A 56,456-nucleotide genomic window follows, 5' to 3' on the forward strand; every position below is an offset into this window, starting at 1 on the left:
CTCGCCATCACGAAAGCACCGGCGGCGACACCGAGAACAAATGCGATGACCACGATTCGAATCATTGACGAAATCGTGCAGTAGACACCCACTACGGCACACTCCTGACCACAGCTCCAGCCGAATTTGATTTCCGAGTTCGCCGTTTTTCTGCTCGAACGGCGCCTCTTCAGAATGACTGGGCCACGGGAGGATCACAGCGCCCCGTGACACACAGGCCGTGTGCCACTTGGCTCAGATCTGGGTGAGTGAGCGCAGCACCTCCGGCCGGTGGACGACGATGCGCTTGCGTCCTGTGCTCAACACGCCGCGGGACCTCAGCACGGCCAGAGCCCTGGCGACAGCCCGCCGCGAGCCGCCGAGCTGACGTGCGATGTCCTCCTGGGACAACGGGGTGCGGACCTCTACACCTTCGGCCGTGCGGATGCCGCGCTCGTCGATGAGTTCGACCAGGTGGTGGGCGAGCCGTTTGCTGACGTCGAGCGCCGCTGATCCGACTCGTGCCCGCTCCGCCTCGCGCAGCCGCGTCGCCATGGTGCTCATGAGGGCAAGTGCCACCTGATGCCTGTCCTTCAACACGGCGAGGAACTGGCTGCGGGAGTACTGCACCACGTCGACGGGCTCGATCGCGCGTACAGAGGCCGTACGCGTCCACCCCTGCAGTGCAGCCAACTCCCCCAACACGTCGCCCGGGCCGCGCAAGGCGTAGATGATCTCGCGTCCGTCTTCGAGCACCGTCGACACACGCACCCATCCCGATTTGACGACCTGGACGTGGTCGGACGGGTCGTCCTGGTGCAACAGCACGTCGTTGACGGCGAACGACCGGCCTATGCCGCGAGTCAGCAAGAACTCGCGGTCACCATCCGGGAGAAAAGCGAGCAGACTTCCGTCGACATCACCGTGGCGCACGACCACCTCCGAGATCCGAGCACAGGGCTTCCGACGCACTTGCACCATTCATGCACATTGCACACAACGAAATCAATCAGAAAATCGTTGCCATGCAATTCAACAACCGGTCGCGACAGGGAAAGCTGGCGCGCAGAACGCCGTGAGCAGGCCTAACATGGGTCCCATGGGTACTACGACGACCCTGGAGCTGACTCCTGAGGAACTGGTGCTCCTCCGGCACGCGTTGCGCCACTACCTCTCGGACTTCGGCCACGAGGAGGCCGACATCCGGCGCCTGACCCGTGCGCTGATCGGCAAGCTGCCGGCGCACCAGCAGAGGAACGCGAGTCCCAGCCACACGTAGGTGTTGCCGGCGAGGTGCTGCCACCAGGTCCAGGCGAGCTCGCGGTCGCCGGCGCTCGGCAGCAGCCAGTGCGGGCCGACGGCGAACACCGCCACGGCGGCGGTGCGGGTGTGGCCGCGCAGCAGCACCAGTGCGGGTGCGATCCACACCCAGTGGTGCGACCAGGACACCGGCGAGACGAGCAGGCCCGTCACCGCGACCGCGACGAGGGCGGTGAGGTCGTCGCGCAGCCTCGGCAGGACCGCCACGGTGAAAGCGAGCACTGCCAGCGCTGTCACGAGCCACACCACCTCCGGGAGGCCGAGGCGGAACAGCAGGCCGCGCAACGACTGGTTCGCGGTGAAGCCGAGTCCGCCCACGCGGCCGGGGTCGAGCACCGCGTGCGACCAGAACCGCTCGGACTGCTCCGGTGCGAGCAGCCAGCCGAGCAGGCCGCACGACGAGAACGTCGCCACGGCGGTCAGCGCGGGCCGCCACCGCTTGCGGGACAGGAAGAACAGCAGGAAGACCAGAGGTGTCAGCTTGATCGCAGCGGCGAGGCCGACGAGCAGGCCGCGCGGCCACGGCGTGCGCGGCAGGAGGCAGTCGGCGGCGACCAGGCCGAGCAGGACCAGGTTGACCTGGCCGAGGTCCAGGCTGATGCGGACGGGTTCGAGCAGCAGGCACAGCGCGGCGAGGCCGAAGCCGGACGGCGCGGCGGTGTGGCAGGCCGCGGTGAACAGTGCGATGGCGGCGGCGGTGAACAGCAGTGCCGAGAGTGGCAGCGGCATCGGGGAGAGGCCGCTGAACAGCAGTGCCGCGAACGGCGGGTAGGTGAACGGGAGTTCCTTGGGACCGTGGAAATCGGCGGTGTAGAGGTCGGTGCCCGCGCGCCACGCCTCACCGCCCGCGAGGTACACGCGCAGGTCCAGGACACCGCTGCCGAAGCTCCGCACGGCCACCCAGGCGAGCAGACCGGCGACCACGGCACCCCAGAGGCGGCGCGCGAGCACGTCGTTCACAGGCCAGAACCCTTCGTCCACAACGAAATCCGATGTGGACGAGCCTGGCGCGCGCGGACGTGCCGGCGGATCGGCCCGGCAGCGGCGAGATCATGGCCGGAGGGGCAGCCGTGACGCCCGGACTGGCCGGACGGTCATGGTCAGGTGGCCACCACGTGCGCGCGGAAGGCCCACGCGACGATCTCCACGCGGTTGCGGGCGCCGACCTTGGTCTGCACCGAGGCGAGGTAGGCCTTGACCGACGACACGGAGACCTTCATCGCCGCGGCGATCTCGTTGTTGCTCAGGCCTTGGGCGACGTGCCGCACCACGTCCAGCTCGCGCGGGTTCAGCACGCCGGCGTCGGCGTTCGGCACGGGCGGCACCGAACGCCGCAGCACGCGCAGCACCACCTGGGGCGACACGAGAACGTCGCCTCGCGCGGCTGATCTGACGGCCTCGGCGAGCAGGCCGGGGCTCGCGTCCTTGGTGAGGAACCCGCACGCGCCGAGGTCCAGCGCCTTGTCGAGCACCTCGTCGCTGTCGAACGTCGTGACCACGACGACGCGGGTGTGCGGCGCGAGCCGGCGGGTGACCTCCAGGCCGTCGAGGCCCGGCATCCGCACGTCGACCAGGCACACCTGCGGCTCCAGCTCACGGGCGCGCTGCACGGCGCTGACCCCGTCCGGGACGTCGGCGACGACGCTGATGTCGGGCTGGGCCTCCAGGATCAGCCGGAACCCGGCCCGCACCATGTCCTGGTCCTCGGCGATGAGCACGGAGATCACGCGCGCACCTCCAGCGGCAGCTCGGCGGTGACGAGCCAGCCCTCCCCGGTCGGGCCCGCGAAGAACCGCCCGCCCAGCTCGTGCACGCGTTCCCGCATGCCCACGAGTCCGAACCCGCCCGAGTGCGCCGGTCGCGCGCGGCCGTTGTCCACAACGGACAGTTGCACCGCGCTCGCGCCGAGCCGCACGTCCACCTCCACTCTCGTGGCGTCGAAGGCGTGCTTGCGCACGTTGGTCAACGCCTCCTGCACCAGCCGCAGCACCGACCGCCCCAGCTCCGGCCGCACGTCCTGGGTCAGCTCGACGGTCGTGCGCACCGGCAGCCCCGACCTCTCCGCGAGCCGGTGCAGGTCAGCCGTGAGGTCGGTGGTGGCGGTCGCGGCGCCGTTGTCCCGCAACGTCCTGACCATCGCGCTCATCGCCCCCAACGCCTCCGTGCCGCCCTCCACGATGCCCGGGATCATCGCGCAGGCCTTGTCCTTGTCCTGCTCCGCCACCACCAGGGCGGCCTGCGCCTGCACCAGCATGCCCGTGACGTGGTGCGCCACCACGTCGTGCAGCTCGCGGGCCATGTCGAGGCGTTCGTCGCGGCGCGCCCGCTCCTCCGCTGCCGCCGCGAGCGCCTCGCGCGACCGCTCCCGCAAGCGCAGCAGCATCCCGCCCGCGACCATGATGGCGCTCAGGATCAGCATCAGCTGAACGGAGTCCGCGCGGCTGAGCATGGTGTGCGGGCGGTAGAACGCGGCGTGCTCGAAGACGACCAGGAGTGCCGCGATCGAAAGCACGGCCACGGTCGGACGGGTTCGCCACGCGTGCAGGAACACGACGACCAGCACGACGGCGCCTTCCACCATCGCGTAGACCGGGTGGTCGACGAAGGTGTCCGCGCCCACTCCCTGGCTGCTGCGCAGCAGCACCGCCCGGTCGAAGCCGATGATCCGCCCGGTGACCACGAAGCCGCTGACGCACAGGACCGCGGTGGCGATGAGCAGTGATCTGCGGCGAAGTCCCCCCACCCGTCCGATCGTAGGAGCACGGGTGCCGGACGGCCTCGGCTGGCTGACCGAGGCCGGGTGGCCATGTGGTCAGACGCCGATCTCTACGAGCTCTCAGTGGCCAACCGCATGACTCGTTCCTACAAACGGGTGACGCATGTAACCACATGCAGTGAGCACGCGACATAGACGATACACCGACGAAGATCCACAGCGAAGAACTCACCGCTCGGCAGACGCCACTGATAGGGCTCTTCTGCCCTTAGCCCAAATAGAGGTGAAGTAGGTTGAATCTCGCCGTACTCGAGCGGATGGTGCGCCAGGCGGACTTGAGCCTCGACGCACTCAAATACTTCATAAACTGCCGCGGCGAATGCGAATGGCTAGACTTCAAAGAATTTCTGACACTTGAAAACGACAGCGAGACCGCAGCCTTTACTAAAGACGTTCTCGCCATGAAGAACGCAGGAGGGGGTTACATAGTAGTTGGGGTCCAGGACAAAACTTGGGTTCCCGTCGGCTTGCCCGAACAGTTGCCTTATGACGGGAAGATGCTTCGCGACAAAATCCGTAAAGCAAGCGGTCTAGACCTCGCGGTAGACATCGTGCAGCACACCCTTCGATATCCAGGCGAATCGCGCTGGTTTGCAATCATCTACGTTCGCTCGACAAGAAAACGCACTAAACGCAGAGCACCTTCACTTGTAAAAAATGACTTTCGACCAAAAGAAAAATACGGACTTCGCCGAGGCGAGATATATTTTCGCCGTGGCGACTCTACCGTGCGCCTCGATGACTACCAGGAACTTGAAGATTTACTGGAGGAGCTCGAATACCGCTCAGATCACTCGACCGTCGTAAATGAGTCGACGCATAGCGTATTCGCCGTAAATGAAGGCTTCTACCGACTTCTTGAGCCTGACTATAGATTATTTGTAGGAAGGGAGACTCTGCGCCAAAAACTTGTCAAAGCAATCCTCGAGAACCCTCGAATTTGGATTATTAATGTTCATGGTCCCGGCGGAGTGGGCAAGTCAGCACTAGTGACCTGGGCCGTCTATGATTTCTACCAGAAGCGCACTTTCGAATCAATTTTGCAACTCACAGCAAAAGAAACGGTGCTATCGGCGACGGGAATTGCGCGGACCACTAGCCGCACCTTGTACTCCCTCGAGGATCTTCTAGATCAAATTCTCAATCTTTACGGAGAATCTTGCCCCGATGACCTGGAGAAAAAACGTGAACTTGCGACACAATGGCTCTCTTTGGAACCCACCCTTATTGTCTTGGACAATCTCGAGACGGTTGATGACGGACGAATACTAAGCTTTGTCCAGAATCTTCCAGAAACATGTCTAGCAAAGTTCGTAATCACAAGCCGAAGGAGAACCGGAGGCTGGGAGTTACCAGTAACCGTACCCGAACTGGATGAGGAAGAGACGCGCGAACTCGCAAAGACCAAGGCAAGTGAACTTGGCCTCGAGTTGAACATAGATGGCAAGACGCTGCGAGAGCTTACTTCTGCGACTGGGGGCTTGCCGTTAGCAATCCAATGGACATTAGGGCAGTACAAGCTGTGCGGAAGCCTTAAGCAAGCCCTCAACGCTGTACGAGGTTCAGACTCTCCTGTTCTTGAATTCACTTTTAGAAATATCTGGGACGTACTGTCCTCCGATGCGCGTCGACTACTGGCAGTTATGTCCATCTTCGAGTCACCTCCGACTGAGCAACTCCTGCTTTGCGCGATGGATATATCTGCGGATCGATTGGCAGATGCACTGGTGGAGCTACAAGAAGCAACACTGCTGACTAAACAGATCAATCCAACCGATGGCCAATCAGTTTATGTAGCACTCCCAATCACCCTCTCCTTTTCCATGAGCAGACTTCCTCAGTTTGGGCCTCTTGAGTTAGAATCGCGCACTCGTCTGCAAAAGTATATGGAGCGGATGGAAATGCAGTCTTGGGAGGTCGCCGGGTTCGATCGCACCTTCGATCGGTTCGGCGTCGCTTCCGAGACCGAAAAACGCGGTGTGATCTTGTGTCGACGCGGTGAATCTGAAACATTTGCTGGCAACTTCGACGTCGCCGCCGATCTTTTCAACCAAGCGCGCGACATGGCTCCGACGAGCGCTTATGTCTATGCAATGAGCGCCAGCTTCGAATTGGCGCGCCAACGGATCGGACAAGCGCTCAAGTTCGCGGATATCGCCTGCACGCGGGCGACTAAACTGACAGGCGCTCTTGCCTACACCGTAAAAGCGCGAGTGAGCAACGCTAATAAAGACAAAATCGGTCGCATCTCCGCACTGCGCAGAGCTCTTGACTACGCACCTGACGATGTAGTTTTAAGGCACCAGCTTGGCGTCGCGCTAAGCCATGCCGGAAAAAGCCATGAAGCAGTTGCCGAGTTCACCAAAATAATTGAAATTGAAAGCCAGAGAAGCACTCCGACGGAAACCTTGATCATGGCATTGAAGACCAGGGTAATAAATTACAGGCGGATGGGATGGACAGAGGAAGCCGACACGGATCTAAGAATGGCCAATAACCTTATTGCGCAGCATTCTCACCTCGCCAGCCAAGCCGACCACATCGCCGAACTTCAGAACCCCTCGATATTTTGACGCAACTACAACTAATCTCGACTATCACAAAGGAAATTTCTGCGGATGGCCGAATGGCCATCCGCAACCCTCAGCCTACAGAGCCGATGGCCTCGTCCAGGATGCTCACGCCGAGCGCCAGCTCCTCCTCCGTGGCCGTCAGCGGCGGCGCGATCCGGAACACCCCGCCCATCCCCGGCATCTGCACGATGTTCATGTGCAGGCCCAGTTCCAGGCACCTCCGGGTGATCGGCGCGGACAGCGACTCGTCCGCGATCTCCAGTCCGACGAGCAGCCCGCGCCCGCGCACGTCGGTGACCAGCGGGTGGCGGGAGGCGATGTCGGTCAGGCCGTTGCGCAGGACCGCGCCGAGCTTCGCGGCCCGCTCGTCCAGCCGTTCCTCGATCAGCACGTCCAGCACCGTGTTGCCGACGGCGGCCACGAGCGGGTCCGACACGTGCGTGGTGAAGAACAGGTAGTTGCGGGCGTGCGCCTCGGCCTCGATCTCGGCGGAGGTGACCACGGCGGCCAGCGGCAGGCCGGCGCCCAGGGTCTTCGACAGCGTCAGGATGTCGGGCACCACGCCGTCGCGCTCGAACGCGTACCAGGTGCCGGTGCGGCACAGGCCGGTCTGGGCCTCGTCGAAGATCAGCAGCATCCCGCGCTCGCGGCACTTCCGCTGCAGCGCGGCGAAGTAGCCCGGCGGTGGTTCCAGGATGCCTCCGGAGGAGAGGATCGGTTCGACGATGCAGGCGGCCAGCGAGCCGACGGACTGGGCGTCGACCAGGTCGAACGCCAGGTCCAGCTGCGCCTGCCAGTCCCCGGCCGACGGCGCCGGGATCGCGAAGTTGCCGGGTGCGGCGGGGCCGTAGCCCTTGCGGCCCGCGCTGTAGGTCGCGGCGGCCGCGGCGGCGGTCATGCCGTGCCACGACCTCGCGAACGCCACCACCTCGTGCTTTCCGGTCACGAGCTTGGCCATGCGCAGCGCGGCCTCGTTCGACTCGGCGCCCGTGGTGAGCAGCTGCACCTTGGACAGCGACGGGGGCAGCGTCTCCGCCAGGCGCCGCGCCAGGTCCACCACCGGGCGGCTGAGCATGCCGCTGAACAGGTGGTCGAGGTTCGCGATCTGGCGCCGCACCGTCTCGACGATGCGCGGGTGCGAGTGGCCGAGGATCCCGCTCATCTGCCCGGACGTGAAGTCCAGGACGCGGCGGCCGTCCTCGGTGAAGAGGAAGCTCCCCGACGCGCTGTCGATGATCTCGCGCGTGAACGTGCCGCCGTAGCGGACGAGGTGGCGGTCGACGTCGTCCCAGAAGTTGTCCATGCGGAAGACGCTAGGACGCGCCGAGCATCAGGTCTATGTCACGATTCCACGCTCGCTGTTCGGAAATACTGCACAGCATGACGCTCAACCCGTGGCGCCTGCGCCTGCTCAGCCAGCTCGACGCGCTGGGCACCGTGCGGGCCGTGGCACAGGCCGCGAACCTGAGTGCTTCGAGCGTGTCTCAGCAGCTCGCGGTGCTCGAGAACGAGACGCGCACTCAGCTGATCGAACGGACCGGGCGGCGCGTCCGGCTCACCTCGGCCGGGCTGATCCTGGCGCGGCGGGCGCGGTCCATCCTCGACCAGATGGAGGCCGTCGAGGCCGAACTGCGCGGCCTGAACGACGAACCGTCCGGCCTCATCCGGCTCGGCGCGTTCCAGAGCTCGATCCACACGCTCGCCGTGCCCGCGGTGCGGCGGCTCGGCCACCCGCACCTCGACGTCGAACTCGTCGAGATGGAACCGCACGCGAGCATGCCCGCGCTGCTGGCGGGTGAGGTCGACGTGATCATCACGACCACCGACTTCGTGGAGCAGCCGGTGCCGCGCGACATCGACGTGGTGCCGCTCGGCGAGGACCCGATCGTGCTGCTCTCGCCGCCCGGGCAGCCGCGCAACGACCTCGCGGCGTGCGCGGAGGAGCCGTGGGCGTTCGACGTCCCCGGCTCCTACATGGCGAACCTCGCGACCCGGTTGTGCCGGCAGGCGGGGTTCGAGCCGAGGGTCGTGGGCAGGTTCAGCAACTACATGCTGACGCTCGAGCACGTCGAGGCCGGGCTGGCGGTCGCCGTGCTGCCCGCGCTCGCCGTCGACCGGCGGTTCGACGTGGTCGCGAAGGAGCTGCCGGTGACGCGGAGGATCACCGCCGCCGTGCGCCGCGACTCGCGCGCCGCGATCACCGTGGTGCTCGACGCCCTGCACGCGGTGGTTCCAGCATCCGGAACTAGTTGAGATGTCATCTAAACTAGGGACAGACGACTGAGGAGGGTTCCGTGCCCCGCAAGACAGAGCCGCTGCGGAAGCTGGGTTTTCTCACCATCGGACTCTTCGACGAGCACGATCCGGGAGCCGGTCACCGGGCCACCCTGGACGTCATCGTGCTCGGCGAACAGCTGGGGTTCGACAGCGCGTGGGTGCGGCACCGGCACCTGCAGTTCGGCATCTCGTCGCCGGTCGCCGTCCTCGCCGCGGCGTCCCAGCGGACCAGCCGCATCCAGCTCGGCACCGCGGTCATCCCGCTCGGCTGGGAGAACCCGCTGCGCCTGGCCGAGGACCTCGCCACGGTCGACGTGCTGTCGGGCGGGCGGCTCAACCCCGGCGTCAGCGTCGGCCCGCCGATGCACTTCGACGACGTGAAGCAGGCGCTCTACCCGGAGACGGCCGACGTCGAGAACTTCGGCTACGACCGCGTGCGGCGGCTGCTGGACTTCGTCGGCGGCGAGAAGGTCGCGTCGTTCAGCGGCGTCGAGGGCATCGAGGTCTGGTCGGACCGCGTGCAGCCGCACGCCGCCGGTCTGCGCGACCGCATCTGGTACGGCGGCGGGAGCCTGCGGTCGGCGACGTGGGCGGGTGAGCACGGCCTGAACCTGCTCACCAGCAACGTGGTCCAGTCCGAGGGTTCCGAGGACTTCGCCGAGACCCAGCTGGCGCACATCCGGACGTTCCGCGAGCACGGCGGAGGGCGCGTGTCGCAGGGCCTCGTGGTGATCCCGACCGACTCGGCCACGCCCGAGCAGCGCGCGAAGTACCGGGCGTACGTCGAGGGACGGGCCGGGCGCATCGGCAAGACGTTCGGGCCGCGCCGGATGATGTTCGAGCGCGACCTCGTCGGCACGTCCGCGGAGATCGCCGAGCAGCTGTACGCGCACGCGGCGTTCCGGGAGGTCGACGAGGTGGCGTTCGCGCTGCCGTTCAGCTTCGAGCACGAGGACTACGTGCAGATCCTCACCGACATCGCGACGGGGCTCGGCCCGGAACTGGGCTGGTCGCCCGCCTAGCGCCCACCACCACGCGGCCTCGGCAGCTTCCCGGCGCCACATCGCCCCGCACCCGATTACATTCGCGGGAGTGACTGTGGAGCGGATTCTGGCCGCCGCCGGCCTCACCGGCGCTCGGACCAGCCCTTTGGGCGGCGGTACGTACAACTCGGTGTACCGGGTGTCGGCGCACGAGGGCGAGTTCGTGCTCAAGGTGGCACCCGGCGAGCAGCCCGGCCTGACCTACGAACGGCAGCTGATCCGCACCGAGGCCATGTTCTGCACGCTCGCCTCGCCGGTCGCGCCGGTGCCCCGGGTCGTGCACACCGACAACGCCACGTTCCTCCTCACGACGTTCCTGCCGGGCACGCCCGTTTTCGGCCGGTCCGACCTGGACCGGCCGCTGCTCCGCCGCCGGCTCGGCGAGACGACGCACGCACTGCACGAGGTGACCGGGCCCGGGTTCGGCTATCCGCAGCTCGGGCTGCACGACACGTGGACCGGGGCGTTCTCCGGCATGTTCGAGGCCGTGCTGGCCGACGCCGAACGGTACGGGGTGCGGCTGCCGACCGCCGACCTGGGCAAGCACGCCAAGGCGTTCGACGAGGTGCGGCGGCCCGCGCTCGTGCACTTCGACCTGTGGGACGGCAACGTCCTCGCCGGCACCGGGCTGACCGGACTCGTCGACGGGGAGCGGGCGTTCTGGGGCGATCCGGTCGCCGAGTTCGTGTCGCTCGCTCTGTTCGGGACGATCGAGGACGACGAGGACTTCCTGACGGCGTACGGCTTCGAGTTCACCGACTCGGCCCGCGTCCGGCTGGCCGCCTACCAGGCCTACCTGTACTCGATCATGCTCACCGAACGGGTGCCGCGCGGCGTCGCCGACGCCGGGTTCGAGACGATGATCACCGACGCGCTCAAGCGCGCACTCGGCGTTCTCGCCTGACCTCGGCACGTGATCTGAGAAGCTGGACCTGTGCGCGTGGCATTGCTCGGCCCCACGGCGGTCGAGACCGACGACGGCACACCGGTGGACATCGGTGGTGCCCGCGTCCGCATGCTCCTGGCCCGTCTCGCACTCGACCCCGGCCGGCCGGTGCCGACGACGACGCTGATCGACGACCTGTGGGGCGAGCAGCCGCCGGCCGACGCCGGCAACGCCCTCCAGTCGCTCGTGTCGCGGCTGCGCAAGGTCTGCCCGGTCGCGCTGGAACCCGGCGGGTACCGGCTGGGCGTCGCGACCGAGGACGTCGACGTCTTCCGGTTCGAACGGCTGCGCGCCGCCGGACGGCCGGGCGAGGCGCTGGCGCTGTGGCGGGGTGACGCGCTGGCCGACGTGCGGGAGGCTCCGTTCGCCGGGCCCACCGCCGCCCGTCTCGAACAAGCCCGGCTGTCCGCCGAGGAAGACCACGGTGAGCTGGACGTCGCCGCGCTGATGGCGTTGCACGAGAAGCACCCGCTGCGCGAACGACTGGCCGGTCTGCTGATGCGGGCGTTGTGCGCGCAGGGCAGGCAGTCCGAGGCGCTGCGCCTCTACGCCGAGGTGCGCGGCAGGCTCGCGGACGAGCTGGGCGTCGACCCCTCGCAGGAGCTGCAGGACGTCCACCTCGCGGCGTTGCGCGGCGAGCTCGGGCCACGGCCCGTCGTCGACCGGCTGCCGGTGCGGCTCACCAGCTTCGTCGGGCGTGACGACGAGCTCGCGGAGATCACCGGGCGGCTCGGCCGGTCCCGGCTCGTGACGCTGGTCGGGCCCGGCGGGGCGGGCAAGACGCGCCTCGCCACCGAGGTGGCGGCGCGGCATCCGTTGCACGGCAAGGGACGCGTGTGGTTCGCGGCGCTGGCGAGCGTGCGGGCGGCGGAGGACCTGGCCGGTGCGGTGCTCAGCGCGTTCGAGGTGACGTTCGCCGGCGACCCGCGGCGGCGGGCGGGCGAGGGCATGGACCGGATCGCCGAGGTCCTCGGTGCCGGGGAGTCGTTGCTGGTGCTGGACAACTGCGAGCACCTCGTCGGCGCGGCGGCCGAGTTCACCACCGAGCTGCTGCGCAGGGTGCCGAACCTCCGCGTGCTGGCGACCAGCCGTGAGCCGCTCGCCATCGACGGCGAGTCGCTGTGCCCGGTCGGCCCGCTCGCCGTGCCGAACGGTCAGGCGGACCTGTCCGGCTTCGGCGCGGTGCGGTTGTTCCTCGACCGCGCGAGCGCCGTGAGACCGGGGTTCCGGCTTGACGAGTCCACTGTGGACGACGTGCGGCTGATCTGCCGCAGGCTCGACGGCATGCCGCTCGCGCTGGAGCTCGCGGCGGCGCGGCTGCGGTCGATGACGGTCCGGCAGATCACGCAGCGCCTCGACGACCGGTTCCGGCTGCTCACCTCGGGCAGCCGCACCGCGCTGCCGCGTCAGCGCACACTGCGCGCGGTCGTCGAGTGGAGCTGGGACCTGCTGACCGAGGAGGAGCTGCGGCTCGCACGGCGGCTCGCGGTCTTCCCGGCCGGCGCCGACCTCGCCGCGATCGAGGCGGTCTGCCTGCCGGACGCGCTGTACGTGCTCGCGTCCCTGGTGGAGAAGTCCATAGTGGACGTCGTCGAGATCGCGGGCGAACCGCGGTACCGGATGCTGGAGACCATCAGGGTCTACGCCGACGAGCAGCTCGACGCGTCCGGTGAGAAGCGGGAGGTCGTCGGCCGGTTCCGGCGCCACTACCGCGAGCTGACCCAGCGGTGGGAACCGCTCACCCGCACCGCGCGCCAGCTCGAGGCGATCGACGTGTACGAGGCGGAGCAGGACAACGTCGTGGCGGCCCTGCGCGGGGCGATCGACGACCGCGAGGTCGAGCTGGCGGCGGACCTGCTCGGCGGCACGTTCTGGTACTGGCTCGTCAAGGGCGACAACGAACGCGCGGAGATGTCGGTGCGCGACGTGCTCGCGTTCGGCGACCTGCTGCCGCCCGACCGCTACGCCACGTTCCGGGCGATGCAGCTCATCATGGCCGCGGTGCCCGGTGTCACGGACGCCGCCGAGGCCGCGGCGGTCATCGAGGACTGCGTCGGCAGCGGCGCCGTGCAGAAGTACCCGTCGCTCGCGATCGCGTTGCCCATGCTCGGCTTCCTGAGCCAGAACTTCGAGCTCGCCCGGCGCGAGGTGGAGCGGGCCGCCCGGAGCGAGGACCCGTGGGCACGGGCGGGCGCGGAGTGGGCGCTGAGCTTCATGCTGGTCGACGAGGGCGACCTCGAAGGCGCCGAACGGGCCCGTGACCGCGCGTACGACCAGTTCACCGCCATCGGCGACCGGTGGGGGTCGGCGATGACGCTCGGTATGAAGGCCGCGTTCGTCTCGCACACCGGCGACAACCAGGCGGCGATCGACCTGTACGAGCGCGGGCTGGCGGTCGCGACGGAGCTGCGGTCCCAGGACGACGCCGTGCAGCAGCGGTGGCGGCTCGCGGTCGAGTACGCGCGGATGGGGGACCACGCCGCGGCAGAGCGTGAGATCACCGGCGCCGAGGAGTTCGTCAGGACGGTCGGCAACGAGCAGCTGTCCATCATGCTCGACTACGCCAAGGCCGAGATCCGGCTGCGCGCGGGCAGGGTCGAGGAGGCGCGTGCGCTGAGCACGGCGTTCAGGCAGCGCGTCGCGACGCCGACCGCGCTCGGGTCGTTCATCGCGGAGTGGGTGGCCATGCTCGACGCGCGCATCGCCCTCGCCGACGGCCGGTTCGACGAGGCCGCCGGGTTCGCCGCGGTGGCGGTCGGGACGACGTCGGAGCGCGCCGACATGCCGGACCTGGCGACGGTCACCGAACTGCTCGCGCTCGTCCGGCACTCCCAGGGCCGCGCCGGGGCGGCCGCGCGGTTGCTCGCCCTGGCCCAGGTCGTCCGCGGAAGCCTCGACATGGGCGACCCGGACGTGCGGCGGCTGGTCGCGGAGCTGGGCGAACCCGAACGGCTGGCGATCACCAAAGCCGAGGCGCTGCGGCGGATACGCGAAGAGGCGGGCTTCAGCACCGGCTGAAGCCCGCCCGTCCCCCTCGGCTCACACGCGCTTGCGGTAGGCCCACGTCGCCAGCGGGAAGAAGACCGCCACGGCGGCGACCATCCAGACCAGCGACCCGGTGAGCGGCCCGGCGATCGCGCCCCCGTTGAGCAGGCCGCGCAGCGCGTCGGAAAGGAGGCTCACGGGGCTGATGTCGGCCCACGCCTTGAGCCAGCCCGGCATCGTCTCGGTGCCGACGAACACGTTGCTGCCGAACGTCAACGGCATGATCAGCACGAACATCATGCCCTGCACGGCCTGCGGGGTCTTGAGCAGCATGCCCACGAAGACCGAGGCCCAGCAGAAGCACAGCCCGAACGCGATCGTCAGTCCCGCCGCGACCAGCAGCTCGACCGGCCCGGTCTGCACCCGGAAGCCCATGATCGTGGCCACCACGAGCAGCACGACGATGCACACGACGTACCGCACGACGTCCGCGAGCACCGCCCCGACCAACGGCGCCGAACGCGCGATCGGCATGGAGCGGAACCGGTCGAACACGCCCTTGGACACGTCGGTGTTGAGCTGCACGCCGGCGGTCATGCTGGCCTGCAGGATGTTCATCACCATGATCCCCGGCACGAGCATCTGCAGGTAGCTGTCGGTGCTGCCGGCGAGCGCGCCGCCGAACAGGTAGGTGAACATCACCAGGAAGACGATCGGCGCGAGCGTGACGTCCATCAACTGCTCGGGGTTCTTCCGGATCTTGAGGATTCCCCGCCAGGCCAGCGAGAAGCCGTGGCGCACGCCCCGGTCCAGCGCGATCGTGCTCATGCCGGGCTCCCTTCTGCCTGCTTGCCGGTCAGCGCCAGGAACACCTCGTCGAGCGAGGGCAGCCGCAACGCCAGTTCGTCCGCGGTGATCCCGGCGTCGTCGAGCTTGCGGACCAGGGTGGACAGCAGCACCGGGTCGTTCACCGGCGCCGTCAGCAGTCCGGTGTCGTCGTCGCGCGTCGGCCGCGCACCGGTCAGGTCACCGAGGATCCGCTGCACGACGTCGAGATCGCTCAGCGACGTGGGCCGCACCTGCAGCGTCTGCCCGCCCACGCGGCGCTTGAGCTCGTCCGGCCGTCCCTCGGCCACCACCCGGCCGTGGTCGAACACCGTGATGGAGTCGGCGAGCTGGTCGGCCTCCTCCAGGTACTGCGTGGTGAGCAGGACCGTCACGCCGTTCGCGACGAGCCTGCGCACCACCGCCCACACCTCGTTGCGGGCGTGCGGGTCGAGCCCGGTGGTCGGTTCGTCCAGGTAGAGCACGGACGGGTTGCCGACCAGGCTGGCGGCGAGGTCGAGCCGGCGGCGCATACCGCCGGAGTACGTCTTCGCGGCCCTCCCGGCGGCGTCGGTGAGCTCGAACTGCTCCAGCAGCTCGGCCGCCCGCGCCCTGGCCCCCGCCCGCGAGTGGTCGAGCAGCCGCGCGAGCAGCACGAGGTTCTCCGTGCCGGACAGGTCCTCGTCCACCGACGCGTACTGCCCCGTCAGCCCGATCAGCGACCGGACCGCTCGCGGGTCCTTCACGACGTCGTGCCCGTGAACCGTCGCGTGCCCCGCGTCCGGGCGCAGCAACGTCGCCAGCACCCGCACCGCCGTGGTCTTGCCCGCGCCGTTCGACCCGAGCACCCCCACGACCCTCCCCTGGGGCACCTCGAGGTCGACACCGTCCAGCGCCTTGGTCTCCCCGTAGTGCTTGACCAGGCCTTCTGCCCTGATCGCGAGCGCCATCGTTCCTCCCTGTGGTTCCGGGAGGAAGCCTGCGCCGCCGCGCTGGCAGACCGCGCACAGCGCGCTGTCAGCCCCTGGCAGCGGCCGCCATCCGGCGCACGGCCTCGGTGATGATCTCGGGTGACGTGCCGAGGTTGAACCGCACGTGCCCCTCTCCGCCGCTGCCGAAGTCGGCGCCCGGCACCAGCGCGACCCGCGCCCGTTCGAGGAAGAACGCCGCCGGGTCGTCGCTGATCGCGCGGCAGTCGAGCCAGGCGAGGAAGGTCGCCTCGGAGGGCGTGTAGCCGATCTCGGGAAGGTGCTCGGCGAGCAGTGCCCCGAGCAGCGCCCGGTTCTCGTCGAGACCGCCGAGGAGCGCGTCGAGCCAGTCGCCGCCCTCCCTGAACGCGGCCGCGTGCGCGATCGCGCCGAAGTGGCTCGGCCCGTCGCCGACCTCCTCTGGCAGGTCCGCGAGCTCGTCGGTGCCGGCGATCGCGACCGCCGCCCGCACCGCCGCGAGGTTCCAGCCCTTCGACGCGGACATGAGCGACATCCCGCGGGGATCGACGCTCACGTACGGCACGAACCTCGCGCTGCCCGACACGACCGGGGCGTGGATCTCGTCGGCGATCACGCGGACGCCGTGGCGTGCGGCGAGCTCGGCGAGGGCTGTCAGCTCCCCGGCGGTGTGGACGGTGCCGGTGGGGTTCTGCGGGTTGCACAGCAGGTACACCGGCCGGTCAGCCTTGACGTGCCGGAACGTCCGCTCCAGCAGGTCGAGGTCGAGACGGGCGTTCTTCAGCGGTGCCTCGACGACCGCACGGCCCGCGCTGCGGATGAACCGGTAGAACGGCGGGTACACCGGCGGGCTGACGATCACCGGGGCGCCGGGGCCGGACACCAGCTTGATCAGCTCGACGGCGCCGAGCATCACGTCGGGCACGAGAGCCGTGCGGTCCACGGGCAGGTCCCAGTCCCAGCGCTTCTTCGCGAACGCCGCGAGGGCCTCCTGGTAGGCGGTGCCGGCCGGATAGCCGGTGTCGCCGAGTTCGAGGGCGTCGACGAGGGCCTTCTTGATCGGCTCGGCCGGGTCGACGTCCATCTCGGCCACCCAGAGCGGCAGCACGTCGTCGGGGAACTCCCGCCACTTCACGCTCGTGCGCCGCCGCAGGCGGTCCAGCGACAGGGTGCTCAACGGGTTCCGCATGCACCCCAACGTAGGCCAAACCCGGGGGCGCGGCCGTTCATTTGCGCGCTGATCAGCTCAGCGCGTGCGTCGCCGTCGCCCCTCCGTCCACCACGAACTCGCCGCCCGTGCAGTACGCGCTCTCGTCGCCGGCGAGGAACAGCACGACGTTCGCGACGTCCTCCGGCTGCCCGATCCGCCGCAGCGCCAGCTTCTTCCCGATCGGCGACACGTCGATCGGCCGGCCGAGCGCCTCGCTCACCATCGGGGTGTCGATCGCGCCGGGGTGCACCGAGTTGACGCGGATGCCGTGCTGTCCCAGTTCCATCGCGGCGACCTTGGTCATGCCGCGGATCGCGAACTTCGACGCCGTGTACGCCACCAGGTACGGCATGCCGCCGAGGCCCTCGACGGACGACACGTTCACGATCGAACCGCCGCCCGCCCGCCTCATCGACGGCACCACCGCGCGCATGCCGAGGAACGTGCCGACCTGGTTGATGCCGATCACGCGCTGGTAGTCCGCGAGCGTCGTCTCCGCCAGGGCGGAGAAGTGCAGGACGCCCGCGTTGTTCACGAGGACCGTGATGTCACCGAACACCGAGGTGGTGAACGCGATCGCCTCGGCCCACGACTCCTCCGACGACACGTCGAGGTGGCAGTACTCGGCGCCCAGTTCGGCGGCCAGCTCCTTGCCCTGCTCGTCGAGGACGTCGGTGATGACCACCCGCGCGCCCTCGGCGGCGAACCGGCGTGCCGCGGCCGCGCCCTGACCGCGCGCCGAGCCGGTGATCAGGGCGACCTTCCCGTTCAGGCGCATCTACATCATCTCATCGGTCAGCGGCATCATCACGGTCTTGAGCTCGGTGTAGGCCTCGTAGGCGCTCTGGCCGCCCTCGCGGCCGAGGCCCGACTGCTTGTAGCCGCCGAACGGGATGTGCGGTTCGAGCTGGAAGCCGTTGATGCCGACCATACCGACGCGCAACGACTTCGAGACGCGGAACGCGCGGCGGACGTCGTTGGTGTAGACGCCCGCGCCCAGGCCGTACTCGGTGTCGTTGGCGATGCGGATGGCGTCTTCCTCGGTGTCGAACGGCACGACCGTCAGCACCGGGCCGAAGATCTCGTCGCGGGCGATGGCCATGTCGTTGGTGGCGTCGGCGAAGATGGTCGGGGCGACGAAGTTGCCGGACGCGAGATCTCCTTCGAGCCTCGTGCCGCCGGTGACGAGGCGGGCGCCGTCCTCCTGGCCGCGTTCGACGTAGCCGAGGACGCGGTCGAGCTGCTTGGCGTTGATCAGCGGGCTGGCGAGCACCGCCGGGTCGAACGGGTCGCCGAACGTCACCGCGCCGGCGAGCACCTGCGCCATCGAGAGGAACTCTTCCTGGGCGTCGCGCTGCACGAGTGCGCGGGTGTGCGCGACGCACGCCTGGCCGGACAGGCCCATGGTGACCATGCCCATGCAGGTCATCGCGGCGAGACCGACGTTGGGGGCGTCGGCGAACACGATGGCGGGCGACTTGCCGCCCAGTTCCAGGGAGACGCGCTTCATCGTGCCGGCGGAGGCCTCGACGATCCGGCGGCCGACGGCGCGGCTGCCGGTGAAGCTGATCTTGTCGACCAGCGGGTGGGTGATCAGCGCCTCGCCGGTCGGGGTGCCGGGGCCGGTGACGAGGTTGACGACGCCTTCGGGCAGGCCCGCTTCGAGCAGCAGCTCGACCATGCGGATCACGCAGAAGCTCGCGTACTCCGACGGTTTCACCACGACCGTGCAGCCCGCCGCCAGCGCGGGGGCGAGCTTCTGGGCGAACAGCACGAACGGCGCGTTCCACGGCAGGATGGCCGCGACGACGCCGACCGGTTCGCGGAACGTCATCGCGAGGTGGTCGCCGCCCTGGTACGGCGGCAGGGTCTGGCCGCCGACCTTGTCGATCCAGCCCGCGTGGTGGTCGAAGATGTCGGCCGCGATGCTGACCGAGGTCGCGTAGATCTGGCCGAACGACAGCGGCACGCCGTTGTCGAGCGCCTGCAGGCCTTTCAGCTCGTCGGCGTGCTCGCGCAGCAGATCGCCGTAGCGGCGCAGGACCTTGATGCGCTCGCCCGCCTTCGACCGCGGCCACGGGCCCTCGTCGAACGCCTTGCGCGCGGCGCGCACGGCGGCGTCGACGTCCTGCTCCGACGCGACGGCGAAGCTGCCGACCTCCTCCCCCGTCGCCGGGTGGCGGTGGGTCCAGGTCTTGCCCGCCTCGCGGAACTCGCCTCCGATGAGGAGCCGGCCGTCCTTCAGTCCCAGCGTCTCGCGGTGCGGTTGGACGGTGAGCGTCACAGCTCCTCCTACAGGGCCATCGTTTCCGTACAGGCGAAAGTCCTCTGCGGATCCCGGTCGGCGAAGTGGCCGTCGAGATCGGTGAACGAGCCGAACTCCTGCTCGACGGTCGGCGGCGCCATGAGCGCGACCTTGCCGCCGTGCACGACGAAGACCTGCCCGTTGATCTTCTCGGCGGACGGTCCCGCCAGGTGTGCCACGAACTTCGCGACGTGTCCGGGGGCCAGCGGGTCGTCGCCCTCCGGCGCCTCGCCGAACACGTGCGCGGTCATCCCCGTCCTGGCGCGCGGGCAGATCGCGTTGGCGCGCACGCCGTACCGGCTCGTCCCCCTGGCCGTCGCGACGGTCAGCGCGGTGATGCCCGCCTTGGCCGCCGCGTAGTTGGCCTGTCCCTCGGACCCGAGCAGGAACGCCTCCGACGAGGTGTTGACGATCCGGGCGTAGACCGGTTCGCCCGCCGCCTTGGACTGCTGCTTCCACAGCGCGACGGCGTTGCGCGACAGCAGGAAGTGACCGCGCAGGTGCACCCGCACGACCAGGTCCCACTCGTCGTCGGTCATGTTGAACAGCATCCGGTCGCGCAGCACGCCCGCGTTGTTCACGACGACGTGCAGCCCGCCGAACTGCTCCACCGCGGCGGCGACGAGGGCGTCGGCGGTGCTCCGCTCGCCCACGTCCCCTTCCACCACGACGCACTTCGCGCCCAGCCCCTCGATCTCGGCCGCGGCGGCGCCTGCCGATCCCGGCAGGTCGTTGAGCACGATCGAGGCACCGGCCCGCGCGAGCTCGAGCGCTTCCGCGCGGCCGAGCCCGGCGCCGGCGCCGGTGACGACGGCGACCTTCCCCGCGAGGTCCACAGGAGACTCCCTAGTCGAACAGGATGACCTGGCGGATCAGCGATCCGCCGCCGCGCAACGCCTGCAGGCCTTCGTTCACGTCCTCGAGCCTGATCCGCTTGGAGATCATGCCCTCGAGGTCGAGCCGGCCCTGCCGCCACAGCGCGATCATGCGCGGCACGTCCCGCCGGAAGTTCGCCGTCCCGTAGAACGACCCGTGGAGCGTCTTGTCGTGCAGGAAGAGTTCTTGGGCGCTGAACGACACCATCGCGTCCGCCCGGCCCGCGCCGACGACGACCGTGTGGCCACCGCGCCGCGTGAGGTCCCACGCCTGCCGGATCGTGGCGGGGATGCCGACGACGTCGAACACGTAGTCGAAGCCCATCCCCATGTTCAGCTGGTTGTTCAGGTCCGCGATGCCGTCGGGTGCCGTCGCGTGCGTCGCGCCGAACTTCCGCGCCACCTCGTGCTTCTCCTCGACGGGGTCGACCGCGACGATCCGCGCCGCGGCCGCGAGCCGGGCGCCCTGGACGACCGCCACGCCGACACCACCGCAGCCGATGACCGCGACGCTGGAGCCCGGTTCGACCTTCGCGGTGTTGAGCACGGCGCCGACGCCGGTCAGGATGCCGCACGACAGCAAGGCGGCGACGTCCCACGGCACGTCGTCGTCGATCTTCACCGCCGCGTCCGCCGGCACGACCATCTCCTCGGCGAACGCCCCGAGCCCCGCGTAGCCGAAGGCCGGGTTGCCCCCGACGACGAACCGCGGTGACGTGAAAGCGGAGATGGTGTGCACGAGGCACAGATGTGCTTGACCGGTGACGCATTGAGCGCATTTGCCGCAGGGCGGCACGAACGTGATCGCCACGTGGTCGCCGACCGCGAGCGAGGTCACGGCGCTTCCGACCTCCGCGACCTCACCGGCGCCCTCGTGCCCGACGACACCGGGCGCCAGCGCGGGCAGGGTTCCGTCCATTGCGGACAGGTCGCTGTGGCAGACCCCGCACGCCTTGATCCTGATGCGGATCTCCTGCGGTCCCACGGGTGTGGTCGTGACGTCGTCGCGGAGCTCGAGCTTGTCGTCGCCTACCTGGTTGAGCACGGCAGCCTTCACCGGTATCACTCCTCGCTGAGCGCACGGTCGACGTACTCGACGGACACTAGAATCTGTTCCTGTTCTTGACAAGGCCCATCAGCGTGAGAGGCGCAGTGCGCCCTTGGGGCAGGCGACGACGGCCCGCTGCGCCGGAGCCTCCTCCGCCGACGTCAGCTCACCGTCCCGGATCTGCAAAACCTCGTCGTCGTCGAGGTCGAACACCTCGGGCAGGATTGACACGCACTCCCCGTGCGCCTCGCACAGCGAGGGGTCTACGCCGACCTTCATCGCGGCCTCCTGACAGCAAGTAGAACTTGTTCTAGAGTAGCGGGCATGCGCATCGGTTTCACGCCCGAACAGGAGCAGTTGCGCCAGGAGTTGCGGGCGTACTTCGCCGCGCTCATGACGCCGGAACGCACGGCGGACCTCGCCGGGGGCGGCGACTACGGCGACGCCGCGGTCTACAAGGACACCGTCCGGCAGATGGGACTCGACGGCTGGCTGACGATCGGCTGGCCGGAGGAGTACGGCGGGCGCAACCGCCCGATGATCGAGCAGCTGATCTTCCTCGACGAGGCGTCCGCGGCCGGCGCGCCGGTGCCGTTCCTCACGCTGAACTCCATCGGGCCCACGATCATGTCGCTCGGAACGCCCGAGCAGAAGGCCTTCTACCTGCCGAAGATCGCGTCCGGCGAGCTGCACTTCGCCATCGGCTACTCCGAGCCGGAGGCGGGCACCGACCTGGCCGCGCTGCGCACGCGGGCCGTCCGCGAGGGCGACGAGTACGTGGTCAACGGGCAGAAGATGTGGACGAGCCTCGTCCAGTACGCCGACTACGTGTGGCTCGCCTGCCGCACCGACCCCGACTCGCGGCGGCACCGCGGCCTGAGCGTGATCATGGTGCCGACCACCTCGCCCGGCTTCTCCTGGACGCCCGTGCCGACCATGTCCGGGCCCACGACCAGCGCCACCTTCTACGACAACGTGCGCGTGCCTGCCGGGAACCTCATCGGTGAGGAGCACCGGGGCTGGAAGCTCATCACCAACCAGCTGAACCACGAACGCGTCGCGCTGTGCTCGGCCGCGCCGTTGCGGACCGCGCTGCGGGAAGTCCGTGACTGGGCGACCGAAACCGGTGCCGTCAAACAGGAGTGGGTGCGGTTGCACCTCGCCCGCGTCCACGCCAAGACCGAGTTCCTGAAGCTCGTCAACTGGCGCATCGCGTCCGGCTCCGACGAGGCGCCGTCCCCCGCCGAGGCCTCCGCCACCAAGGTGTTCGGAACCGAGTTCGCGACCGAGGGCTACCGGTTGCTGATGGAGGTGCTGGGCGCGAACGGGATCGTGCGCGCCGGCTCGCCGGGAGCGGTGCTGCACGGCCGGGTGGAACGCATGCACCGCTCGTCGCTGATCCTCACGTTCGGCGGCGGCACCAACGAGATCCAGCGGGACATCATCGCGCGGGCGGGCCTCGGACTGCCCGCCGCACCCCGGTAAGGAGACTCCGTGGACTTCACGCTGACCGAGGCGCAGCGCGAGCTGGCCGCCCTGACCCGCAAGATCCTGGAGTCGTCGGACGCGCCGTGGTCCGACCTCGTGAAGTCGGGCGTCGTACCGGAGCAGCCCGGGGAGTTCGGCGTGCTGGAGCAGTGCGCCGTGCTCGTCGAGCTGGGCCGTGCGGTCTCGGCCGTCCCCTACCTGCCCACGACGGTGGCTTCGTCGGCGCTCGCGGAGTTCGGGACGCCGGAGCAGCGGTCGCGCTGGCTGACACCCGGAACCGTCCTGTCGGTCGCGTTGTCCGAAGCCGACGGCGTGAAGACGACCGTGCCGTTCGCCGGCACCGCGGCCGCTTTCCTCGTCGCGCACGAGGAACAGGTGTTCCTCGTCGAGGCTGACCGGCTGGAGGTCCTCCCGCAGGAGCTGGTCGACGGCTCGGACGCGGGCTGCTTCGAGTTCGGCGGCACCGGCGAGGTGGTGCCCGGGCTCTCCCCCGGCTGGCTGATCACGCGGTACACGCTCGGGTTGTGCGCGTTGCAGCTCGGTGTGACCGAACGGGCGCTGGAGCTGACGGCCGAGCACGCGCGGACCCGCGTGCAGTTCGATCGTCCCATCGGCAGCTTCCAGGCCGTGGCGCAACGCCTCGCTGATGCGTACATCGACGTCGCGGCGATCCGGTTGACGCTCTGGCAGGCCGCCTGGCGCCTGTCCGAGGGCCTCGACGCGGACGAGGAGGTGGCGACGGCCAAGTTCTGGGCCGCCGACGCCGGGCACCGCGTGGCCCACACCGCCGTGCACGTCCACGGCGGCACGGGCATCGACATGAGCCATGACGTGCACCGGTACTTCACCGCGGCCAAGCGCCACGAGTTCGAACTGGGCGGGGCGACCGCCCAGCTCCTCGCGCTCAGCGCAGCTTGGTGAGGCGCTCGACCGCCGCGTCGAACTCCGCCAGCAGGTCCGCCACCACCTCGGCGACCGGGCGGACCTCGTTCATCCGCCCGACGACCTGCCCGACCGGCATCGAGACCACGGACGGGTCGCCGGACCGGGCGATGCGCAGGTGCGCCTCGCTCACCAGCAGGTTCTGCAACGGCATCGGCAGCGGTTCCGGAGCCTCGGCGGCGGCCCACGCCTCGGTCCACCGCGTCTTGAGCAGCCGCGCGGGTTTGCCGGTGTAGACGCGGGTGCGGACGGTGTCGCCGGACCCTGCCGCCAGCAACGCCTCCTGGGTGCTCGAGTTGCCCAGGGTGTACTCGGCGGTGGTGAGCCAGCAGGAGCCCATCCAGACGCCGGACGCCCCGAGCGCCATCGCCGCGGCCGCCTGGCGTCCCGAGCCGATGCCGCCCGCCGCGAGCACCGGGACGTCCACGGCGTCGACGATCTCCGGCACGAGCACCATCGTCGCGACCTCACCCGTGTGGCCGCCGGCCTCGTAGCCCTGCGCCACCACGATGTTGACGCCGTTGGCGACGTGCCGTCGTGCGTGCTCTCCCTTCCCGGCCAGCGCGGCGACCGGGACGTTGCGGGCGTGCGCGCGTTCGATCACGTCGGCGGGCGGCGAGCCCAGGGCGTTCGCGATCAGCCGGATCGGGTGCTCCAGCGCCACGTCGACGTGCGAGCGGGCGACGCTGTGCAGCCAGCCCAGCACGCCCTCGCCACCTTCGCCGTCCGGCAGCGGCGGCACGCCGAGCTTCAGCAGCGTCTGCTGCACGAAGTCCTTGTGGCTCTGCGGGATGAGCCCGGCGAGGTCGATCTGCGTGCCCTCCTCCGGCACGGTCGCGGGCATGACGATGTCGACGCCGTACGGCTTGCCGCCCGTGTTCTCGTCCATCCACGTCAGCGTGCGGTCGAGGTCCTCCGCGTCGTTGAACCGCACGCAGCCGAGGACACCGAGTCCCCCGGCGCGGCTGATCGCCGCCGCCACGTGCTCGGAGGGCGTGAAGCCGAAGACGGGGTGCTCGATGCCCAGTTCGTCACACAGGCTGGTGCGCATGGTCCTCCACGTGGCGCTGGGCCCACTGGTAGTCGGGTTTGCCGCTCGGGGTGCGGCCGATCTCGTCCACGAGCCACAGCGACCGCGGCACCTTGTAGCCCGCGAGCGTCTCGCGGACGTGGGCATCCAGTTCGGACAGCGCGGGCGTCGCCCCGTCGCGCGGCTGCACGATCGCGCCGACCCGTTGACCGAGCAGGTCGTCCGGCACCCCGATCACGAGCGCGTCGAACACGTCGGGGTGCGACTTCAGCACGCCCTCGACCTCTTCCGGGAAGACCTTCTCGCCACCGGTGTTGACGCAGGTGTTGCCGCGCCCCAGCAACGTGATGTCGCCGTCCTCCTCGAACCGCGCGAAGTCGCCGGGCACCGTGAACCGCCTGCCGTCGACCTCCACGAACATCCGGGCGGTCTTCTCGGGGTCCTTGTAGTAGCCGAGCGGGATGTGCCCGCCGCGCGCCAGCCTGCCGACGACACCGGGCTCCGGTTCGAGCTTGTTGCCGTCCTCGTCGATGACGATGGTGTCCTCGTTGAGCTTCACCTTGGTGCCGTCGGTCTTGACGATCTCCTTGGGCACGGCACCGATGCCGGTGGACCCGGTCTCGCTCGACCCGATCGACTCCAGCAGCGTCGTGTGCGGCAGGAGCTCCTGGTACATCTTCTTGACGGGGTAGGAGAACAGGGCGGCGCTGCTGTTGAGGATGAACAGCGACGAGCCGTCGTAGTCGCCGCGCTGGAACTCCTCGATGAGCGGCCGGCCCATCGCGTCGCCCGTGATCGCGGCGACCTGGACCTTCTCCCGTTCGATCACCCGCCAGATCTCGGCGGGGTCGAACTTGGGCACCAGCACCACCGTGCTGCCGCAGAACAGGGCGCCGAGCACGGCCCACTGCGCGGCGCCGTGGATCAGCGGCGGCAGGCACAGCCGGACGAGCCCGAAGTCCTTGCCGGACCTCGCCTGGTGCCACTCGTCGGTCAGCCGCTCGCCGGTCACGAAGTCGATGCCGCCGCCGAGCGTGCGCCACACGTCCTCGTGCCGCCACATCACGCCCTTGGGCATGCCGGTCGTGCCGCCGGTGAAGAGGATGTAGAGGTCGTCCGGGCTGCGCGGCCCGAAGTCCCGCTCACCGGACTCCTCGCTCAGCGCGGTCTCGTAGTCCGCGCCCTCGAACGGTTCCTCGGACTCGTCGTCGATTACGACCGCGTGGCCGGGCACGCCGACCTCCGCGACCAACGGCGAATACCGCCGTTCGTGTACGAGAGCGGTCAGGTCCGCTTCCCCGAACAAGTACTGCAACTCGTTCTTGGTGTACCGGTAGTTCACGTTGATGGCCACGGCCCGCAGCTTGTAGACCGCGATCATGGCTTCGACCAGTTCGATCGAGTTGCGCGCGTAGAGCCCCACGTGCGCACCCTGCGCCACGCCGTTCTTCGCCAGGTGATGAGCCAGTTTGTTGGCTCGCGCCTCGAGCTCGGCGTAGGTGACCCTCTTGGCCCCGCACACGAGCGCGGTCCGGTCGGGCACGGTGTCTGCGGCGTGTTCAACGAGGTCTGCGACGTTGAGGGCCATAGCACGCAAAGTAGAACGTGTTACTGTTCTCGACAATCCCCCGTGCGGTCAGACTCGATCCAGGAGGCGCGCGAATGACGACCACGACGGAACCACACGCGTTGGTGGACTTGGTCGACAACGTTCTGGTCGTCACGATGAACCGCCCGGAGGTCCGCAACGCGCTCTCCGGCCCGATGCTCGCGATCATGCGGGAGGCCTGGGACCGCGTCGACTCCGACCCGGACGTCCGCGTCTGCGTCCTGACCGGCGCGGGCGGCTCGTTCTGCGCGGGCGCCGACCTCAAGGCCATGACGTCCCACCACCCGGGCGAGCACGCGGGCGAGTTCGACTTCTCCGTCATCGAACCACTGCTCAAGGGTCGCCGGTTGACGAAACCGCTCATCGCCGCGGTGGAGGGCCCCGCCGTCGCGGGTGGCACGGAAATCCTCCAGGCGACGGACATCCGCGTGGCCGGCGAAAGCGCCCGCTTCGGCGTATCGGAGGCCCGCTGGGGCCTGTTCCCCCTCGGCGGCTCGGCGGTGCGGCTGCCGCGCCAGATCCCCTACACGGTCGCGGCCGACCTCCTGCTGACCGGACGGCACATCCGGGCCGCGGAGGCCAAGGAGATCGGGCTGATCGGGCACGTCGTGCCGGACGGCCGAGCCCTGGCCAAGGCGATGGAGCTGGCGGCGTTGATCACGGCGAACGGGCCGATCGCGGTGCGCAACATCCTGCGCACGATGCGGGAAACCGAGGCGATGCACGAGAACGACGGGTTCGCGGTGGACGCCCGGCTGGGGATGGAGGTGTTCTCCAGCGAGGACGCGAAAGAGGGGCCGCGGGCGTTCGCGGAGAAGCGGAAGCCGGAGTTCAAGGGACGTTAGGGCGTGGAGCACCCGGCCTCGCGGGCCGGGTGCTCCACCGAGGACCTACCTGTTCCAGTGCTGGTCCGCGTAGTTCGGGTTGCACGCCGAGACGAACACGTACCCGTTGGCGTGCGCCGCGAGGCACATGCCGGGGTACTGCCGGTTCTCCAGCAGCGCCGGGTCCGGCGGGTAGCCGATCCAGCGCTGGTCTCGGTAGGTGGAGTCGCAGGTCGAGGTGAAGACCTCGGCTCCGTGCGTCGCGAGGCAGTTGCCGCTGAACAGGTTCTGGATCATGCCGCTGCTGCCGATGGACCAGAACTGGTCGTCGTACTGACCGCAGAAGCCGGAGCCCGTGCTCGGGCCGTAGTGCATGAACACCTTCGGGTTGTGGTTGGCCATGCACATGTCGGGCAAGCCCGCGTTGCGCCAGATCGTGAAGGCCGCGGCGTTGACGGGGTCACCCTGCCGCGCCGGCGACGCCGCCGCGATCCCCGGTGACAGTCCCAGCAACAGCGCCAATGCGGCCAGCAAACCGAAAACGCGCATGGCGAAACATCGATTGCTCACGTGAAAACCCTTCTATCCCCCAGGTGAGCCCCGATCGACGAGGCCCTCGCCACCACCGTAGCGAAGGCCGGTCCCCGTCCACCATCCCCTTCAGACGTCGTTGGCCGCGATGAACCCGAACGTCATCGCCGGCCCGATCGTCGACCCCGCCCCGGCGTAGCTCCGCCCCATCACCGCGGAGCTCACGTTGCCCGCCGCGTACAACCCCGGGATCACCGACCCGTCCGGCCGCAGCACACGGGCCCGCGCGTCCGTCACGAGCCCGCCCTTGGTGCCGAGGTCACCGGGCACGATCTTGAAGGCGTAGTACGGCGCCAGCCACAGCGGCGCGAGGCACGAGTTCGGGACGACCGCCGGGTCGGTGTAGTAGTGGTCGTAGGCGCTGTCGCCGCGCCGGAAGTCGGTGTCGCGGCCCGTCAGCGCCTGGGTGTTGAAGCGGCTGACGGTGGCTTTCAGGGCGGCGCCGGGCACACCGATCGCCGACGCCAGGCCGTCGAGCGAGGAACTCCTCACCACGGCACCGGAGCGGTACCAGCCGTCCGGCAGCGGCAGGGCCGGGGCGACGTCGGCGAACAGGTACCTGTTGCGGTAGTTCTGGTCGACGACCAGCCAGGCCGGGATGCAGGGGTCGGCGGGGTTCTTGTCGTACATGACGTGCACGACGTCGCTGTAGGGCGCGGCCTCGTTGACGAAGCGGCGACCGGCCGCGTTGATCATCAGTCCACCGGGCAGGGTGCGTTCGGCGAGGCAGAAGTACGGGGAGCCGGGCGTCGGGATCACCGGCCCCCACCAGGCGTCGTCCATCAGGCCGAGGGCGGCACCCGCGCGCTCGCCCGCGAGGTGGCCGTCGCCGGTGTTCTCCGCGGCGCCGACCGTCCACTGCGTACCGATGGGCTGGCGCTGGTACTGGGCGCGCATGGCCGCGTTGTGCTCGAAGCCGCCGGAGCCCATGATCACGCCGCGGCGGGCGCGCACGACGCCCCGGCTGGTCACGACTCCCCTGACCGCGCCGTTCTCCACCACCAGGTCCAGCAGGCCGGTGTTCAGCCACACCGGCACCCCGGCCCGCACCAGGCCCGCGCGCAGACCGCCTGCCAGGGCTTGGCCCATCGTCAGCGGTTTCTGGCCCGCCAGGGCCGCGGCGGCACCCCGGGCCAGAGCGGCGGCGGCGGTGGCGGCGCCCTTCGCGTTGACCAGGGCGAGGGCGAGCCACTTGTAGTCGGCGCCGTAGATGACCATGCCGGCCGGGGTGGCGAGGTAGGGGGCGTTGAGGTTCGCGAGCTCGGCGCCGAGGATGCGGCCGTCGATCATCTCCGGTTCGATCGACCGTCCCTCCGCGATGCCGCCGGGCAGTTCCGGGTAGTAGTCGCTGTAGCCGTCCATGTGCCGGAAGCGCAGCGGGCTGTTGCGCATGACGAACGAGATCATCCGCGGCCCGTGCGCCAGGTAGGCCTGCTGGCGCGCCATCGGGACGTCGCCGACGACCGCCGCGAGGTACTGGGCGGCCTTGGCCGGCGTGTCGGGCACCCCGGCGGCGAGGATCACCTCGTTGTTCGGGATCCAGATGCCCGCGCCGGACCGGGCGGCGGACCCGCCGTAGGTCGGCGCCTTCTCCAGCACCACGCAGCTCAGGCCGCGCTTCGCGGCGGTGAGGGCGGCGGTCATGCCGGCCGCGCCCGCTCCGACCACGACGACGTCGAACTCGCCGAGGCCGGCGGACGCACTGGAGGGTCTGACCAGTCCGGAGGCCAGCGCGAGGCCGGCTCCGGCGAGCACCTGGCGGCGGTTCACGGTCATGGGGTCGCTCCCGGCATCGTCTTGCGGTGGTCCCAGCTGGCGGTCCTGGTCGAACGGAAGATCACGGCGACGCGCCTCGCCATCGCCTTGCGCAGGGCATCACGGGCCCGGGGGTCGTCGCCGACCTCGCCGAAGTTGCGCTCCACCACGGCGTCCACGACCGGGCCGAGGTCGGTGAACTCGGTGACGCCTTCCATGTGGACGCCGCGCAGCTGCCCGTAGGACTCCCCCGCCTCGGCGAGCACGCTGCAGCGCGGGTCCCGCCGAAGGTTCACGACCTTCTGCGACTTGCGGTCGGTGCAGAACACGATCTCGCCGTCCACCCACGCGAACCACATCGGTGCGAGGTGCGGCAGGCCGGTGCGGCCGATGGTGGCCACGACCAGCGTCTTCTGCCCGCGCAGGAAGTCCTCGACCTCGGCGGCCGTCATCCTGATCGCGTCACGCACGTTCGCGCAGCTTCCGCTTGTAGAGCTTGCCGTTCGGGTCGCGCGGCAGCTCGGCCACGTACTCGACCGTGCGCGGCAGCTTGAACTTCGCGAGACGCGTGCGGGCGAACTCCAGCAGCTCCTCGGTCAGCGCGTCGTCGCCGGCGACCCCGTCCGCGGGCTGCACGACCGCCTTGACGGCCTCGCCCCAGTCCGGGTGCGGGACGCCGAACACGGCGACGTCCGCGACCTTCGGGTGGCAGACGAGCTCGCCCTCGACCTCCGCCGGGTAGATGTTCACCCCACCGGAGATGATCATGTCGTTCTTGCGGTCGCACAGGAACAGGTAGCCGTCCTCGTCCAGGTAACCGATGTCCTGCAACGTGAACAGCTTGCCGACGCGCGCGGCGCGGGTCTTCTCGGAGTCCTTGTGGTACTCGAACGTCGAGTCGCCCATCCGCATGTAGACGAGACCCGGCTCGCCCGCCGGCAGCTCCGTGCCGTCCTCGGCGAGGATCTTGATCTCGGACGTCGGCCACGGCAGCCCGACCGAGCCCGGCTTGCGCAGCCACTCCTGCGCGGTGATCGCGGTGCCGCCGCCCTCGGTGGCGGCGTAGTACTCGATCACGACCGGCCCCCACCAGTCGAGCATGCGGCGCTTGACCTCCACCGGGCACGGCGCGGCGCCGTGGATCATCGCGCGCAGGGAACCCATGTCGTACTTGGACTTCACGTCGTCCGGGAGCGCGAGGAGCCGGTGGAACTGGGTCGGCACCATGTGGCTGTGGGTGACCTTGTACCGCTCGATCAGCCGCAGCATCTCCTCCGGCGCCCAGTGGTCCATGAGCACCGCGGTGTGGCCCAGCTGGACGGAGATGGTGACGAAGTTGAGCACGGCCGTGTGGTAGAGCGGAGAACCGCACAGGTGCACGTGCCCGTCGTGCGGCTTGATCCCGAAGATGCCGAAGAACCAGGCCGCGGACGGCGGGACGACGTCGGGGTCGGCTCCGGTCAACGGCCGGCGCACGCCCTTGGGCCGTCCCGTGGTGCCCGACGTGTAGAGCATCGGAGAACCGGTGGTGCGGCCGTCGGGCCTGCCCTCCTCGCCCTCGCCGAGCGCGGTCAGCGGCTCGAACCCGTCGACCTCGCCCACGGCGAACCGCGCGCCCGGGGGCAGGCTCGCCGCGGCTTCCACGGCCGTCGCCGCGAAGCGTTCGTGGCCGACGAAGGCCTTGGCACCGCTGTCCTGCACCAGGTACGCGACCTCGGCCCCGGTCAGGTGCCAGTTGGCCATCACCACGTAGAGGCCGGTCTGGTAGGCGGCGAAGTACACCGCCACCAGTTCGGCGCTGTTGGGCAGCATCAGCACGATGCTGTCGCCGGGTTCCAGCCCCAGCGACCGGAACCCCCGCCCGTAGCGGTTCGCGGAGTCCGCGAGCCCGGAGTAGCTGATCTCCCGACCGCTCGGATCCACCAGCGCGGTCAGGTCCGGCTGATCGGCGGCGATGTTCCAGAGTCCTGTGACCACACCCTCAAAGTAGAACGCGTTTCACTTACTGACAAGCCTCCGCGACGGCCTTGATCGAAGCGACGTCACGACACCCGACGAGCAGCATCGTGACGCCCGCCTTCTCCCACCGGCCGATCTCCGCCCGGACGTGGTCCGCCGTCCCGACGATGCTGATCTCGGCCACCAGCTCGTCCGGGACGGCGCGCGCCGCCTCCTCCTTGCGACCCGCTCGGAAGAGCCCGCCGACGTCCCGCACGACCTCGCCGTATCCCATGCGGGTGAACACCTCGGCGTGGAAGTTCATGCCGGGGGCGCCCATCCCGCCGATGTAGAGGGCGACGAACGGCTTCAGCGCCGCCCTGACCGCGGCCGGGTCGTCCGTCACGACGACCTGGCAGGTGGCAGCGACCTCGAAGTCCTCCCTGCTCCGGCCGGACTTCGCGAACCCCTCGGCGAGCCACTCGTCGTACATGCCGGCGAGCCGGGGCGCGTAGTAGATCGCGAGCCACCCGTCCGCGATCTCCGCCGCCAGCGCGACGTTCTTCGGACCCTCCGCACCGAGCCAGATCGGCAGGTCGGCGCGCAGCGGGTGGGTGATCGGCTTCAGCGGTTTGCCCAGGCCGAGCGAGCCGGGACCCCGGTAGGGCAACGGGTAGTGCGGACCGTCGTTGACCACCGGCGCCGCCCGCGCCATCACCTGTCGCAGGATCGACACGTACTCCCTGGTCCTCGCCAGGGGTTTCGCGAACGGCCTGCCGTACCAGCCCTCCACCACCTGCGGCCCGGAGACGCCGAGGCCCAGCACGAACCGGCCGCCCGACAGGTGGTCGAGCGTCAGCGCCTGCATCGCGCAGGCCGCCGGCGTGCGCGCCGACATCTGCACGACGGACGTGCCCAGCCGCACCCGCCGCGTCCCCGGTCCCCACCACGCCAGCGGGGTGAAGGCGTCCGAGCCCCACGCCTCGGCGGCGAACACCGCGTCGAAGCCGAACTCCTCCGCCGCCGCCACGAGTCCGGCGGCGTCGCGGGGCGGACCGGCGCCCCAGTACCCGAGCTGCAAACCGAGCTTCATGCACCCATCTTGCCACCATTTCGAGAACCTGTTTCACTTTGATCTGTGACTCGGCCGCTGAGTGCTCCGCTCGACGTTGGCTTCGACTACACGCGCTCCCTCGGCCCGACGCTGGGCCGGTTCCTCTCCGATCTGCGCCGCCGCAAGGTGACCGGGATCCGCGGCAGTGACGGGCGCGTGCACGTGCCGCCGCTCGAGTACGACCCCGTGACGGCCGAACGCCTGTCGGAGTTCGTGGAGGTGGCGGCGACCGGCGTCGTGCGCGGCTGGTCGTGGATCCCCGAACCCCTGGAGGGCCAGCCGCTCGACCGGCCGTTCGCGTGGGCGCTGATCCAGCTCGACGGAGCGGACACCTCGCTGCTGCACGCCGTTGACGCCGGCTCTCCGGACGCGATCTCCACGGGAGCACGCGTGCGGGCGAGGTGGCGTGGCGACCGCGTCGGCGCCATCACCGACATCGAGTGCTTCGAGATCTCCGACGCCCCCGCCGACCCACCGGCCGAGGCGGACGACGTCACGATGGTCACCACGCCGGTGCACCTCCACTACACGCATTCGGCGTCACCGACCGAGGACCCGTTCCTGCGCGGACTCGTGGAGGGCCGCCTGATCGCGCAGCGCTGCCCGGAGTGCGAGAAGGTCTACTTCCCGCCGCGACCCGCCTGCCCCACCGACGGCGTGCCGACGACGGACCAGGTCGAACTGGCCGACCGAGGCACCGTCACCACGTTCTGCGTCGTCAACGTGCCGTTCCTCGGTCAGCGCATCCCGCCGCCGTACGTCTCGGCGTACGTGCTGCTCGACGGCGCGGACATCCCGTTCCTGCACCTGCTGCTCGGCGTCGCGCCGGAGGACGTGCGGATGGGCATGCGGGTGGAGGCGGTGTGGAAACCGCGCGAGGAGTGGGGCCCGACGATGCAGAACATCGACCACTTCAAGCCCTCCGGCGAACCGGACGCCCCGTTCGACTCCTACTCCCGGCACCTGTGAGGCTCACGTGCGTGACATCGCGGTAGTCGGCTTCGCGCAGACACCCTGCGTGCGCGAGACCGACGGCACCACCAACGGCGTCGAGATGCTGGTGCCGATCTTCCACGAGGTCCTCGGCGGCCTCGGGCTCACCAAGGCCGACATCGGCTTCTGGTGCTCGGGCTCCTCGGACTACCTGGCGGGGCGCGCGTTCTCGTTCGTCTCGGCGGTCGACGCCATCGGTGCCTTCCCCCCGATCGCCGAGTCGCACGTCGAGATGGACGCCGCCTGGGCGCTCTACGAGGCCTGGGTGAAGCTGCTGTGCGGCGAGGTCGACACCGCTCTCGTCTACGGCTTCGGCAAGTCGTCGGCCGGTCAGCTGCGCCGCGTCCTGGCGATGCAGCTCGACCCCTACCTCGTCACTCCACTGTGGCCGGACACGCTCGGCCTCGCCGGGATCCAGGCGCGGCTGGGCATCGAGGCGGGACTCTGGGACGAACGGTCGATGGCCGCCGTGGCCGCGCGGAGCCGGGCCGCCGCCCTGTCCAACCCGCTGGCGCAGCTGTCCGGGACGGTCTCCGCCGACGAGCTGCTGGACCTGCCGTACGTCGTGGACCCGTTGCGCCGCCACGACTGCGCGCCGATCACCGACGGTGCCGCGACGATCGTGCTGGCCGCGGGTGACCGGGCACGAGAGCTGTGCGAGCGCCCGGCGTGGATCACCGGGTTCGAGCACCGGACCGACTCGCCGTCGTTCGGCACGCGCGACCTCACGACCTCCCCGTCCGCCGTGGCCGCGGGAAAGGCCGCGGGGGCGGACGGCGTCGAGGTGGCGGAGCTGCACGCGCCGTTCACCCACCAGGAGATCCTGCTGCGCCAGGCCCTCGGGCTCGGCGAGGACGTGAGCGTGAACCCGTCCGGGGGCGTGCTGGCCGGCAACCCGATGTTCTCGGCCGGTCTCGCGCGGATCGGCGAGGCCGCGAGGCGCGTCCACGACGGCACCGCGTCGAAGGTCCTCGGTCACGCCACCAGCGGGCCTCTCCTGCAACAGAACCTCGTCTGCGTGATGGAAGGGCGTGAGTGATGCGACCGGCAGCAGTGGTCGGCACCGGCCAGACGCACCACGCCGCCAAGCGCCTCGACGTGTCGATGGCGGGCCTGTGCCGCGAGGCCGTCGACCGCGCGATGGCCGACGCCGGGGTCGACTGGCCGGACATCGACGCCGTGGTCCTCGGCAAGGCGCCGGACCTCTTCGAGGGCGTCATGATGCCCGAGCTGTTCCTGGCCGACGCGCTGGGCGCCGTCGGGAAACCGTTGCTGCGCGTGCACACCGCGGGTTCGGTCGGCGGCAGCACCGGCAACGTCGCCGCGAGCCTCGTCCAGTCCGGTGTGCACGAGCGGGTGCTGGCCGTGGCCTTCGAGAAGCAGTCCGAGTCGAACGCGATGTGGGCCCTGTCGGTGCCGACGCCGTTCACCATGCCCGTCCACGCGGGCGCGGGCGGCTACTTCGCGCCGCACGTCCGCTCCTACATCCGCCGTGCGGGCGCTCCGGAGCACGTCGGCGCGATCGTCGCCGCCAAGGACCGCCGCAACGGCGCCAAGAACCCCTACGCACACCTGAAACAGCCGGACATCACCGTCGAGTCGGTGCGGGCGTCCACGATGCTGTGGGACCCGATCCGCTACGACGAGACCTGTCCGTCCTCGGACGGCGCCTGCGCCGTGGTCATCTCCTCCGCACCCACGTCGGGGCGTGCCGCCTGGATCCGCGCGACCGCGATGCGCACGGAGCCGACGACGTTCGCCGGCCGCGACCAGGTCAACCCGCGGGCGGGCAGGGACGCGGCGAGGGCGCTGTGGAAGCAGGCGGGCATCACCGATCCGCTGTCCGAGGTGGACGCCGCCGAGATCTACGTCCCGTTCTCGTGGTTCGAGCCGATGTGGCTCGAGAACCTCGGCTTCACCGACGTCGGCCAGGGCTGGAAGCTCACCGAGGCGGGCCAGACCGAGATCGGCGGGCTGCTGCCGGTGAACCCGAGCGGGGGCGTGCTCTCCTCGAACCCGATCGGCGCGTCCGGGCTCCTGCGCTTCGCCGAGGCCGCCATGCAGGTCATGGGCACCGCGGGAGAGCACCAGGTCGACGGCGCCAGGGTCGCGCTGGGCCACGCGTACGGCGGCGGGTCGCAGTTCTTCGCCATGTGGGTGGTCGGATCGGAGAAGCCATGAAGTTCACCGTCGGCATCGCCATGAGCCCGCTCGACCAGCTGACCGAGCTCGCCCGGTGCGCCGAGGAGTGCGGTTACTCCTCGATCGCGCTCCCGGACTCCCTGTTCTTCTCGGAGAAGGTGTCCGCGGACTACCCGTACACCCCGGACGGCTCCCGGATGTGGAACGCCGACACCCCGTGGGTGGACCCGTTCGTCGCCGCCGCCGCGATGGGGGCCGTGACGTCGCGCATCCACTTCTACACCCAGGTCCTCAAGCTCGGCTCCCGCAACCCGCTGCTGCTCGCCCGCCAGATCGGCTCGGTCGCTCACCTGACCGGCAACCGCTTCGGTCTCGGCGTGGGCCTCGGCTGGTCGCCCGAGGAGTTCGAGTGGTGCGGCGTCCCGTACCGCAACCGCGGGCCGCGCGTCGACGAGATGATCGACGTCCTGAAGCTGGTGCTGGGCGGCGGGATGGTCGAGTACCACGGCGACTACTTCGACTTCGACCGCCTGCAGATGTCGCCGGCCCCCACCGAGCCGGTGCCGTTCTACGTCGGCGGCCACTCCCCCGCGGCGCTGCGGCGCGCGGCCCGCGCCGGAGACGGCTGGACCTCGGCGATGATCAAGTTCGACGACCTGAAGCAGGTCGTCGCGGACCTGACCGACCTGGGGGCCTTCGAGCGCCCGTTCGAGATCCAGGCCGTGTGCGTCGACCGCTTCGGCCTCGACGGCTACCGGCAGCTCGCCGAGATCGGCGTGACCGACACGATCGTGGTGCCCTGGCTGTTCTACGGCGTCGGCTTCGACGGCGGCCTCCAGGCCAAGAAGGACGGACTTCGGCGCTTCGCCGACGAGGTGATCGGAGAGTTCGCATGACCGCGGTGACCTGGACGGCCTCCAAGACCGAAACGCCCGCCCGCGTGGCCTCGTGGCGTTCGATGGACTGCGTGACGCGCGGCGCCAAGGACGAGTGGCTCGCCCTGTTCGCCGAGGACGCCGTCGTCGAGGACCCGGTGGGCCCCTCGATGTTCGACGAGGAGGGCAAGGGCCACCACGGCAAGGAGGCGATCGCCGCCTTCTGGGACCTCGCGATCGCCGCCGCGGAGCGCTTCGAGTTCGCCGTGCACGACTCGTTCGCGGCGGGCTCCGAGTGCGCGAACGTCGGCACCATCAGCGCGTTCCTGCCCGGCGGCGCACGCGTCGACACCGAGGGTGTGTTCGTCTACAACGTGCGCGAGGACGGCCTGATCAGGTCGGTGCGCGCGTTCTGGGAGACCGAACGCGCGATGGCCACGTTCCGCGTCGAATCCTGACCCGTCACAGGACGCGGCCCCTCCACCCGCGGGTGGAGGGGCCTCGGTCGTCTCTCACGCGTACTGGACCTGGAACTCCTTGATGCCGTTGAGCCATCCGGACCGCAGCCGCCGCGGCTCGGCCACCTGCCTGATGTTCGGCATGGCGTCGGCGATGGCGTTGAAGATCAGGTCGATCTCCAGCCGGGCCAGGTTGGCGCCGATGCAGAAGTGCGCACCGCTGCCGCCGAACCCGAGGTGGGGGTTGGGATCGCGGAGGACGTCGAACTTCTCCGGCTCGGCGAAGACCTCCTCGTCGAAGTTGGCCGACGAGTAGAACATGCCGAGCCGCTGGCCCTGCTTGATCTCGACGCCGCCGAGCTCGGTGTCGGCCATCGCGGTGCGCTGGAACGACACGACCGGCGTGGCCCACCGGACGATCTCGTCCCCGGCGGTGGCGGGCCTCGACTCCTTGAACAGCTCCCACTGCTCGGGGTGGTCGAAGAACGCCTTCATGCCGTGCGTGATCGCGTTGCGGGTGGTCTCGTTGCCGGCGACGGCCAGCAGCAGCACGAAGAAGCCGAACTCCTCCGAGGCGAGGCCCGCACCGTCCACATCGGCCTGGACGAGCTTGGTGACGATGTCGGACCGCGGGCACCTGCGCCGGTCCTCCGCCATCGTCCACGAGTAGCCGAGGAGCTCGGTGGCGGCGGCGAGCGGTTCGACCTCGAACTCGGGGTCGTCGTAGGCGATCATCTGGTTGGACCAGTCGAAGATCTTGCGCCGGTCCTCCTGCGGGATGCCGATCAGCTCGGCGATCGCCTGCAGGGGCAGTTCGCACGCCACGTCGGTGACGAAGTCCCCGCTGCCCTTCTCCAGCGCCTCGGACACGATGCGTTCGGCGCGTTCGGTCAGGGCGTCGCGCAGGCTGTTGACCGCCCTGGGCGTGAACCCGCGCGAGACGATGCCGCGCTGCTTGGTGTGCGTGGGCGGGTCCATGTTCAGCAGGAGCAGCCGCTGCATCTCGATGTTGTCGCGCGGCATGTCGTCCCTGAACCGGATGATCGCCGTGTTCTCCCGGCTGGAGAAGAGCTCGCTGTTGCGCGAGATCTCCTTGACGTCGCGGTGCTTGGTCACCACCCAGTAGCCCTCGTCGGGGAACCCGCCCCGGCCCAGCGGTTGGGAGTTCCACCAGATCGGCGCGGTCTGCCGCAGCTCGGCGAACTCCTCGAACGGCAGCCGGGTCGCGTACATGTCCGGGTCGGTGAAGTCGAAGCCTTCCGGGATGCGGGGCTTGCCCACAGGCACCTCCTTGGTGGAACGCGTTCTATCCGATTCAAACACGCTTGCGCCTTGTGTTGAAGCCCCCATGCGGCCAATCTGGAGCCACACAGGAACGTGTTCTAGTTTCTAGGCGAGGAGGCTCGCGTGGGCAGTCCGGTGATCGTGGGAGCGGTGCGCACCCCCATCGGCAGGCGCAACGGCTGGTTGGCCGGGGTGCACGCCGCCGAGCTCCTCGGCGCGGCCCAGCGGGGCCTGCTCGACCGGACCGGCGTCGATCCGTCCACGGTGGAACAGGTCATCGGCGGCACCGTCACCCAGGCGGGTGAGCAGTCCAACAACATCACCCGGACGTCCTGGCTGCACGCCGGCCTGCCGCAGACCACCGGCTGCACCACCGTCGACGCCCAGTGCGGCTCGGCCCAGCAGTCCACCCACCTGGTCGCGGGCCTCATCGCGGCCGGGGCGATCGACGCCGGCATGGCCTGCGGGGTCGAGGCGATGAGCCGCGTCCCGCTGCGCAGCAACATCGGCGAGACCGGCACGCCGCGACCCGAGTCGTGGGCCGTCGACCTGCCGAACCAGTTCGTCGCCGCCGAACGGGTCGCCGCGCGGCGCGGGATCGGGCGCGAGGAGGCCGACCGGTTCGGCGTGCAGTCGCAGAACCGGGCGCGGGCGGCCTGGGCGGCCGGGCGGTTCACCGCCGAGGTCGTGCCGGTGAAGGCCGGGGAGGACCTCGTGGACACCGACCAAGGGTTGCGCGAGACGTCGCTGGAGGCGCTGGCGGCGCTGAAGCCCGTCGTCCCGGACGGCGTGCACACCGCGGGGACCTCGTCGCAGATCTCGGACGGCGCGTCGGCGGTCATGGTCGTCAGCGAGGAGTTCGCGCGGGCGCACGGGCTCAGGCCACGCGCCCGGATCGTGACGCAGTGCCTGGTCGGCTCCGACCCGTACTACCACCTGGACGGGCCGGTGGACGCCACGACCAGGCTCCTCGAGCGCAGCGGCATGAAGATGGCCGACATCGACCTGTTCGAGGTCAACGAGGCGTTCGCGTCCGTGGTCCTGTCGTGGGCGGCGGTGCACCGGCCGAACCTCGACCGCGTCAACGTCAACGGCGGGGCCATCGCCATCGGGCACCCTGTCGGCAGCACCGGGACGCGGCTCATCACGACCGCGCTGCACGAGCTGGAACGCCGGGACGCCTCGACCGCGCTGATCACGATGTGCGCGGGCGGGGCGATGGCGACCGGCACCATCATCGAACGGCTCTGAGGTCCGCTGCCGGGTACGGCGTGCGCCTGCTCTCGTGCTGGAAGCGCCGGTAGAAGTCCTTCATCACCGCCGCGACCTCGTTGTGGCGGTTCAGCACCGCGGCGATCCGCGGCGGGACTCCCCGTGCCCGCAGGGCATGGGCGAACCACATCACCAGGTGCGTGACGGTGTAGCAGCGGTCGTAGTCGGCGTTCTCGGCGAAGAACGCGGTCTCCTCCTCGGACAGGTCGAACGCGGAGGAGATCGCGAGGCCGTAGTCGGCGAAGTAGAGGCGTTCGCCGTCGGTCAGCACGTTCTGGAAGTGGGCGTCGAAGTGCAGCAGGCCGCGGGAGTTCATGAACCCCACCCCGGCCGCCAGCTCCCGTTCGACCATCTCGCAGGCGCCTTCGAGGTCGGCGACGCCGTTCAGCCAGTCGTGCAAGTTGTGCGGGAAGTGCTCCAGGAACAGCGCGATGCTCCACGTGGACGCCCGGAGCGCCTCGATCCGGGGAGCGATCTCCGGTCCCCAGTAGCCGACCGCCTGCTCCAGCTCCGCGGGCAAGGTCTGGCCGGGGTGCGGCAGGACGCGCCAGTGGTACATCAGCGGGAAGCCCTGGTGTCCGCCCTCCAGCACCCAGTTCGTGGTCATCGTGTGCACGGCCAGCTCCCGCCACGCCCAGAAGCCCGCCGCCCCGATCAACCCGACGCCGTAGTGGGTGTGCACGGGCAGGTCGAAGAGGTTCGCGGTCGATCCGGCGTTGCGCAGCTCGAGGTCGCTCAGCGGCAACCGCTTCACGAACACCGGTGCGCCCTCGACCTCCAGCACCGCCGTGGGCCCGCCGATGCCCCTTCCCGCCGGTCTGGCCCGTTCCAGCAGAGCGAGGAGGTCGTTGTCGCCGAGCTGGGACAACGCGGCCGAGACTGCGGCGTGGGAGGCCGGACGGGTCACGCGGCCGACGTTACCCGGCGCCGTAGACCGGGGTCGGGTGGTCGACGGCGACCAGCTCGCGCACGACGTCGCCCAGTTCGTCCGGCGACCAGCGCTCACCCCTGTCGACCTCCGGGCCGCGCCGCCAGCCGTGCACCAGGCAGACGCGTCCGCCGTCGACCTCGAACATCCGCCCGGTCACGTCCCCGGCCTCCTCGCTGCCGAGCCACACCACGAGCGGCGAGACGTTCTCCGGTGCCATCGCGTCGAAACCGTCCTCCGGCGCCGCCATCTCCTGCGCGAACGCCGCCTCGGTCATCCGCGTGCGCGCGGCCGGCGCGATGGCGTTGACCGTGACGCCGTAGCGGGCCAGCTCGGCGGCCGCCACCAGCGTCATCGCCGCGATGCCCGCCTTGGCCGCCGAGTAGTTCGCCTGGCCGACGCTGCCGAACAGGCCCGCGCCGGACGAGGTGTTGACGACCCGGCCGCTCACCGCGCCCCCGGCCTTGTGGACGGCCCGCCAGTGCGCGGCGGCGTGGTGCAGCGTCGCGAAGTGGCCCTTGAGGTGGACGCGGACGACCTCGTCCCACTCGTCCTCGCCGCAGCTCACGACCATGCGGTCGCGCACGATGCCGGCATTGTTCACGAGCACGTCCAGCCCGCCGAACGTCTCGACCGCCGTCCGGACGAGCCGCCGCGCACCGGCCCACGTGCCGACGTCGTCGGTGCTGACCACCGCCCGCGGCCCGATCAGCTCCGCCACCTCGCCCGCGACCGCCGCGGACAGGTCGTTCACCACGACCCTGGCTCCGGCGGCGCCGAACGCCAGCGCGTGGGCTCGGCCGATGCCCCGGCCGGCCCCCGTCACGATCACGATCCGGCTCATGCAGGTCCCCCCTCGGCTGCGGTCAGGAACGCGGGCGCCTCTCCCCCGCCGTGGACGACCAGGGTCGCGCCGCTCACGTAGGAGGCCAGCGGCGAGGCCAGGAACACGGCGCACGCCCCGACCTCGTCCGGCGTGGCGAGGCGCCCCAGCGGCACGGTCTTCGCGACCGCCTCGATGCCCGCCTCGGAGCCGTAGTGCAGGTGTGACTGCTCGGTGCGCACCATGCCGACGGCCAGGGCGTTGACCCGGACCCGCGGCGCCCACTCGACGGCCAGCGTCGAGGTCAGGTTGTCGAGCCCGGCCTTCGCGGCACCGTAGGCGGCGGTTCCCGGTGACGGACGCCGGCCGCTGACGCTGCTCACGTTCACGATCGCGCCACCGGAGCCCTGGGTCTGCATCACGGCGTTCGCCGCCTGGGAGACCAGCAGCGGCGCCAGCAGGTTCAGTTCGACGACCTTCGAGTGGAACCGCGGCGAGGCGCTGTCCGCCCACGCGAACGGCGCTCCGCCGGCGTTGTTCACCACCACGTCGAGCCGGCCGTGCTCCGCCACGACCCCGGACACCAGGCCGGCCACCTGGTCCGCGTCCCGGACGTCGCACGGCACGAACGACGCGCCGTCGACCTCCGCGGGACGCCGCGCACACGTGACGACGACGGCTCCGGCGGCGAGGAACGCACGGGTGATGCCGAGACCGACACCCCGCACGCCACCCGTCACCAGGACCACCGCTGAGTCGAGGTCCAGTTCCACCAGCACCTACCCCGGTCGCTCCGGCACTGCTAAATTACCAAGCAATCGCTTGGTTCGGAAGGCGGCGCGATGGGGATCTCCAGCAGCCACACCGAAAACGGCATCGTCGAGGTCACCATCGACTACCCCCCGGTCAACGCCGTCCCCTCCCGGGGCTGGTTCGACCTGGCCGCGGCGGTCACGTCCGCGGGCGAGGACCCGCGAGCGCGGGTGGTGGTCCTCCGCGCGGAGAACCGCGGGTTCTGCGCGGGCGTCGACCTCAAGGAGATCCAGCGCGCGGAGGGCTACAACGCGCTCGTGGCGGCCAACCGCGGGTGCGCCAAGGCGTTCGCGGCCGTCTACGACTGCGAGGTGCCGGTGATCGCCGCCGTCAACGGGTTCTGCCTCGGCGGCGGTGTCGGGCTGGTCGGCAACGCGGACGTCGTCGTCGCGTCCGACGACGCCACGTTCGGGCTGCCCGAGGTCGACCGCGGTGCGCTCGGCGCGGCCACCCACCTCGCGAGGCTCGTGCCGCAGCACCTCATGCGCACGCTCTACTACACGGCCCGCAACGTCAGCGCGCAAACCCTGCACCACCACGGCAGCGTCGTCGAGGTCGTGCCCCGCGCACAGCTCGACGACGCGGCGCGCGAGATCGCGCAGGAGATCGCGAAGAAGGACACCGCGGTGATCCGCGCCGCCAAGGAGGCGATCAACGGCATCGACCCGCAGCGCGTGCACCGGAGCTACCGCTTCGAGCAGGGCTTCACCTTCGAGCTGAACCTCACCGGCGTGTCGGACCACGCCCGGCAGGCCTTCCTGGACGGAGACCATGCGCGACAAGCGAATGACGGCTGACGAGGCCGTCGGCGAGATCGAGGACGGGATGACCGTCGGCATCGGCGGCTGGGGCTCGCGGCGCAAGCCGATGACCCTGGTCAAGGCTCTGCTGCGGTCCGGCGTCACCGGCCTCACGGTCGTCACGTACGGCGGCCCGGACGCCGGTCTGCTGTGCGCGGCCGGCAAGGTCCGCAAGCTGGTCTACGGCTTCGTCTCGCTCGACTCGATCCCGTACGACCCGTGGTTCAAGCGGGCGCGCGAGACCGGTGCGATCGAGGTGCTGGAGCTCGACGAGGGCATGCTCCAGACGGGGCTGCGCGCCGCCGGGCACCGGTTGCCGTTCCTGCCGATCCGGGCGGGCCTGGGGTCGGACGTGCTGACGTACGCGCCGGAGCTCAAGACCGTGCGATCACCCTATGACGACGGCGAGGAACTGGTCGCGATGCCCGCGCTCGAGCTCGACGTGGCCCTCGTGCACCTCAACCGCGCGGACAGGCACGGCAACGCCCAGTACCTCGGGCCGGACCCGTACTTCGACGACCTGTTCTGCCTGGCCGCGGACAAGAGGTACGTCTCGTGCGAGCAGGTCGTCGAGACGTTCGACGGACCGCCGCAAACCCTGCTGCTCAACCGGATGATGGTCGACGGCGTGGTGGAGGCACCAGGTGGCGCGGGGTTCACGAGCTGCGTGCCCGACTACGGCCGTGACGAGGCCCTCCAGCGCGAGTACGCCGACGCCGCCACGGACTTGGAGCAGTGGCCGGACTTCTACGAGAGGTTTCTGGGATGAGCGACATCACGCGCGCCGAGGTCTGCGTCGCCGCGTGCGCCGACCTGTTCCTCGGCGCCGGGGAGACGCTCGCCAGCCCGATGGGCCTCATCCCGTCCCTCGGCGCGAAGCTCGCCCGGCTGACGACCGAACCCGGCCTGCTGCTCAGCGACGGCGAGGCGTTCCTGCTCACGCCGGAGTCCGCGGTGGAGGGCTGGCTGCCGTACCGGAAGGTGTTCGACGTCGTCGCGCACGGCCGCCGGCACGTCGTGATGGGCGCGAACCAGGTCGACCGGTTCGGCAACCAGAACATCTCCGCGATCGGCGACCACGCGCGGCCCACGCGCCAGCTCCTCGGCTTCCGGGGCGCGCCGGGCAACACGATCAACCACCGCACCAGCTACTGGGTGCCGCGGCACAGCCCGCGCGTGCTCGTCGAGGCGGTCGACGTGGTGTCCGGAGTCGGCTACGACCGGGCCGTGGGGCCCTTCCACGACGTCCACCGCGTCGTCACGAACCTCGCCGTGCTCGACTTCGCCACCCCGGACCGCTCGATGCGGATCGTGTCCGCGCACCCCGGCGTGTCCGTCGACGAGGTGCGGCGGCAGACGTCGTTCCCCCTGGCCGCCGACGGGGTCACCGAGACCAGGCTCCCGACCGGCGAGGAGCTCGACCTGATCAGGACGAGGCTCGACCCGCACGGCACGCGCGACGGGGAGGTGCCGCGGTGAGGACCGCGCTCACCGACCTGGCCGGCGTGCGGCACCCGGTCGTGCAGACCGGCATGGGCTGGGTCGCGGGTCCGCGGCTGGTGTCCGCGACCGCCGAGGCCGGCGGGCTCGGCATCCTCGCCTCGGCCACGATGACCTACCCGGAGCTCGAAGCCGCCGTCAAGGAGACCCGCTCGCGCACCACCGCGCCGTTCGGCGTGAACCTCCGCGCGGACGCCCACGACGCATCGGAGCGGATCGACCTGCTCATCCGCGAACGGGTCCGGGTCGCTTCCTTCGCGCTGGCCCCGAAACCGGACATGATCGCGAAGCTGCACGACGCCGGTGTCGTCGTGATCCCGTCGGTCGGCGCGGCCCGGCACGCCGAGAAGGTCGCGAAGTGGGGCGCGCACGCCGTGATCGTCCAGGGTGGTGAGGGCGGCGGCCACACCGGCGGCGTGGCGACGACCCTGCTGCTGCCGAGCGTGCTGGACGCCGTGGACATCCCGGTGGTCGCGGCCGGCGGCTTCTTCGACGGACGCGGGCTGGCCGCCGCGCTCGCGTACGGCGCGGCCGGCATCGCGATGGGCACCCGGTTCCTGCTCACGCGGGAGAGCACGGTGCCGGACGCGGTGAAACAGGCCTACCTGCGACGGGACCTGAACGGCACGGTCGTGACCACCCGCGTCGACGGCCTGCCGCACCGGGTCCTGCGGTCCGGCCTCGTCGAGCGCCTCGAGAGGTCCGGCCGGATCAGCGGCCTCGCCAGGGCCGTCGCCAACGCGGCCCGGTTCCGGCGGCACACCGGGCTGTCGTGGCGCGCGATGATCCGCGAGGGCCTGGCCCTCAGGCACGGCAGGGACCTCACGTGGTCGCAGGTCGTCATGGCCGCGAACACGCCGATGCTGCTCAAGGCGGGCCTGGTCGAGGGCAGGACCGACGCGGGCGTGCTCGCGTCCGGCCAGGTCGCCGGACTGCTCGGCGACCTGCCGACGTGTGCGGATCTCATCGAGGGGATCGTGCGGGACGCCGAGGCGGCGATCGACCGGCTCAGAGCCGTTCGATGATCGTCACGTTCGCCTGGCCGCCGCCCTCGCACATCGTCTGCAACCCGAACCGGCCGCCCGTCCGCTCCAGCTCGTGCAGCAACGTGGTGAGCAGCTTCGTGCCGGTCGCGCCGATCGGGTGGCCGAGCGCGAGCGCTCCCCCGTTGACGTTGACCCTGGCGAGGTCGATCTCCAGCTCCTTGGCCCACGCCAGCGCCACCGACGCGAACGCCTCGTTGATCTCGAACAGGTCGATGTCCGCGAGGGACATCCCGGCGCGTTCCAGCGCGTACCGGGTGGCCCGGATCGGCGCAGTCAGCATGTAGATCGGGTCGGACCCGCGCGCCGACAGGTGGTGCACGCGGGCCCGCGGCGTCAGCCTGTGCTCGCGCACGGCCCGTTCCGACACCACCAGCACCGCGGAGGCACCGTCGGAGATCTGCGACGACAGCGCGGCGGTGGTCCGGCCGCCCGGCCGCAACGGCGCCAGCTTCGCCATCTTCTCGGCGCTGGTGTCCGGGCGTGGGCACTCGTCGGCCGCCACCCCGTTGACCGGGGCGATCTCGCGGTCGAACCGGCCCTCCTTGATCGCGGTGATCGCGCGGAGGTGGCTCTGCAGCGCGAACTCCTCCATCTCGCGCCGCGACAGGTCCCACCGCACGGCGATCAGGTCGGCCGCGCGGAACTGCGAGACCTCCTCGTCGCCGTAGCGGTGCTGCCAGCCCTCGCAGCCCTCGAACGGGCCGCCCGCCCGTGGACCGGCCGTCATGGCCGACCCGATCGGCACCTGCGATATGTTCTGCACGCCACCCGCGACCACGACGTCGGCGGTGCCGCTCATGACCGCCTGTGCCGCGAAGTGCAGCGCCTGCTGGCTCGAGCCGCACTGCCGGTCGACCGTCACGCCCGGCACCTGCTCCGGGAACCCCGCCGCGAGCCACGACGTGCGCGCTATGTCGCCCGCCTGCGGGCCGACGGTGTCCACGCAGCCGAAGATCACGTCGTCGACGTCCGTGGGGTCGACGTCGACCCGGTTGAGCAGTGCGGTGATCACGTGCGCGCCGAGATCGGCGGGGTGCACGTGGCTGAGCTCGCCACCGCGCCTGCCCGCCGGGGTCCGCACAGCCTCGATGATGTACGCCTCGGCCACGAGGGCCCTCCTTCTACGTCTTCGAGTTCGTCCGGCGTCCCGTGGCGATGCCGTCGAGCAGGATGGCGAGGTACTGGTCGGCCACCGTCTCCGCGGACAGGTCGCCGTCCGGCCGGTACCAGCGCACGGCCACCCACACCGTGTCGCGGATGAACCGGTACGCCACGTCGACGTCGAGGTCGGCGCGGAACACTCCCGCGCTGATGCCCTCCTCCAGCAGCACCGTCCACAGCTTGCGGAACTCCGCGCTGCGGTCCTCGATGTAGGAGAACCGCTCCAGCGGCGCCAGGTGCTTGGCCTCGTTCTGGTAGATCGCGACCGCGGCGTGCCGCGTGTCGATCGCCTCGAACGACGCCACGACCAGCGCCTTGAGGGTCTTCTTCGGACCGGCGCCGGCCTCGACGATCTCCCGGTACCGGGTGAACAGCCCGTCCAGGAACGTCCGCAGGATCTCGTCCACCATCGACTCCTTCGAGTCGAAGTGGTGGTAGAGGCTGCCGGACAGGATGCCGGCCGCGTCCGCGATGTCCCTGACCGTGGTCTGCCCGTAGCCTCGGTCGGCGAACATCTTCGCGGCGAGCTCCAGCAGCTCGGCCCTCCGGGTGCTCATCGGTCGTTCCTCTCTCACGGGTGCTGACTGCTCACCGAGACGACCTCGCCCGTCAGGTAGGACGAGTAGTCGCTGGCGAGGAACACGATCACATTCGCGACCTCCCAGGGCTCGGCGGCGCGCCCGAAAGCCTCGCGGGACGCCAGTTCGGTCAGCAACTCCTCACTGGTGACCTTGGCCAGGAACGGGTGCGCCGCCAAGCTCGGCGCGACGGCGTTCACCCGGATGCCGTGCTCGGCGACGTCCATCGCGGCGCACCTGGTGAGCGCCATGACCCCCGCTTTCGCTGCGGCGTAGTGGGCTTGACCCCTCTGGGCGCGCCAGCCGATCACACTGGAGTTGTTGACGACGACACCGCTTCGTTGGACGACCATTCGGCGTAGTGCGGCCCTGGTGCAGCGGAAGGTGCCGGTCAGCGTGACGTCGAGGACCCGCGACCACTCCTCGTCGGCCATGTCGAGGACCGACTTCTCGCCACCGAGGCCGGCGTTGTTGACCATCACGTCGATGCGGCCGTAGCGCTCGACCGTCTCGTCGACCAGCCGTTGCACCTGCTGCTCATCGGTGACGTCGCACGGGACGGCGTGGGCGGTGCCCAGTGCCTCGTGGGTCTCCCCGAGGCGGCGTTCGTGCCAGTCGCTGATGACGACCGTGGCGCCTTCTTCGAGGCACCGCTTCGCGGTCGCCGAGCCGATGCCGGTGCCCGCCGCGGCCGTGACCACGACGACCTTGCCCGTCAGCAGGTCGTGGCCGGTCATCGCGGCAGCCCCAGGATCCGGTGGGCGATGATCTCGCGCTGGATCTCGTCCGAGCCGCCGTAGATGGTCTCCGCGCGGCTGAACAGGAACAGGCGCTGCCACTCGTTGTCGTCGATCATCGACTCGGGCCCGAGCGAGTCCACCGCGAGCTCGCCGAGCCTGCGGTGCCAGCCCGCCCAGAACAGCTTCAGCACGGACGCCTCCGGGCCCGGTTCGTCGTTCAGGGTCCTCAGCGTGTGCGAGCGCATGACGTGCAGCTCCACCCACGCCCTGGTGAGCCTCTCGTCGGCCGGGGCCCGCGCCGTGATCGCGTCGAGCTCACGCCGGAACGCGACCTGGTGGCCGAGCATCGCCGTGCCGCGCTCGAAGCCGAGGGTGGCCATCGCGACCTTCCAGCCCTCACCGGGGCGGCCGACGACGTTCTCCCGCGCCGTGACCGCGCCGTCGAAGAAGACCTCGTTGAACTCGGACGTGCCGGTGAGCTGGCGGATCGGCCGCACCTCGATCCCCGGCTGGCGCAGCGGGACGAGCAGGTACGACAGGCCCTGGTGCCGCCGCGAGCCCGGTTCGGTGCGGCACAGCACGAAGATCCAGTCCGAGTGGTGCGCGTTCGACGTCCAGATCTTCTGGCCGTCGACCACCCACCGGCCGCCTTCGAGCCGCGCCTTGGTCCGCACGGACGCCAGATCGGATCCCGCGCCCGGTTCGGAGTAGCCCTGGCACCACAGCTCGTCGAGGGTGCGGATCCTGGGCAGGAAGCGCTCCTTCTGCTCCGGCGTGCCGAACGCGACGAGCGTCGGGCCCAGCAGGCCTTCTCCGACGATGTCGACCTTCGCCGGGGCGTCGGCCCGCGCGTACTCCTCGTGGAAGACCACCTGTTCCTCGACGCTGCGCTCGCCGGGCCAGCCGAGGCACGTCCACCCGCTCCGCGCGAGGTGCCGGTGCCAGCGCAACCGCCCCTCGAACGCCTCGTGCTCGCGGCCCGGTCCCCCCAGGCCGCGCAGCTCAGCGAACTCACCGACGAGGTTGGCGGACAACCATTCCCGCACCTCGCGCCGGAAGGACTCCATGCGCCATACTCTAACCTACCAAGCACTTGCTTTGGAGGCGTTGTGGCCGTAGATCCAAGCAGGCACACGGTTTCAGCCTTGCTCGACCGGGCCGCTGCTTCGTACATCGACGCGGAGGCGTTGGTGGACGGTGAAGTCCGGATCGGCTGGGCGGAGCTGCGTCGCGCGGTGCTGGACGCCGCTCGCGCGCTCGTGGGGATGGGCGTGCGGCCGGGTGACCGGGTCGCCCTGTGCGCGCCCAACTCGGCCCAGTGGGTGGTCGCGGGGCTCGGGGCGCTGCACGCGGGCGCGGCGCTCGTGCCGATCAACACGCGGTTCACCGCGACGGAGACCTTGGACGTGCTGCGGCGCAGCGCCGCCCGCGTGCTGGTCGTGGAGGGCGAGTTCCTGGGGCGTGACAGGGAGGCGGAGCTGCGGGCGTTGTCGCCGGACCTGCCGGAGGTGGTGCGGCTGCCGGCGTCCTGGGTCCCGGCCGACGTCGACCTGCCCACTCTGACCGGGGACCAGCTGTGCGACGTCGTGTTCACGTCCGGGACGACCGGGCGCAGCAAGGGGGCGATGAGCGCGCACCGGCAGTCGCTCGGGGTGGCCGAGGCGTGGGCCTCGTGCGGCGAACTGACTCCGGCGGACCGCTATCTGATCGTCAACCCCTTCTTCCACACCTTCGGCTACAAGGCGGGGATCCTGGCGTGCCTGTCGAGCGGCGCCACGATCGTGCCGCAGCCGGTGTTCGACGTCGTCGAGACGATGCGGCTGGTCGAGCGGGAGCGGATCACCGTGCTGCCGGGGCCGCCGACGATCTTCCAGGCGCTGCTGGACCACCCCGGGCGCGACTCGTTCGACCTGTCGAGCCTGCGGCTGGCGGTCACCGGTGCCGCGGTCGTCCCGGTGGCGCTGGTCGAGCGCATGCGGTCGGAGCTGTCGCTGACCGTGCTCACCGCCTACGGGCTGACGGAGGCGGTCGTCGCCACCATGTGCCGGCCCGGTGACTCGCCGGAGACCGTCGCGCACACGTGCGGGCGCCCCCTCGCGGGGTTCGAGCTGCGGCTGGGCGAGCGGGACGAGGTGCTGCTGCGCGGCCCGAACGTGATGCTCGGCTACCTCGACGATCCCGGGGCCACGGCCGCCGCGGTCGACGCCGACGGCTGGCTGCACACGGGTGACGTCGGGACGGTCGACGAGCACGGGTACCTCTCGATCACCGACCGGCTCAAGGACATGTACATCTGCGGCGGGTTCAACGTCTACCCGGCGGAGGTCGAGCAGGCGCTGGCCCGCCTGCCGGGGGTCGCGGAGTCGGCGGTGGTCGGGACGGCCGACGCGCGGCTCGGCGAGGTCGGCGTGGCGCACGTGGTCACGGCGCCCGGTTCCGCGCTGACGGCGGACGAGGTGATCGCGTTCTGCCGGGAGCGGCTCGCGAACTACAAGGTGCCGCGTGCGGTGGAGTTCCACCCCGCGCTCCCCCGCAACGCCATGGGCAAGGTCCTCAAAATCCGACTGCGCAAGGAGAACGCGTGACTGTGTCGTATGAGCGGCGGGACGCGGTCGCCGTCGTGACCATGAACCGCCCGGAGTACCGCAACGCGCAGAACTCGGCGATGACCTACGCGCTGGACGAGGCCTTCACCCGCGCGGTCGACGACGACGAGGTCAAGGTGGTCGTCCTGGCCGGTGCCGGCGACCACTTCTCCGCGGGCCACGACATCGGCTCACCGGGGCGTGACGTCGACACCTCGTTCGAGCGCAAGGCTGTCCTGTGGTGGGACCACGTCGGCCGTGAGGGCGGCGAACTCCGGTTCGCGCGCGAGATGGAGGTCTACCTCGGGATGTGCCGGCGGTGGCGGGAGATCCCGAAGCCGACGATCGCGATGGTGCAGGGCGCGTGCGTCGCCGGTGGCCTGATGCTGGCGTGGGTCTGCGACCTGGTCGTCGCCTCCGAGGACGCGTTCTTCGCCGACCCCGTGGTGCGCATGGGGATTCCCGGTGTCGAGTACTTCGCGCACCCGTGGGTCCTCGGCCCTCGTGCCGCGAAGGAGGTGCTCTTCACCGGCGACCGGTTCTCGGCCCAGCGCGCCCACGAGTGGGGCATGGTGTCGCGCGTCGTGCCCCGGGAGTCGCTGGAGGCGAGCGTCTTCGAGCTGGCGGGGCGGATCTCGGCGATGCCGCGGTTCGGGCTCGCTCTCGCGAAGAAGGCGGTCAACCAAGCCGAGGACCTGATGGGGATGCGTGCCGGGATGGACTCGGTGTTCGGGCTGCACCACTTCGCGCACGCGCACAACGCCGAGGTCGGCACCGACGCGCTGGCCGGCATGGACGCCCGCGCGATGAAGAAGGCCTCCGGCTGATGGACCTCTCCCTCGACGCGTCGACCCTCGAGTTCCAGGCCGAGGTGCGCTCGTGGCTGGCGGCGCACGTCCGTCCGCTGTCCTCGATGGACACCGCGGAGGGCTTCGAGGAACACCGGTCCTGGGAACGCCTCCTCGCCTCTTCCCGGTTGTCGGTCGTCTCGTGGCCCGAGGAGTTCGGTGGCCGGGCGGCCTCGCTGCTCCAGTGGCTGGTGTTCGAGGAGGAGTACCACGCCTCCGGCGCACCCGGCCGCGTCTCGCAGAACGGCATCTTCCTGCTCGCGCCGACGTTGTTCGCGCACGGCACGGACGAGCAACGCGCTCGGATCCTGCCCGCGATGGCCCGCGCCGACGAGGTCTGGGCGCAGGCCTGGTCCGAACCCGAGGCGGGGTCGGACCTGGCGTCGCTGCGCAGCACGGCCGTCCGCCGCGACGGCGGCTGGCTGCTGCGCGGCCAGAAGACCTGGAGCTCCAGGGCGGCGTTCGCGGACCGCGCGTTCGGGCTCTTCCGCACCGGCCCCGGCGAACGCCACCGGGGCCTGACCTACCTGTTGTTCGACCTGCGCGCCCCCGGCGTGGCGGTGCGGCCGATCGCCCAGCTCGACGGTGAGCCGGGCTTCGCCGAGATCTTCCTCGACGACGTGTTCGTGCCGGACCACGACGTCGTGGGCGAACCCGGCGACGGCTGGCGCGTGGCGATGAGCACCGCGGGCACCGAGCGCGGCCTCACCCTGCGCAGCCCCGGCCGTTTCACCGCCGCGGCCGCGCGCCTGGTGGAGCTGTACCGCGAGAACCCCGATCCGGCGTTGCGCGACCGGGTCGTGGACGCGTGGATCGGCGCGCAGGCCTACCGCCTCCACACGTACGGCGCGTTGGCGCAGCCGTTGAGCGGGCCTGCCGCGAGCGTGACGAAGGTGTTCTGGTCCGAGCTCGACGTGGCCCTGCACGAGACCGCGCTCGACCTGCTCGGCGAGGTGGCGCCGGGCTGGCGGGACGGGTGGCTGTTCTCGCTGGCGGGACCGATCTACGCCGGCACCAACGAGATCCAGCGCAACGTGATCGCCGAACGACTCCTGGGGCTGCCGCGATGATGTTCACGCTGTCCGCCGAGCAGGCGGACCTCGCCTCCGTGCTGCACGACTTCCTGGCCGCGGGCCGGACCGACCTCGGTGCGCTGGGTCTGGACGAGGTGACCGACCCGGTGGACCTGGTGGTGGTGTTCGAGGAGCTGGGGCACCACGCGTCGGCCGGGCCCCTGGTCGAGTCCCTCGCGGTGCTGCCCGCCCTGGGGGTGGGTGCCGGCTCCGTCGCCTTCCCGCCTCTGGTGCCCCACGCCGTCGAGGCCGATCGGTACTTCCTGGTCCAGGGCTCCGACGTGCACGAGGCGTCCCCCACCTCGTTCCTGCGGTCCGTGGACCCGTCCCGCCGCCTGGCCGAACTGGCGGCGGGCCCGGTCGTCGCCACCGGTGTGCAGGCCGCCCGCGCGTTCGACCTGGGTGTCCTGACCTGCTCGGCCCAGCTCCTCGGCCTGGGCAGGGCGATGCTGGAGATGACCACCTCGTACGCCGCGGCACGCGCGCAGTTCGGCCAGCCGATCGGCCGGTTCCAAGCCGTCAAGCACCACCTCGCGACCGTCCTGGTCGGCCTGGAGATGGCACGGCCCCTGGTCTTCGGCGCCGCCGTGACCCTGACGTCCAGGGACGTGTCCGCCGCCAAGGTGGCCACCTCCGACGCCGCCTGGCGTGCCGCCCGCACCGCCCTGCAGGTGCACGGCGCCATCGGCTACACCGCCGAGCACGAGCTGGGCAGGTTCCTGCTGCAGACCCGAGCCCTGCGCACGGCGTGGGGCAGCCCGTCGACGCACCGGGCCCGAGTGCTGGAGGCGTTGTGACACCGGAACGACTGGCGTTGCGCGACGCCGTCCGCGGCGTGCTCGACAGGCACTCGGACGTCCGCGCGGCCATCGAGGCACCGCACGGCCACGACAAGGCTCTCTGGGCACGGCTGTGCGACATCGGCGTGCTCCCGATCCCCGAGGAGTACGGCGGCTCCGGCGCCGGGTTGCCGGAGACCCACGTGGCGCTGGGGGAACTCGGCCGCACCCTCACCCCGGCACCGCTGCTCGCCTCGACGCTCGCCTCGCAGGCGTTGCTGGCCACCGGGAACGCCGAGGCGTGCGCCCGGTTGCTGCCCCGGATCGCCGGCGGGGAGATCGCCGCCCTCGTCTGGCCGTGGGCCGCCGGCGACGGGGTGACCGCCGCGCCACCCGACCACCCGGAGATCACCACGACGGCCTCCGGGAGTGCGCTGGAGGGCGGCGTCCGCTACGTCCTGGACGGGGACACCGCCGAGATCCTGCTCGTCACGGACGGCGTCTCGCTGTACGAGGCCGACCCGGCCGGCGTCACCCGCTCGCACACCCCGGCGATGGACCCGACGCGCCGCCTCGCCGCCGTCCGGCTGACCGGTGGTGCCGCCACGTACCTCGGGCCGTGGTCCCCCGGCGTGCGGGACATCGCGTTGGCGGCGTTGAGCGCGGAGCAGGTAGGTGCTGCCGCACGGGCGCTCGAGCTCACCGTCGAGCACACCAGGACGCGGGTCCAGTTCGGGAAGCCCATCGGGTCGTTCCAGGCCCTGAAGCACCGGATGGCCGATCTGCACGTGCTCGTGGAGACGGCGCGGTCGGCCTCGCTCGCGGCGGTGGACGAGGTGTCGGCGGCGGTGGCGAAGGTGTACTGCTCCGAGGCCTTCTTCAAGGTCGCGGCCGAGATGGTGCAGATGCACGGCGGCATCGCGATCACCTGGGAGCACGACGCACACCTGTACTTGAAGCGGGCGCACGGGAGCGGGCAGTTGTTCGGCAGTCCGCAGGTCCACCTGGAACGACTCACCCGCCTCACCCGCGGGTGATCGCGGCGGTCACGGACCCGCGTCGCCGTCCGGCCGCCTGAACCCCTCCCTCAGCACGCGGCGGAACGTCGGGCACTCCAGGTGCGACGGCGCCGGGCAGGCCGCGGCGTGCCGCAGGTCGTCGCGCATGGAGGTGAGCCTGCGGATGGTCACGTCCAGCTCGTCCGCCTTGGCCGCGAGCATCGCGCGGTTCGGGGACGGACGGCCGTCGGGCGAGAACATCAGCGTGATCTCGTCGAGGGAGAACCCCGCCGAGCGGCAGACTGCGATCAGCGCCAGCTGTTCCAGCACGGCCGAGGAGAACACGCGGGCCAGGCCGCGGCGGCCCAGGGACGCGATCAGGCCTCGTTCCTCGTAGTAGCGCAGGGTCGAGGCGGGCACGCCGGAGCGGCGGACGACCTCACCGATGCCGATTTCCGCGAAGTCCACGACACTTGACCTCAAGCCGACTTGAAGTAGGACGGTGTGAGCATGACATCTGAGGTCAACAGCGAGCAGGCGGCCTGGTGGAACGCGGCGGGCCGGGGCTGGGCGAACGCGCAGGACGTCGTGGAGATGGTGCTGCGGCCGTTCCAGGACGTGCTGGTGCGGCACGCCCTGGAACGGCCGCGCGTCAAGGTCCTCGACGTCGGGTGCGGCACGGGCGGCGTCACCAGGGCGGTCACCGAGGCCACCGGGGCGGACTGCCTGGGCGTCGACATCTCCTCGACGATGCTCGCCGCGGCACGCGAGCACGGCGTGGCGCGGTTCATCGAGGCCGACGCGCAGGTGCACGCGTTCGGCGAGAGCTTCGACTTGGTCCTCAGCAGGTTCGGGGTGATGTTCTTCGCCGATCCGGAGGCGGCCTTCCGCAACCTGCTCGGCGCCACCACGCCGGGCGGTGAGCTCAGCCTGGTCGTCTGGCGCACGGCGGAGGAGAACCCGTTCATGACCACCGCGTCGAAGGCCGCGGCGGAGCTGGTGCCCGACGCGCCCGCGCCGGACCCGGACGGGCCGGGACCGTTCTCGCTCGCGGACGCCGGCAGGACCCGCGAGATCCTCGAACGGGCCGGGTGGGGCGAGGTCGGCCTCAGCCCGGTGGACCGGACCTGCACGATGCCCGAGAAGCTGCTGGGCACGTACCTGGGCAACCTCGGCCCGATCGCCCGCGCGCTGCGGGAGGCTCCGGAGGAGGACAGGGCCGGGATCCTCGCCGGCGTGAGGAGCGCGTTCGACGGGTTCGTGCACGACGACGAGGTGCGGATCCCGGGCGCGTGCTGGCACGTCACGGCGTCAGCTCCACTCTGACTGGCGCTGCCAGGTCAGGAGGTTGTCGAGGACCTCGCCGGACCAGCCGCGCGGGTCCAGTTCGGCGTGCGAGGCGTAGCGGCCGCGGTAGAACAGCAGCGGCCGCGCCTCGCGCACCGGGCCCAGCTCGACGACCGAGCCGATGACGACGTGGTGGTCACCCTCGTCGTGCACGGCCGTCACGCGGCAGTCCACCCACGTCAGGGCGCCGTCGAGCACCGGGGCCCCGGTGGGCGACGGCGTCCAGGAGGTGCCGGCGAACTTGTCCGCGCCCGCCCGGCCGAACACCGCCGACACCTCGCGCTGGTCCTCGGCCAGCACGTTCACGCAGAACGAGCCGGCCGGCGCCATCGCGGACCAGCTGCGCGAGGTCCGTCGCGGGCAGAACAGCACCAGCGGCGGGTCGAGCGACAGGGCGGCGAACGCCTGGCAGGCGAACCCGACCGGCCCGTCCGGGGACGTGCCGGTCACCACGGTCACCCCCGTGCAGAAATGGCCGAGGACGGAGCGGTAGCGGGCCGCTACTTCCGGACCCCCACGCTGAAGTCGTGTCCCCACAGGCTCACCGCCGTGCTTTCCCGTGCGATCCAGTCCTCATCGGACACCTGCCGTCCCTCGCAACCGAACTCGACGTCGAACCCGCCGGGTGTCTTCATGTAGAACGACAGCATCAGGTCGTTCACGTGCCGGCCCAGGGTCGCCGACAGGGGCACCTTGCGGCGCAGCGCGCGGTCGAGCGTCAGGCCCACGTCGTCGGTGTTCTCGACCTCGACCATGAGGTGCACGATCCCGCTCGGCGTCGGCATCGGCAGGAACGCGAGGCTGTGGTGGCGCGGGTTGCAGCCGAAGAACCGCAGCCACGCGGGCGGGCCGTCCTCGGGCCTGCCGACGAACTGCGGCGGCAGGCGCATCGAGTCGCGCAGCCGGAAGCCCAGCACGTCGCGGTAGAAGCGCAGAGCGGCCTCGTCGTCCGAAGTGGACAGCACGACGTGCCCGAGCCCCTGCTCCCCCGTCACGAACCGGTGCCCGTACGG

55 protein-coding genes (1 of these 55 running past the window's edge) are annotated in these 56,456 nt (G+C 70.4%); 24 read left to right on the top strand and 31 right to left on the bottom strand.

Going from position 1 to position 56,456, the window contains the following annotated elements; genetic code table 11:
- Positions 1–234 precede the first annotated feature (234 nt).
- The 4 genes from L6E10_RS31795 to L6E10_RS40980 all read right to left on the bottom strand — a co-directional run bounded on the left by L6E10_RS31795 (position 235) and on the right by L6E10_RS40980 (position 4,042).
- Positions 235–849 (bottom strand): Crp/Fnr family transcriptional regulator, encoded by a 615-nt coding sequence (locus L6E10_RS31795; protein ID WP_236223842.1) that lies wholly within the window; start codon positions 847–849, stop codon positions 235–237.
- 297 nt (positions 850–1,146) lie between these two features.
- On the bottom strand, positions 1,147–2,259 hold the full coding sequence (locus L6E10_RS31800) for a glycosyltransferase 87 family protein (protein WP_236223843.1): 1,113 nt from the start codon (positions 2,257–2,259) through the stop codon (positions 1,147–1,149).
- Positions 2,260–2,399: 140 nt separating this feature from the next.
- Complete coding sequence (locus L6E10_RS31805) at positions 2,400–3,026, bottom strand: response regulator transcription factor (protein ID WP_236223844.1); 627 nt, start codon at positions 3,024–3,026, stop codon at positions 2,400–2,402.
- Positions 3,023–4,042, bottom strand: coding sequence for a sensor histidine kinase (locus L6E10_RS40980; RefSeq protein ID WP_236223845.1), 1,020 nt, complete (start codon positions 4,040–4,042; stop codon positions 3,023–3,025). Before L6E10_RS40980 ends, L6E10_RS31805 begins: the two co-directional genes overlap by 4 nt.
- A 266-nt stretch (positions 4,043–4,308) precedes the next feature.
- On the opposite strand from L6E10_RS40980, the gene L6E10_RS31815 reads away from it, so the two are divergent.
- The gene (locus L6E10_RS31815; RefSeq protein WP_236223846.1) at positions 4,309–6,648 is read left to right on the top strand and encodes an RNA-binding domain-containing protein; all 2,340 of its coding nucleotides are present in this window, start codon (positions 4,309–4,311) and stop codon (positions 6,646–6,648) included.
- Positions 6,649–6,718: 70 nt separating this feature from the next.
- On the opposite strand, the gene L6E10_RS31820 is transcribed toward L6E10_RS31815, so the two are convergent.
- Entirely contained in the window at positions 6,719–7,951 is a 1,233-nt protein-coding gene (locus L6E10_RS31820; RefSeq protein ID WP_236223847.1) for an aspartate aminotransferase family protein, read from the bottom strand.
- 77 nt (positions 7,952–8,028) lie between these two features.
- Here L6E10_RS31820 and L6E10_RS31825 point away from each other — a divergent pair, with 77 nt between their 5' ends.
- The 4 genes from L6E10_RS31825 to L6E10_RS31840 all read left to right on the top strand — a co-directional run bounded on the left by L6E10_RS31825 (position 8,029) and on the right by L6E10_RS31840 (position 13,932).
- Positions 8,029–8,901, top strand: a complete 873-nt coding sequence (locus tag L6E10_RS31825; RefSeq protein WP_236223848.1) for a LysR substrate-binding domain-containing protein — start codon at positions 8,029–8,031, stop codon at positions 8,899–8,901.
- 41 nt (positions 8,902–8,942) lie between these two features.
- Entirely contained in the window at positions 8,943–9,947 is a 1,005-nt protein-coding gene (locus L6E10_RS31830) for an LLM class flavin-dependent oxidoreductase (protein WP_236223849.1), read from the top strand.
- A 76-nt stretch (positions 9,948–10,023) separates the two neighbouring features.
- Positions 10,024–10,872: an aminoglycoside phosphotransferase family protein gene (locus L6E10_RS31835; protein WP_236223850.1), complete on the top strand. Its 849-nt coding sequence runs from the start codon at positions 10,024–10,026 to the stop codon at positions 10,870–10,872.
- 30 nt (positions 10,873–10,902) lie between these two features.
- Entirely contained in the window at positions 10,903–13,932 is a 3,030-nt protein-coding gene (locus L6E10_RS31840) for a BTAD domain-containing putative transcriptional regulator (RefSeq protein ID WP_236223851.1), read from the top strand.
- A 21-nt stretch (positions 13,933–13,953) separates the two neighbouring features.
- On the opposite strand, the gene L6E10_RS31845 is transcribed toward L6E10_RS31840, so the two are convergent.
- The 8 genes from L6E10_RS31845 to L6E10_RS31880 form a co-directional block, all read right to left on the bottom strand.
- On the bottom strand, positions 13,954–14,727 hold the full coding sequence (locus tag L6E10_RS31845; RefSeq protein WP_236223852.1) for an ABC transporter permease: 774 nt from the start codon (positions 14,725–14,727) through the stop codon (positions 13,954–13,956).
- Positions 14,724–15,674: an ATP-binding cassette domain-containing protein gene (locus tag L6E10_RS31850; RefSeq protein ID WP_236223853.1), complete on the bottom strand. Its 951-nt coding sequence runs from the start codon at positions 15,672–15,674 to the stop codon at positions 14,724–14,726. Before L6E10_RS31850 ends, L6E10_RS31845 begins: the two co-directional genes overlap by 4 nt.
- Positions 15,675–15,741: 67 nt before the next feature.
- Positions 15,742–16,860: a MalY/PatB family protein gene (locus L6E10_RS31855; protein WP_236223854.1), complete on the bottom strand. Its 1,119-nt coding sequence runs from the start codon at positions 16,858–16,860 to the stop codon at positions 15,742–15,744.
- Between the two features lie 52 nt (positions 16,861–16,912).
- On the bottom strand, positions 16,913–17,659 hold the full coding sequence (locus tag L6E10_RS31860; RefSeq protein ID WP_236223855.1) for a glucose 1-dehydrogenase: 747 nt from the start codon (positions 17,657–17,659) through the stop codon (positions 16,913–16,915).
- Positions 17,660–19,165, bottom strand: coding sequence for an aldehyde dehydrogenase family protein (locus L6E10_RS31865; protein WP_236223856.1), 1,506 nt, complete (start codon positions 19,163–19,165; stop codon positions 17,660–17,662).
- Positions 19,166–19,173: 8 nt separating this feature from the next.
- Complete coding sequence (locus tag L6E10_RS31870) at positions 19,174–20,022, bottom strand: SDR family NAD(P)-dependent oxidoreductase (RefSeq protein ID WP_236223857.1); 849 nt, start codon at positions 20,020–20,022, stop codon at positions 19,174–19,176.
- Positions 20,023–20,032: 10 nt separating this feature from the next.
- Complete coding sequence (locus L6E10_RS31875; protein WP_236223858.1) at positions 20,033–21,118, bottom strand: alcohol dehydrogenase catalytic domain-containing protein; 1,086 nt, start codon at positions 21,116–21,118, stop codon at positions 20,033–20,035.
- A gap of 78 nt (positions 21,119–21,196) precedes the next feature.
- Complete coding sequence (locus L6E10_RS31880; protein WP_236223859.1) at positions 21,197–21,388, bottom strand: ferredoxin; 192 nt, start codon at positions 21,386–21,388, stop codon at positions 21,197–21,199.
- 45 nt (positions 21,389–21,433) lie between these two features.
- On the opposite strand from L6E10_RS31880, the gene L6E10_RS31885 reads away from it, so the two are divergent.
- Positions 21,434–22,594: an acyl-CoA dehydrogenase family protein gene (locus L6E10_RS31885; protein ID WP_236223860.1), complete on the top strand. Its 1,161-nt coding sequence runs from the start codon at positions 21,434–21,436 to the stop codon at positions 22,592–22,594.
- Between the two features lie 9 nt (positions 22,595–22,603).
- Positions 22,604–23,518, top strand: coding sequence for an acyl-CoA dehydrogenase family protein (locus L6E10_RS31890; RefSeq protein WP_236223861.1), 915 nt, complete (start codon positions 22,604–22,606; stop codon positions 23,516–23,518).
- On the opposite strand, the gene L6E10_RS31895 is transcribed toward L6E10_RS31890, so the two are convergent.
- Complete coding sequence (locus tag L6E10_RS31895; RefSeq protein ID WP_236223862.1) at positions 23,502–24,590, bottom strand: nitronate monooxygenase family protein; 1,089 nt, start codon at positions 24,588–24,590, stop codon at positions 23,502–23,504. The genes L6E10_RS31890 and L6E10_RS31895 overlap by 17 nt on opposite strands.
- Positions 24,571–26,157, bottom strand: a complete 1,587-nt coding sequence (locus tag L6E10_RS31900; protein WP_236223863.1) for an acyl-CoA synthetase — start codon at positions 26,155–26,157, stop codon at positions 24,571–24,573. The genes L6E10_RS31895 and L6E10_RS31900 overlap by 20 nt, the downstream gene beginning before the upstream one ends.
- 74 nt (positions 26,158–26,231) lie before the next feature.
- Here L6E10_RS31900 and L6E10_RS31905 point away from each other — a divergent pair, with 74 nt between their 5' ends.
- Positions 26,232–27,023: a crotonase/enoyl-CoA hydratase family protein gene (locus tag L6E10_RS31905; RefSeq protein WP_236223864.1), complete on the top strand. Its 792-nt coding sequence runs from the start codon at positions 26,232–26,234 to the stop codon at positions 27,021–27,023.
- Positions 27,024–27,068: 45 nt separating this feature from the next.
- On the opposite strand, the gene L6E10_RS31910 is transcribed toward L6E10_RS31905, so the two are convergent.
- The 5 genes from L6E10_RS31910 to L6E10_RS31930 form a co-directional block, all read right to left on the bottom strand.
- Positions 27,069–27,551: a ricin-type beta-trefoil lectin domain protein gene (locus L6E10_RS31910; RefSeq protein WP_236223865.1), complete on the bottom strand. Its 483-nt coding sequence runs from the start codon at positions 27,549–27,551 to the stop codon at positions 27,069–27,071.
- A 111-nt stretch (positions 27,552–27,662) separates the two neighbouring features.
- A complete protein-coding gene (gene kstD, locus L6E10_RS31915) occupies positions 27,663–29,369 on the bottom strand; it encodes a 3-oxosteroid 1-dehydrogenase (RefSeq protein ID WP_236223866.1) in 1,707 nt (568 codons plus the stop codon).
- Positions 29,366–29,818: a pyridoxamine 5'-phosphate oxidase family protein gene (locus L6E10_RS31920; protein ID WP_236223867.1), complete on the bottom strand. Its 453-nt coding sequence runs from the start codon at positions 29,816–29,818 to the stop codon at positions 29,366–29,368. The genes kstD and L6E10_RS31920 overlap by 4 nt, the downstream gene beginning before the upstream one ends.
- A complete protein-coding gene (locus tag L6E10_RS31925) occupies positions 29,811–31,325 on the bottom strand; it encodes an acyl-CoA synthetase (protein ID WP_236223868.1) in 1,515 nt (504 codons plus the stop codon). Before L6E10_RS31925 ends, L6E10_RS31920 begins: the two co-directional genes overlap by 8 nt.
- 25 nt (positions 31,326–31,350) lie before the next feature.
- Positions 31,351–32,379 (bottom strand): LLM class F420-dependent oxidoreductase, encoded by a 1,029-nt coding sequence (locus tag L6E10_RS31930; RefSeq protein ID WP_236223869.1) that lies wholly within the window; start codon positions 32,377–32,379, stop codon positions 31,351–31,353.
- 45 nt (positions 32,380–32,424) lie between these two features.
- Between L6E10_RS31930 and L6E10_RS31935 the strand changes: the two genes are divergently transcribed.
- From L6E10_RS31935 to L6E10_RS31955, 5 genes are read left to right on the top strand one after another with little or no spacing between them, the layout of a single operon-like run.
- On the top strand, positions 32,425–33,369 hold the full coding sequence (locus L6E10_RS31935; RefSeq protein ID WP_236223870.1) for a Zn-ribbon domain-containing OB-fold protein: 945 nt from the start codon (positions 32,425–32,427) through the stop codon (positions 33,367–33,369).
- A gap of 7 nt (positions 33,370–33,376) precedes the next feature.
- A complete protein-coding gene (locus L6E10_RS31940; RefSeq protein WP_236223871.1) occupies positions 33,377–34,432 on the top strand; it encodes a thiolase domain-containing protein in 1,056 nt (351 codons plus the stop codon).
- Positions 34,432–35,574 carry a thiolase domain-containing protein gene (locus L6E10_RS31945; RefSeq protein ID WP_236223872.1) on the top strand — a complete coding sequence of 381 codons (1,143 nt, stop codon included), beginning with the start codon at positions 34,432–34,434 and terminating at the stop codon, positions 35,572–35,574. The genes L6E10_RS31940 and L6E10_RS31945 overlap by 1 nt, the downstream gene beginning before the upstream one ends.
- Positions 35,571–36,431 (top strand): TIGR03619 family F420-dependent LLM class oxidoreductase, encoded by an 861-nt coding sequence (locus L6E10_RS31950; protein ID WP_236223873.1) that lies wholly within the window; start codon positions 35,571–35,573, stop codon positions 36,429–36,431. Before L6E10_RS31945 ends, L6E10_RS31950 begins: the two co-directional genes overlap by 4 nt.
- Entirely contained in the window at positions 36,428–36,868 is a 441-nt protein-coding gene (locus L6E10_RS31955) for a nuclear transport factor 2 family protein (RefSeq protein ID WP_236223874.1), read from the top strand. Before L6E10_RS31950 ends, L6E10_RS31955 begins: the two co-directional genes overlap by 4 nt.
- A gap of 54 nt (positions 36,869–36,922) precedes the next feature.
- Here L6E10_RS31955 and L6E10_RS31960 read toward each other — a convergent pair whose 3' ends face one another.
- Complete coding sequence (locus L6E10_RS31960; protein ID WP_236223875.1) at positions 36,923–38,149, bottom strand: cytochrome P450; 1,227 nt, start codon at positions 38,147–38,149, stop codon at positions 36,923–36,925.
- A 126-nt stretch (positions 38,150–38,275) separates the two neighbouring features.
- Here L6E10_RS31960 and L6E10_RS31965 point away from each other — a divergent pair, with 126 nt between their 5' ends.
- On the top strand, positions 38,276–39,403 hold the full coding sequence (locus tag L6E10_RS31965) for a steroid 3-ketoacyl-CoA thiolase (protein WP_236223876.1): 1,128 nt from the start codon (positions 38,276–38,278) through the stop codon (positions 39,401–39,403).
- Here L6E10_RS31965 and L6E10_RS31970 read toward each other — a convergent pair.
- The 3 genes from L6E10_RS31970 to L6E10_RS31980 are packed head-to-tail and all read right to left on the bottom strand — an operon-like array spanning position 39,387 to position 41,954.
- Positions 39,387–40,331, bottom strand: coding sequence for a hypothetical protein (locus tag L6E10_RS31970; protein ID WP_236223877.1), 945 nt, complete (start codon positions 40,329–40,331; stop codon positions 39,387–39,389). The two genes, L6E10_RS31965 and L6E10_RS31970, sit on opposite strands and share 17 nt — an antisense overlap.
- 10 nt (positions 40,332–40,341) lie before the next feature.
- Complete coding sequence (locus L6E10_RS31975) at positions 40,342–41,196, bottom strand: SDR family oxidoreductase (protein ID WP_236223878.1); 855 nt, start codon at positions 41,194–41,196, stop codon at positions 40,342–40,344.
- A complete protein-coding gene (locus L6E10_RS31980; RefSeq protein WP_236223879.1) occupies positions 41,193–41,954 on the bottom strand; it encodes an SDR family oxidoreductase in 762 nt (253 codons plus the stop codon). Before L6E10_RS31980 ends, L6E10_RS31975 begins: the two co-directional genes overlap by 4 nt.
- Positions 41,955–42,017: 63 nt before the next feature.
- Between L6E10_RS31980 and L6E10_RS31985 the strand changes: the two genes are divergently transcribed.
- From L6E10_RS31985 to L6E10_RS32000, 4 genes are read left to right on the top strand one after another with little or no spacing between them, the layout of a single operon-like run.
- Positions 42,018–42,785: an enoyl-CoA hydratase family protein gene (locus tag L6E10_RS31985; RefSeq protein ID WP_236223880.1), complete on the top strand. Its 768-nt coding sequence runs from the start codon at positions 42,018–42,020 to the stop codon at positions 42,783–42,785.
- Positions 42,760–43,557, top strand: a complete 798-nt coding sequence (locus L6E10_RS31990) for a CoA transferase subunit A (RefSeq protein ID WP_236223881.1) — start codon at positions 42,760–42,762, stop codon at positions 43,555–43,557. The genes L6E10_RS31985 and L6E10_RS31990 overlap by 26 nt, the downstream gene beginning before the upstream one ends.
- On the top strand, positions 43,554–44,267 hold the full coding sequence (locus L6E10_RS31995; RefSeq protein WP_236223882.1) for a CoA-transferase subunit beta: 714 nt from the start codon (positions 43,554–43,556) through the stop codon (positions 44,265–44,267). Before L6E10_RS31990 ends, L6E10_RS31995 begins: the two co-directional genes overlap by 4 nt.
- On the top strand, positions 44,264–45,313 hold the full coding sequence (locus L6E10_RS32000; RefSeq protein ID WP_236223883.1) for a nitronate monooxygenase family protein: 1,050 nt from the start codon (positions 44,264–44,266) through the stop codon (positions 45,311–45,313). Before L6E10_RS31995 ends, L6E10_RS32000 begins: the two co-directional genes overlap by 4 nt.
- Here the strand turns inward: L6E10_RS32000 and L6E10_RS32005 are convergent.
- Genes L6E10_RS32005 through L6E10_RS32020 form a run of 4 tightly spaced genes read right to left on the bottom strand, consistent with a single transcriptional unit; the run spans position 45,297 to position 48,880 of the window.
- Complete coding sequence (locus L6E10_RS32005) at positions 45,297–46,442, bottom strand: acetyl-CoA C-acetyltransferase (protein ID WP_236223884.1); 1,146 nt, start codon at positions 46,440–46,442, stop codon at positions 45,297–45,299. The genes L6E10_RS32000 and L6E10_RS32005 overlap by 17 nt on opposite strands.
- Before the next feature lie 13 nt (positions 46,443–46,455).
- Positions 46,456–47,052 carry a TetR/AcrR family transcriptional regulator gene (locus L6E10_RS32010; protein WP_236223885.1) on the bottom strand — a complete coding sequence of 199 codons (597 nt, stop codon included), beginning with the start codon at positions 47,050–47,052 and terminating at the stop codon, positions 46,456–46,458.
- A 14-nt stretch (positions 47,053–47,066) separates the two neighbouring features.
- On the bottom strand, positions 47,067–47,810 hold the full coding sequence (locus L6E10_RS32015; protein WP_236223886.1) for an SDR family oxidoreductase: 744 nt from the start codon (positions 47,808–47,810) through the stop codon (positions 47,067–47,069).
- Complete coding sequence (locus tag L6E10_RS32020; protein ID WP_236223887.1) at positions 47,807–48,880, bottom strand: acyl-CoA dehydrogenase family protein; 1,074 nt, start codon at positions 48,878–48,880, stop codon at positions 47,807–47,809. Before L6E10_RS32020 ends, L6E10_RS32015 begins: the two co-directional genes overlap by 4 nt.
- A gap of 78 nt (positions 48,881–48,958) precedes the next feature.
- On the opposite strand from L6E10_RS32020, the gene L6E10_RS32025 reads away from it, so the two are divergent.
- Genes L6E10_RS32025 through L6E10_RS32045 form a run of 5 tightly spaced genes read left to right on the top strand, consistent with a single transcriptional unit; the run spans position 48,959 to position 54,135 of the window.
- Positions 48,959–50,398 (top strand): FadD3 family acyl-CoA ligase, encoded by a 1,440-nt coding sequence (locus L6E10_RS32025; protein WP_275677228.1) that lies wholly within the window; start codon positions 48,959–48,961, stop codon positions 50,396–50,398.
- The gene (locus tag L6E10_RS32030; RefSeq protein WP_236223888.1) at positions 50,395–51,225 is read left to right on the top strand and encodes an enoyl-CoA hydratase; all 831 of its coding nucleotides are present in this window, start codon (positions 50,395–50,397) and stop codon (positions 51,223–51,225) included. The genes L6E10_RS32025 and L6E10_RS32030 overlap by 4 nt, the downstream gene beginning before the upstream one ends.
- Complete coding sequence (locus L6E10_RS32035) at positions 51,225–52,316, top strand: acyl-CoA dehydrogenase family protein (protein WP_236223889.1); 1,092 nt, start codon at positions 51,225–51,227, stop codon at positions 52,314–52,316. Before L6E10_RS32030 ends, L6E10_RS32035 begins: the two co-directional genes overlap by 1 nt.
- Entirely contained in the window at positions 52,313–53,116 is an 804-nt protein-coding gene (locus L6E10_RS32040) for an acyl-CoA dehydrogenase family protein (protein WP_236223890.1), read from the top strand. The genes L6E10_RS32035 and L6E10_RS32040 overlap by 4 nt, the downstream gene beginning before the upstream one ends.
- Positions 53,113–54,135 (top strand): acyl-CoA dehydrogenase family protein, encoded by a 1,023-nt coding sequence (locus tag L6E10_RS32045; protein ID WP_236223891.1) that lies wholly within the window; start codon positions 53,113–53,115, stop codon positions 54,133–54,135. The genes L6E10_RS32040 and L6E10_RS32045 overlap by 4 nt, the downstream gene beginning before the upstream one ends.
- A gap of 9 nt (positions 54,136–54,144) precedes the next feature.
- Here the strand turns inward: L6E10_RS32045 and L6E10_RS32050 are convergent, their stop codons facing one another.
- Positions 54,145–54,564 (bottom strand): helix-turn-helix domain-containing protein, encoded by a 420-nt coding sequence (locus tag L6E10_RS32050; protein WP_236223892.1) that lies wholly within the window; start codon positions 54,562–54,564, stop codon positions 54,145–54,147.
- 42 nt (positions 54,565–54,606) lie between these two features.
- On the opposite strand from L6E10_RS32050, the gene L6E10_RS32055 reads away from it, so the two are divergent.
- Positions 54,607–55,422 (top strand): class I SAM-dependent methyltransferase, encoded by an 816-nt coding sequence (locus tag L6E10_RS32055; RefSeq protein WP_236223893.1) that lies wholly within the window; start codon positions 54,607–54,609, stop codon positions 55,420–55,422.
- On the opposite strand, the gene hsaB is transcribed toward L6E10_RS32055, so the two are convergent.
- Together hsaB and hsaC are read right to left on the bottom strand one after the other, a co-directional pair.
- Positions 55,408–55,980, bottom strand: coding sequence for a 3-hydroxy-9,10-secoandrosta-1,3,5(10)-triene-9,17-dione monooxygenase reductase subunit (gene hsaB, locus L6E10_RS32060; RefSeq protein ID WP_308102924.1), 573 nt, complete (start codon positions 55,978–55,980; stop codon positions 55,408–55,410). The genes L6E10_RS32055 and hsaB overlap by 15 nt on opposite strands.
- On the bottom strand, positions 55,944–56,456 hold the 3' portion of the coding sequence (hsaC, locus tag L6E10_RS32065) for an iron-dependent extradiol dioxygenase HsaC (RefSeq protein WP_236223894.1). It continues 390 nt past the right edge of the window; the window shows 513 of its 903 coding nt (coding positions 391–903); its start codon lies off the right edge, out of view; it ends in the stop codon at positions 55,944–55,946. Before hsaC ends, hsaB begins: the two co-directional genes overlap by 37 nt.

This window comes from Lentzea sp. CC55, from assembly GCF_021056325.1.
In the GTDB taxonomy this organism is placed as follows: Bacteria; Actinomycetota; Actinomycetes; order Mycobacteriales; family Pseudonocardiaceae; genus Lentzea; species Lentzea jiangxiensis.

What these genes read in the sequence shown, in the direction of transcription:
- L6E10_RS32055 (WP_236223893.1), top strand. Translation starts at nt 54,607, where the DNA reads ATGACATCTGAGGTCAACAGCGAGCAGGCGGCCTGGTGGAACGCGGCG.
- L6E10_RS31880 (WP_236223859.1), bottom strand. Translation starts at nt 21,388, where the DNA reads ATGAAGGTCGGCGTAGACCCCTCGCTGTGCGAGGCGCACGGGGAGTGC.
- L6E10_RS31930 (WP_236223869.1), bottom strand. Translation starts at nt 32,379, where the DNA reads ATGAAGCTCGGTTTGCAGCTCGGGTACTGGGGCGCCGGTCCGCCCCGC.
- L6E10_RS31845 (WP_236223852.1), bottom strand. Translation starts at nt 14,727, where the DNA reads ATGAGCACGATCGCGCTGGACCGGGGCGTGCGCCACGGCTTCTCGCTG.
- L6E10_RS31860 (WP_236223855.1), bottom strand. Translation starts at nt 17,659, where the DNA reads ATGCGCCTGAACGGGAAGGTCGCCCTGATCACCGGCTCGGCGCGCGGT.
- L6E10_RS32015 (WP_236223886.1), bottom strand. Translation starts at nt 47,810, where the DNA reads ATGACCGGCCACGACCTGCTGACGGGCAAGGTCGTCGTGGTCACGGCC.
- L6E10_RS31975 (WP_236223878.1), bottom strand. Translation starts at nt 41,196, where the DNA reads ATGAGCCGGATCGTGATCGTGACGGGGGCCGGCCGGGGCATCGGCCGA.
- L6E10_RS31985 (WP_236223880.1), top strand. Translation starts at nt 42,018, where the DNA reads ATGGGGATCTCCAGCAGCCACACCGAAAACGGCATCGTCGAGGTCACC.
- L6E10_RS32010 (WP_236223885.1), bottom strand. Translation starts at nt 47,052, where the DNA reads ATGAGCACCCGGAGGGCCGAGCTGCTGGAGCTCGCCGCGAAGATGTTC.
- L6E10_RS32035 (WP_236223889.1), top strand. Translation starts at nt 51,225, where the DNA reads ATGGACCTCTCCCTCGACGCGTCGACCCTCGAGTTCCAGGCCGAGGTG.
- L6E10_RS31955 (WP_236223874.1), top strand. Translation starts at nt 36,428, where the DNA reads ATGACCGCGGTGACCTGGACGGCCTCCAAGACCGAAACGCCCGCCCGC.
- L6E10_RS31895 (WP_236223862.1), bottom strand. Translation starts at nt 24,590, where the DNA reads ATGCGCACCAGCCTGTGTGACGAACTGGGCATCGAGCACCCCGTCTTC.
- L6E10_RS31885 (WP_236223860.1), top strand. Translation starts at nt 21,434, where the DNA reads ATGCGCATCGGTTTCACGCCCGAACAGGAGCAGTTGCGCCAGGAGTTG.
- L6E10_RS31820 (WP_236223847.1), bottom strand. Translation starts at nt 7,951, where the DNA reads ATGGACAACTTCTGGGACGACGTCGACCGCCACCTCGTCCGCTACGGC.
- L6E10_RS31995 (WP_236223882.1), top strand. Translation starts at nt 43,554, where the DNA reads ATGAGCGACATCACGCGCGCCGAGGTCTGCGTCGCCGCGTGCGCCGAC.
- L6E10_RS31910 (WP_236223865.1), bottom strand. Translation starts at nt 27,551, where the DNA reads ATGCGCGTTTTCGGTTTGCTGGCCGCATTGGCGCTGTTGCTGGGACTG.
- L6E10_RS31855 (WP_236223854.1), bottom strand. Translation starts at nt 16,860, where the DNA reads ATGCGGAACCCGTTGAGCACCCTGTCGCTGGACCGCCTGCGGCGGCGC.
- kstD (WP_236223866.1), bottom strand. Translation starts at nt 29,369, where the DNA reads ATGACCGTGAACCGCCGCCAGGTGCTCGCCGGAGCCGGCCTCGCGCTG.
- L6E10_RS31900 (WP_236223863.1), bottom strand. Translation starts at nt 26,157, where the DNA reads ATGGCCCTCAACGTCGCAGACCTCGTTGAACACGCCGCAGACACCGTG.
- L6E10_RS32040 (WP_236223890.1), top strand. Translation starts at nt 52,313, where the DNA reads ATGATGTTCACGCTGTCCGCCGAGCAGGCGGACCTCGCCTCCGTGCTG.
- L6E10_RS31905 (WP_236223864.1), top strand. Translation starts at nt 26,232, where the DNA reads ATGACGACCACGACGGAACCACACGCGTTGGTGGACTTGGTCGACAAC.
- L6E10_RS31990 (WP_236223881.1), top strand. Translation starts at nt 42,760, where the DNA reads ATGCGCGACAAGCGAATGACGGCTGACGAGGCCGTCGGCGAGATCGAG.
- L6E10_RS31850 (WP_236223853.1), bottom strand. Translation starts at nt 15,674, where the DNA reads ATGGCGCTCGCGATCAGGGCAGAAGGCCTGGTCAAGCACTACGGGGAG.
- L6E10_RS31945 (WP_236223872.1), top strand. Translation starts at nt 34,432, where the DNA reads ATGCGACCGGCAGCAGTGGTCGGCACCGGCCAGACGCACCACGCCGCC.
- L6E10_RS31825 (WP_236223848.1), top strand. Translation starts at nt 8,029, where the DNA reads ATGACGCTCAACCCGTGGCGCCTGCGCCTGCTCAGCCAGCTCGACGCG.
- L6E10_RS32020 (WP_236223887.1), bottom strand. Translation starts at nt 48,880, where the DNA reads ATGGAGTCCTTCCGGCGCGAGGTGCGGGAATGGTTGTCCGCCAACCTC.
- L6E10_RS31950 (WP_236223873.1), top strand. Translation starts at nt 35,571, where the DNA reads ATGAAGTTCACCGTCGGCATCGCCATGAGCCCGCTCGACCAGCTGACC.